Source organism: Paenibacillus cisolokensis (assembly GCF_050481165.1).
GTDB classification, from domain to species: Bacteria; Bacillota; Bacilli; order Paenibacillales; family Paenibacillaceae; genus Paenibacillus_AH; species Paenibacillus_AH cisolokensis.
In genome coordinates this window covers 1-57,115 of record NZ_JBCNFP010000109.1, presented here as the reverse complement: position 1 = coordinate 57,115, position 57,115 = coordinate 1, and the positions used below count along the sequence as shown (strand labels likewise).

At 56.4% G+C, this 57,115-nt stretch carries 55 protein-coding genes (1 of these 55 cut by a window edge); 42 read left to right on the top strand and 13 right to left on the bottom strand.

From position 1 onward, the window contains the following. The 14 genes from thrS to ABEV74_RS17930 form a co-directional block, all read left to right on the top strand. Positions 1-122: the 3' portion of a threonine--tRNA ligase gene (gene thrS, locus ABEV74_RS17995; protein WP_062491599.1), read on the top strand. Its footprint begins 1,816 nt before the window's first position; only the last 122 of its 1,938 coding nucleotides appear in the window; the start codon falls outside the window, past its left edge; the stop codon is at positions 120-122. Positions 123-218: 96 nt separating this feature from the next. Next, complete coding sequence (locus ABEV74_RS17990; protein ID WP_430148117.1) at positions 219-794, top strand: 3D domain-containing protein; 576 nt, start codon at positions 219-221, stop codon at positions 792-794. Positions 795-913: 119 nt separating this feature from the next. Continuing rightward, entirely contained in the window at positions 914-1,441 is a 528-nt protein-coding gene (locus ABEV74_RS17985) for an RNA polymerase sigma factor (RefSeq protein WP_213529151.1), read from the top strand. A gap of 210 nt (positions 1,442-1,651) precedes the next feature. Further along, on the top strand, positions 1,652-2,641 hold the full coding sequence (gene liaF / locus ABEV74_RS17980; RefSeq protein ID WP_062491602.1) for a cell wall-active antibiotics response protein LiaF: 990 nt from the start codon (positions 1,652-1,654) through the stop codon (positions 2,639-2,641). A 6-nt stretch (positions 2,642-2,647) separates the two neighbouring features. After that, entirely contained in the window at positions 2,648-3,679 is a 1,032-nt protein-coding gene (locus tag ABEV74_RS17975) for a sensor histidine kinase (protein ID WP_062491604.1), read from the top strand. A gap of 9 nt (positions 3,680-3,688) precedes the next feature. After that, a complete protein-coding gene (locus ABEV74_RS17970; protein WP_430148112.1) occupies positions 3,689-4,351 on the top strand; it encodes a response regulator in 663 nt (220 codons plus the stop codon). Between the two features lie 61 nt (positions 4,352-4,412). After that, entirely contained in the window at positions 4,413-4,826 is a 414-nt protein-coding gene (locus tag ABEV74_RS17965; RefSeq protein ID WP_213529149.1) for a YugN family protein, read from the top strand. A gap of 262 nt (positions 4,827-5,088) precedes the next feature. Beyond that, the gene (locus ABEV74_RS17960) at positions 5,089-6,678 is read left to right on the top strand and encodes a S1C family serine protease (RefSeq protein WP_062491607.1); all 1,590 of its coding nucleotides are present in this window, start codon (positions 5,089-5,091) and stop codon (positions 6,676-6,678) included. Positions 6,679-6,803: 125 nt separating this feature from the next. Then, positions 6,804-7,496, top strand: coding sequence for a response regulator transcription factor (locus ABEV74_RS17955; protein WP_062491608.1), 693 nt, complete (start codon positions 6,804-6,806; stop codon positions 7,494-7,496). Positions 7,497-7,502: 6 nt separating this feature from the next. Further along, complete coding sequence (locus tag ABEV74_RS17950; RefSeq protein WP_213529148.1) at positions 7,503-9,002, top strand: sensor histidine kinase; 1,500 nt, start codon at positions 7,503-7,505, stop codon at positions 9,000-9,002. A gap of 36 nt (positions 9,003-9,038) precedes the next feature. Next, a complete protein-coding gene (locus ABEV74_RS17945; protein ID WP_430148107.1) occupies positions 9,039-9,989 on the top strand; it encodes a 4-hydroxy-3-methylbut-2-enyl diphosphate reductase in 951 nt (316 codons plus the stop codon). Between the two features lie 167 nt (positions 9,990-10,156). Then, complete coding sequence (gene aroF, locus ABEV74_RS17940; RefSeq protein ID WP_062491611.1) at positions 10,157-11,221, top strand: 3-deoxy-7-phosphoheptulonate synthase; 1,065 nt, start codon at positions 10,157-10,159, stop codon at positions 11,219-11,221. 257 nt (positions 11,222-11,478) lie between these two features. Further along, entirely contained in the window at positions 11,479-12,903 is a 1,425-nt protein-coding gene (glnA, locus tag ABEV74_RS17935) for a type I glutamate--ammonia ligase (protein ID WP_430148104.1), read from the top strand. Between the two features lie 715 nt (positions 12,904-13,618). Continuing rightward, entirely contained in the window at positions 13,619-13,828 is a 210-nt protein-coding gene (locus ABEV74_RS17930; protein WP_430148101.1) for a hypothetical protein, read from the top strand. A 59-nt stretch (positions 13,829-13,887) separates the two neighbouring features. Here ABEV74_RS17930 and thpR read toward each other — a convergent pair whose 3' ends face one another. After that, positions 13,888-14,466: an RNA 2',3'-cyclic phosphodiesterase gene (gene thpR, locus ABEV74_RS17925; RefSeq protein ID WP_062491613.1), complete on the bottom strand. Its 579-nt coding sequence runs from the start codon at positions 14,464-14,466 to the stop codon at positions 13,888-13,890. Positions 14,467-14,585: 119 nt separating this feature from the next. On the opposite strand from thpR, the gene serC reads away from it, so the two are divergent. Further along, a complete protein-coding gene (serC, locus tag ABEV74_RS17920) occupies positions 14,586-15,674 on the top strand; it encodes a 3-phosphoserine/phosphohydroxythreonine transaminase (protein WP_430148097.1) in 1,089 nt (362 codons plus the stop codon). 84 nt (positions 15,675-15,758) lie between these two features. Here the strand turns inward: serC and ABEV74_RS17915 are convergent, their stop codons facing one another. Next, positions 15,759-16,475 carry a response regulator transcription factor gene (locus ABEV74_RS17915; RefSeq protein WP_062491617.1) on the bottom strand — a complete coding sequence of 239 codons (717 nt, stop codon included), beginning with the start codon at positions 16,473-16,475 and terminating at the stop codon, positions 15,759-15,761. Between the two features lie 115 nt (positions 16,476-16,590). Here ABEV74_RS17915 and trmL point away from each other — a divergent pair, with 115 nt between their 5' ends. Both trmL and ABEV74_RS17905 read left to right on the top strand, forming a co-directional pair. Next, the gene (gene trmL, locus ABEV74_RS17910) at positions 16,591-17,055 is read left to right on the top strand and encodes a tRNA (uridine(34)/cytosine(34)/5-carboxymethylaminomethyluridine(34)-2'-O)-methyltransferase TrmL (RefSeq protein WP_430148094.1); all 465 of its coding nucleotides are present in this window, start codon (positions 16,591-16,593) and stop codon (positions 17,053-17,055) included. 125 nt (positions 17,056-17,180) lie between these two features. Beyond that, a complete protein-coding gene (locus ABEV74_RS17905; protein ID WP_062491621.1) occupies positions 17,181-17,429 on the top strand; it encodes an AbrB/MazE/SpoVT family DNA-binding domain-containing protein in 249 nt (82 codons plus the stop codon). A gap of 387 nt (positions 17,430-17,816) precedes the next feature. On the opposite strand, the gene ABEV74_RS17900 is transcribed toward ABEV74_RS17905, so the two are convergent. Together ABEV74_RS17900 and ABEV74_RS17895 are read right to left on the bottom strand one after the other, a co-directional pair. Next, the gene (locus ABEV74_RS17900) at positions 17,817-19,430 is read right to left on the bottom strand and encodes a response regulator (RefSeq protein ID WP_213529060.1); all 1,614 of its coding nucleotides are present in this window, start codon (positions 19,428-19,430) and stop codon (positions 17,817-17,819) included. Further along, positions 19,427-21,259, bottom strand: a complete 1,833-nt coding sequence (locus tag ABEV74_RS17895; RefSeq protein ID WP_430148091.1) for a cache domain-containing sensor histidine kinase — start codon at positions 21,257-21,259, stop codon at positions 19,427-19,429. Before ABEV74_RS17895 ends, ABEV74_RS17900 begins: the two co-directional genes overlap by 4 nt. A 151-nt stretch (positions 21,260-21,410) precedes the next feature. On the opposite strand from ABEV74_RS17895, the gene ABEV74_RS17890 reads away from it, so the two are divergent. The 4 genes from ABEV74_RS17890 to ABEV74_RS17875 all read left to right on the top strand — a co-directional run bounded on the left by ABEV74_RS17890 (position 21,411) and on the right by ABEV74_RS17875 (position 25,949). After that, positions 21,411-22,292 (top strand): carbohydrate ABC transporter permease, encoded by an 882-nt coding sequence (locus ABEV74_RS17890; RefSeq protein WP_062491627.1) that lies wholly within the window; start codon positions 21,411-21,413, stop codon positions 22,290-22,292. Further along, complete coding sequence (locus ABEV74_RS17885) at positions 22,292-23,125, top strand: carbohydrate ABC transporter permease (RefSeq protein ID WP_430148089.1); 834 nt, start codon at positions 22,292-22,294, stop codon at positions 23,123-23,125. Before ABEV74_RS17890 ends, ABEV74_RS17885 begins: the two co-directional genes overlap by 1 nt. 101 nt (positions 23,126-23,226) lie before the next feature. Continuing rightward, entirely contained in the window at positions 23,227-24,519 is a 1,293-nt protein-coding gene (locus ABEV74_RS17880; RefSeq protein ID WP_430148086.1) for an ABC transporter substrate-binding protein, read from the top strand. A gap of 233 nt (positions 24,520-24,752) precedes the next feature. Continuing rightward, positions 24,753-25,949, top strand: coding sequence for an aminotransferase-like domain-containing protein (locus ABEV74_RS17875; protein WP_430148084.1), 1,197 nt, complete (start codon positions 24,753-24,755; stop codon positions 25,947-25,949). A 134-nt stretch (positions 25,950-26,083) separates the two neighbouring features. On the opposite strand, the gene ABEV74_RS17870 is transcribed toward ABEV74_RS17875, so the two are convergent. Together ABEV74_RS17870 and ABEV74_RS17865 are read right to left on the bottom strand one after the other, a co-directional pair. After that, on the bottom strand, positions 26,084-26,422 hold the full coding sequence (locus tag ABEV74_RS17870; RefSeq protein ID WP_430148081.1) for a Rieske (2Fe-2S) protein: 339 nt from the start codon (positions 26,420-26,422) through the stop codon (positions 26,084-26,086). Beyond that, positions 26,391-27,182, bottom strand: coding sequence for a DUF2161 domain-containing phosphodiesterase (locus ABEV74_RS17865; protein WP_430148078.1), 792 nt, complete (start codon positions 27,180-27,182; stop codon positions 26,391-26,393). The genes ABEV74_RS17870 and ABEV74_RS17865 overlap by 32 nt, the downstream gene beginning before the upstream one ends. 241 nt (positions 27,183-27,423) lie before the next feature. On the opposite strand from ABEV74_RS17865, the gene ABEV74_RS17860 reads away from it, so the two are divergent. The 7 genes from ABEV74_RS17860 (at position 27,424) to ABEV74_RS17830 (ending at position 34,059) form a co-directional block, all read left to right on the top strand. After that, complete coding sequence (locus ABEV74_RS17860; RefSeq protein WP_062491637.1) at positions 27,424-29,319, top strand: PrkA family serine protein kinase; 1,896 nt, start codon at positions 27,424-27,426, stop codon at positions 29,317-29,319. Between the two features lie 90 nt (positions 29,320-29,409). After that, on the top strand, positions 29,410-30,252 hold the full coding sequence (locus tag ABEV74_RS17855; RefSeq protein WP_430148075.1) for a hypothetical protein: 843 nt from the start codon (positions 29,410-29,412) through the stop codon (positions 30,250-30,252). After that, positions 30,245-30,766, top strand: a complete 522-nt coding sequence (locus ABEV74_RS17850; RefSeq protein WP_062491641.1) for an accessory gene regulator ArgB-like protein — start codon at positions 30,245-30,247, stop codon at positions 30,764-30,766. The genes ABEV74_RS17855 and ABEV74_RS17850 overlap by 8 nt, the downstream gene beginning before the upstream one ends. A 5-nt stretch (positions 30,767-30,771) precedes the next feature. After that, the gene (locus ABEV74_RS17845; RefSeq protein ID WP_145977161.1) at positions 30,772-30,894 is read left to right on the top strand and encodes a cyclic lactone autoinducer peptide; all 123 of its coding nucleotides are present in this window, start codon (positions 30,772-30,774) and stop codon (positions 30,892-30,894) included. Positions 30,895-30,940: 46 nt separating this feature from the next. Then, entirely contained in the window at positions 30,941-31,339 is a 399-nt protein-coding gene (locus tag ABEV74_RS17840; protein WP_062491643.1) for a LytTR family transcriptional regulator DNA-binding domain-containing protein, read from the top strand. 207 nt (positions 31,340-31,546) lie between these two features. Further along, positions 31,547-32,890, top strand: a complete 1,344-nt coding sequence (locus ABEV74_RS17835; RefSeq protein WP_430148071.1) for an MATE family efflux transporter — start codon at positions 31,547-31,549, stop codon at positions 32,888-32,890. A gap of 149 nt (positions 32,891-33,039) precedes the next feature. After that, entirely contained in the window at positions 33,040-34,059 is a 1,020-nt protein-coding gene (locus tag ABEV74_RS17830; protein WP_430148068.1) for a protoglobin domain-containing protein, read from the top strand. Positions 34,060-34,104: 45 nt separating this feature from the next. Here the strand turns inward: ABEV74_RS17830 and ABEV74_RS17825 are convergent, their stop codons facing one another. The 4 genes from ABEV74_RS17825 to yhbH form a co-directional block, all read right to left on the bottom strand. Continuing rightward, the gene (locus tag ABEV74_RS17825) at positions 34,105-34,437 is read right to left on the bottom strand and encodes a hypothetical protein (protein ID WP_062491648.1); all 333 of its coding nucleotides are present in this window, start codon (positions 34,435-34,437) and stop codon (positions 34,105-34,107) included. Positions 34,438-34,521: 84 nt separating this feature from the next. Further along, a complete protein-coding gene (locus tag ABEV74_RS17820) occupies positions 34,522-35,958 on the bottom strand; it encodes a SpoVR family protein (protein ID WP_062491651.1) in 1,437 nt (478 codons plus the stop codon). Between the two features lie 82 nt (positions 35,959-36,040). Then, positions 36,041-37,921, bottom strand: a complete 1,881-nt coding sequence (locus tag ABEV74_RS17815; RefSeq protein ID WP_430148065.1) for a terpene cyclase/mutase family protein — start codon at positions 37,919-37,921, stop codon at positions 36,041-36,043. Positions 37,922-38,077: 156 nt separating this feature from the next. Further along, positions 38,078-39,244 carry a sporulation protein YhbH gene (yhbH, locus tag ABEV74_RS17810; RefSeq protein WP_430148062.1) on the bottom strand — a complete coding sequence of 389 codons (1,167 nt, stop codon included), beginning with the start codon at positions 39,242-39,244 and terminating at the stop codon, positions 38,078-38,080. A 428-nt stretch (positions 39,245-39,672) separates the two neighbouring features. Between yhbH and ABEV74_RS17805 the strand changes: the two genes are divergently transcribed. The 8 genes from ABEV74_RS17805 to ABEV74_RS17770 all read left to right on the top strand — a co-directional run bounded on the left by ABEV74_RS17805 (position 39,673) and on the right by ABEV74_RS17770 (position 48,319). Then, on the top strand, positions 39,673-40,719 hold the full coding sequence (locus tag ABEV74_RS17805; protein WP_430148060.1) for a BMP family lipoprotein: 1,047 nt from the start codon (positions 39,673-39,675) through the stop codon (positions 40,717-40,719). 132 nt (positions 40,720-40,851) lie between these two features. Next, positions 40,852-42,345 carry an ABC transporter ATP-binding protein gene (locus ABEV74_RS17800; RefSeq protein WP_430148124.1) on the top strand — a complete coding sequence of 498 codons (1,494 nt, stop codon included), beginning with the start codon at positions 40,852-40,854 and terminating at the stop codon, positions 42,343-42,345. Further along, positions 42,342-43,412, top strand: coding sequence for an ABC transporter permease (locus tag ABEV74_RS17795; RefSeq protein ID WP_213529072.1), 1,071 nt, complete (start codon positions 42,342-42,344; stop codon positions 43,410-43,412). Before ABEV74_RS17800 ends, ABEV74_RS17795 begins: the two co-directional genes overlap by 4 nt. After that, positions 43,396-44,319 (top strand): ABC transporter permease, encoded by a 924-nt coding sequence (locus ABEV74_RS17790; RefSeq protein WP_062491663.1) that lies wholly within the window; start codon positions 43,396-43,398, stop codon positions 44,317-44,319. Before ABEV74_RS17795 ends, ABEV74_RS17790 begins: the two co-directional genes overlap by 17 nt. A 30-nt stretch (positions 44,320-44,349) precedes the next feature. After that, on the top strand, positions 44,350-45,012 hold the full coding sequence (locus tag ABEV74_RS17785; protein ID WP_062491666.1) for a sulfite oxidase-like oxidoreductase: 663 nt from the start codon (positions 44,350-44,352) through the stop codon (positions 45,010-45,012). A gap of 60 nt (positions 45,013-45,072) precedes the next feature. After that, positions 45,073-45,816 (top strand): nucleoside phosphorylase, encoded by a 744-nt coding sequence (locus ABEV74_RS17780; RefSeq protein ID WP_430148057.1) that lies wholly within the window; start codon positions 45,073-45,075, stop codon positions 45,814-45,816. 99 nt (positions 45,817-45,915) lie between these two features. After that, positions 45,916-46,308, top strand: a complete 393-nt coding sequence (locus ABEV74_RS17775) for a DUF423 domain-containing protein (RefSeq protein ID WP_062491671.1) — start codon at positions 45,916-45,918, stop codon at positions 46,306-46,308. A 97-nt stretch (positions 46,309-46,405) separates the two neighbouring features. After that, the gene (locus ABEV74_RS17770) at positions 46,406-48,319 is read left to right on the top strand and encodes a putative bifunctional diguanylate cyclase/phosphodiesterase (protein ID WP_430148054.1); all 1,914 of its coding nucleotides are present in this window, start codon (positions 46,406-46,408) and stop codon (positions 48,317-48,319) included. A 14-nt stretch (positions 48,320-48,333) separates the two neighbouring features. On the opposite strand, the gene ABEV74_RS17765 is transcribed toward ABEV74_RS17770, so the two are convergent. Further along, the gene (locus tag ABEV74_RS17765; RefSeq protein ID WP_430148052.1) at positions 48,334-48,849 is read right to left on the bottom strand and encodes a hypothetical protein; all 516 of its coding nucleotides are present in this window, start codon (positions 48,847-48,849) and stop codon (positions 48,334-48,336) included. 306 nt (positions 48,850-49,155) lie between these two features. Between ABEV74_RS17765 and ABEV74_RS17760 the strand changes: the two genes are divergently transcribed. Next, positions 49,156-49,461, top strand: coding sequence for a YunC family protein (locus tag ABEV74_RS17760; RefSeq protein ID WP_062491675.1), 306 nt, complete (start codon positions 49,156-49,158; stop codon positions 49,459-49,461). Between the two features lie 149 nt (positions 49,462-49,610). On the opposite strand, the gene mtnA is transcribed toward ABEV74_RS17760, so the two are convergent. Further along, complete coding sequence (mtnA, locus tag ABEV74_RS17755; protein ID WP_430148049.1) at positions 49,611-50,669, bottom strand: S-methyl-5-thioribose-1-phosphate isomerase; 1,059 nt, start codon at positions 50,667-50,669, stop codon at positions 49,611-49,613. A 312-nt stretch (positions 50,670-50,981) separates the two neighbouring features. Between mtnA and sufC the strand changes: the two genes are divergently transcribed. Genes sufC through sufB form a run of 5 tightly spaced genes read left to right on the top strand, consistent with a single transcriptional unit; the run spans position 50,982 to position 56,145 of the window. Continuing rightward, the gene (sufC, locus tag ABEV74_RS17750) at positions 50,982-51,761 is read left to right on the top strand and encodes a Fe-S cluster assembly ATPase SufC (protein WP_062491679.1); all 780 of its coding nucleotides are present in this window, start codon (positions 50,982-50,984) and stop codon (positions 51,759-51,761) included. A 20-nt stretch (positions 51,762-51,781) separates the two neighbouring features. Continuing rightward, entirely contained in the window at positions 51,782-53,089 is a 1,308-nt protein-coding gene (gene sufD / locus ABEV74_RS17745) for a Fe-S cluster assembly protein SufD (protein WP_430148046.1), read from the top strand. Continuing rightward, positions 53,086-54,312, top strand: a complete 1,227-nt coding sequence (locus ABEV74_RS17740) for a cysteine desulfurase (RefSeq protein ID WP_430148043.1) — start codon at positions 53,086-53,088, stop codon at positions 54,310-54,312. The genes sufD and ABEV74_RS17740 overlap by 4 nt, the downstream gene beginning before the upstream one ends. Next, on the top strand, positions 54,299-54,727 hold the full coding sequence (gene sufU, locus ABEV74_RS17735; RefSeq protein WP_062491684.1) for a Fe-S cluster assembly sulfur transfer protein SufU: 429 nt from the start codon (positions 54,299-54,301) through the stop codon (positions 54,725-54,727). Before ABEV74_RS17740 ends, sufU begins: the two co-directional genes overlap by 14 nt. 20 nt (positions 54,728-54,747) lie before the next feature. Then, entirely contained in the window at positions 54,748-56,145 is a 1,398-nt protein-coding gene (gene sufB / locus ABEV74_RS17730; protein ID WP_062491686.1) for a Fe-S cluster assembly protein SufB, read from the top strand. A 109-nt stretch (positions 56,146-56,254) separates the two neighbouring features. Here sufB and ABEV74_RS17725 read toward each other — a convergent pair whose 3' ends face one another. Continuing rightward, positions 56,255-56,716, bottom strand: coding sequence for a hypothetical protein (locus tag ABEV74_RS17725; RefSeq protein WP_430148039.1), 462 nt, complete (start codon positions 56,714-56,716; stop codon positions 56,255-56,257). Positions 56,717-57,115 lie beyond the last annotated feature (399 nt).

Genomic DNA, 57,115 nt, shown 5'->3' with positions numbered 1-57,115 from the left:
ACAACGAAGCGCAGAACGGCACGGTATCGGTGCGCAAGCGGGGAGAAGGTGATATCGGCGTCCGGCAAGTTTCGGAATTGTCGGCGATGCTGCAGGAGGAGATTGCCGCCAAGACGGTTTAGCCGGCACGATTCTAGCAATCTAGCAAAATCGTCCCGCATGCGTTGAATAAAGCTTGCAACGGATGGGAAACCTTCCTTATAAGGAGGAGTTAACCGATGTTGGCAAGCTTTTTTTTGAGAAAAAACCGTTTGCTGCTGTGCGGCTGTACGCTGCTCGGCATCTGCGTTCTGTCGTTGTCGCTGCCGTCGTTGGCCGCGAACGGGACCGGACCCTCTGCCCGTCCGGCCGGCGCGCTGCCCGAAATCGGGAACGAGCCGATCGCGTCTGTTCAAGTGGTCGCGACCGGATATACGGCCGGCGTAGAGTCGACCGGCAAGCGGCCGGGGCATCCTTCGTACGGCATCACGTATTCCGGCGTGAAAGTGGTGCGCGGCCGCGTATCGACCGTCGCGGCGGATCCCGATATTTTCCCGATCGGCACGCTGCTTTATATTCCCGGGTACGGGTACGGCGTCGTGGCCGACACCGGTTCCGCGATCAAGGGACATCGAATCGATCTTTATTTCAACACGGTGAAACAGGTGTATAAGGAATGGGGCAAGCGAACGGTCAAAGTGCAGGTGCTGAAGATGGGGAGCGGCAAACTGACGCAGGCCTGGCTCAATACGGTGAACGACAACGACGCGGCGGTTCCGGTCACGCTGCCGGCGCCGGATGATGTCCGGCGATAAATCAAATTATTTTGATCGGTATAATAAACAAAAGATTTGCTTCAATTTGGAAAATTTATATGCTAAAATAAAATTGTATACAAGCTGTACTGAAACCGTTGTCAAGGTGGGGCGATAACATGTTGTTCCGGACTGGCAATGAAGACGAACCATTGGCCGATTGCGAACAATACGAAGCTGTCTTGAAGGATCTTTACAATCAGATGATCCGCGTTGCCTACGCCCGGGTGCGGAACAAATCGGATGCGCAGGACGCCGTGCAGGAGGCATGGGTCAAAATGCTGGCCAAGCGGGATACGCTTCGCGAGAGCAACAAGCTGGCTCCTTGGGCCAAAGCGATAACGGCGAACGTTTCCTCCAACTTTAACCGTCTGGCTGTGCGCGAATCGAGCTGCGATTACCGCGGCGAGCCGGCCGATATCGGCGACCCGGCCGCGGCGGAAGCGGAATTGCTGATCGAGATATCCGAGCTGCTCGGCGCGTTGGACCCGAGATCGAGAACGCTGCTATTATATAAATTTTATTATGGATTCAAGGATCAGGAAATTGCCGACGCTCTTAACGTTCCGGTCGGCACGGTCAAGGCCCGCATTCACCGGTCGCGGGAAAAGCTCAAGAAAATGATGGGCATGCCGAATTCGTTATAGAGCGGCTGGCTTTACCGGCATTCCCGGGCGCCTAAAATTGCGCCGGGAATGCTTTTTTGCTGCGCGAATACGAGGGAGCGGCGGCGCAGGCAAGCCGTCTCCGTCTCCAGACCGAGGCAGGTTTCAATCGCCCGACCCTGTTGGCTAACGGATGCGATCGGCTATACTGTAAATACAAACAATATGCTGCTGAACAGGGGTTGAACGAGCATGAACGGATTTTTTAGCCGTCTGATTTGGGGGCTGCTGCTGGTGTCTTGCGGGGCGGCATTCCTGCTCCACCAGCTGGGTTATATCACTTTTGATTTCGGATATATGATCTCGATATTCTGGCCCGTTATACTGATCCTGATCGGATTGGACGGATTGATCAAACGCCGCGGCACCGACGATTGGTGGGGCATTATCCTGATCGTGCTCGGCTTTCTGTTTCTCGGCCGCAACCTCGATCTCATTTATTGGTCGTTCGGCGATATCATCCGGTTTGCGCTGCCGGTCGTGCTGATCGTTATCGGCCTTAAGATGATTCTCAAGCCGAACCGGAGGAATCAGGCGCACACCGATGACGAATGGCAGCCGTTTATGCCGTACAACCGCGACGTGCCGCCGCCGCCGCCGCTTCATCCGGACCCGACGAAGGAAGGGTTCGGCCCGGACAACGATGCCGGCGGCCATACCGGTACGACCGGCAGCGGCTCTTCATCGGCGGGCGGCTGGCATAGTGATCCGCATGCCGGCGGGTATAACGGCCGGCGAGGGCGCGAGCGCCATAGGGGCAGCCGTTGCGACGGCCGGGTCGAGTGGTGGAATTCCGATCCGAATGCGCAGACCCGTTCCGGCTTTATCGGCGACATTCATCTCGGCGAAGATTACTGGGAGCTTCGGCCGATGAATATTTCGCACTTTATCGGCGATACGGTGCTCGATCTGACGAAAGCGCAAATTCCATTGGGCGAGACGAAGCTGACCGTATCATCGTTCATCGGCGATGTGAAGGTGTTCGTTCCGCATGATTTCGATGTCGGCGTGCACGTGATCAGCAGCTCGTTCATCGGCGACGTATCGGTTCTCGGACGCCGGGAAGGCGGCATGTTCCGTCATGTCAATCTGGAGTCTCCCGCCTACTCCGAGCAAGACAAAAAAATCCGGCTTGTCGTCAGCACGTTTATCGGCGACGTCCGTGTAACCAAGGTCGGGTGACGGCTTATGATGGTCAGGCTGCTCAGAAGCAGCAAATGGGAGCTGACGCTGCTGTTCGTTGCGGCGAATGCGGCGTCGGCGCTGATCGGCTATGGAATATGGCACTATTTTCGTCATAGCGTGGGTGCGGCTGAGCTGTGGTGGTGGCTGGCCGCGGCCATGCTTGCCGTCAGTTTCGGATTCGGTTATTACGCGGCGCAGCGGATGCAGCGGCGGATCGACGGGCTTCATCTGGCATTGAAGCAGGCGGCAAGCGGCAATCTGTCCGTTCGCCTGCCGGAGGCGGGCGCCCGTTCTTTGGCGGCCGCTTACCGCGAGTTCAATACGATGGCGGAGACGCTGGAGCAGCGGATGCAGTGGCTGCAGCAGGCGGGCGAACAGCAAATTATGCGGGAAGCCGCCTCGAACGAAGCGGCGGTTCTCGAAGAGCGCAAGCGACTCGCGCGCGATCTGCACGATACGGTCAGCCAGCAGCTGTTCGCGATCCATATGTCCGCATCTTCGCTGCCAAGGCTGCTCGCCGAACGGAAGGAAAAGGCGGATCAAGTGCTGGAACAGCTGATCCAGATGTCCACGCTGGCCCAGCGCCAAATGCGCGCCTTCATCGCGCAGCTGCGGCCGATGGAGCTGGAAGGGCGCACACTCCAGGAGGCGCTGGACAAATGGTATCCCGACTATTGCCGGCAGAACGGCATCCAGGGAGAGCTAGACTGGCGTCTGCAGGAACCGTTGTCCGAGGCGAAGGAATACCAGCTCTTCCTGATCATTCAGGAAGCGATGGCGAACATCGTGAAGCATGCGGCGGCAAAACGGACGAAGCTGATCGTAGCCGAGACGGAACACCAGGTTGTCATGTCGCTGCAGGACGACGGGGTGGGCTTCAGGCCCGATCAGGTTCAGAGCGGCTCGTACGGGCTGTCGACGATGAAGGAGCGTTCGCAGAAGCTTGGCGGCGATACCGAAATTATTAGCAAGCCGGGGAGCGGCACGAAAATCAGGGTGACGATCCCGAAATACAGATCGCTAAAAGGGACGTGAAGATGGCGGATGGACGATAAAACGTGGAAGCTGATGATTATAGACGATCACGATATGGTGCGCGCCGGCCTCAAGACGTACTTGATGCTGGAACCGAAATTTGACGTTGTGATGGAGGCCGGAAGCGGCGAGGAGGCGCTCCGTCTGCTGGAAGCGGCCGACGAAGCGGACAGGCCGGATCTCATTTTGATGGATCTGATGATGCCGGGGATGGACGGGGTGCAGACGACGCAGGAAGTGCTGGCGCGTTATCCGAATATGAAAATCGTCCTTCTGACCAGCTTTCTGGAGGACGAGAAGGTGCTGGCCGCCGTGGAAGCGGGGGCCGTCAGCTATGTGCTGAAGACGGTATCGGCCGACGAATTGATTTATGCGTTGAACGGCGCGATCAAAGGGATGCCGGTCATGTCTTCCGATGTGTCGCAGGCGCTTACCCGCGGTCTCCGGCAGCGGACGGCGCAGAACACGGACGAGGGACTGACCGAACGGGAGAAGGAAGTGCTGCTGTTGATTGCCGAAGGGCGATCCAACAAAGAGATTGCCGAAGAGCTGCATATCAGCATCAAAACGGTAAAGACGCATGTGAGCAATCTGCTAATGAAATGCGAGCTGGAGGACCGGACGCAGCTGGCCGTATACGCGCATCGCAAAGGATGGGCGAAAACGTCATAACGAATCGCCGGTCGGGGCATTCTAATGTCGACCAACGATACCTGAAGGAGATTGACCCGCCATGATACCGATCGATTCGCGGCTTGTGTCCCGCGAGCAGGAATTTGTCCCCATGCGGAACATGCTGGAGCAGCACCGTTTTACCGTCGGAGGCAACTGGGATTACGATCACGGCTCATTCGATTGCAATTTGGATGGCGACAACAAAGTATGGCTGCGTCTGCCGTTTACCGTAACGAACGGCAATCTGGACGCCGATACCGAGGATAATGACGCCAAAATCCGGCTGGGCCAGCCCTATGTGTTGAAGCATCTGTACAATGAAGGACTCGATACGGAAGCGCAGCCGCGCGTAATGGGCAGCGTCATCGACCAGTTCCAGGACCCGGTCGATCCCGATGCGCAGGTAGAACGGCAGTGGGTCGAGAAGGCCGAGGAAGTGCTGCGCCAGGTTGAGGCCCATTTTCCGGCGTAAAGGCTTTGCAGCGAGTCCCTTTTATTTTGGCTGGCCTATTGATCCGGCATGCGAACTTGCAGACAGGATCATGCGCCGGCTTTTTTTATTTGCCCAAAATGCGATCTATTCAAAAAAAGTTGGGGTTTTCATTTTCGTTTAAATTGTTTTTAAGTTTGTTTTAAGGTAGGATGTGCAAGATAATAATAGAAACTTCACTGTTGTTCCCTGCGCATGAATCGAGCGGCGCAAAAGGGGATTCGATACAAGGAGGAGAAGGCGTATGGACGATCGCAACAACAAAAATCCGTTCGACGGTTTTTTTGCGGGCGGCACGGAGGAGAACCGGAACGGACGGACAGACGGCGCGGAGTCTAAAGACGAGGCAAGCAGGACGGGCGAATCTCGCTCTTACTATTATTCTTACGGCCCGTTCAGACACGGGGCGGGAGAGGAAGCCGGGCGCAGCCGCGAAACGGGAGGCGCTTACGGCCAGCCGGAAGAACGGCCGGTCGAAACTGTCGGCGACGTACAGGTTACGCCCCCGTCTCCGGTTCGCCCGTTCGCTCCGGTGCAGCAAGCGCCGAGATCCGGATGGCAGGTCAAGCAGGAAAAACGCCGCAGCTCGTTCAAAGCGATGTTCGCTTCTTTCCTGGTCGGCGTCGTAACGGTCGGCGGACTGATGTTCGCGGCCGATTACAACAACTGGTTTACGGCCGGTTCGATCGCGGCGACGCAAGGTCCGGTTGCGGGCGATTCTACGGCATCCGGCGGCGGCGGGAACGCTTCAACGGTGGCGGACGTCGTCAGACCGAACAATATCGACCAGATTTATAAAACAGCCAGCCCGGCCGTCGTCAAGATCGAAACGTATGTGCAAGCGCAAAGAGGCGGCAGCAGCATGTTCGACGATCCGTTCTTCCGCCAGTTTTTCGGCGACCGTTTCACGCAGCCTGATAGCCAGAACGACGGCCAGGAAGTGCTGAACGGTATCGGCTCCGGCTTCTTCTTCGAAAAAGAAGGAAAAACGGGTTATATTTTGACGAACCAGCACGTCGTCGGCAACGCCGATACGATCAAGGTTTATGTGGAAGGGCGCGCGGAGCCACTGGAGGCGGAGCTGCTCGGCTCCAGCTTCGAGCTGGACCTGGCTGTGCTGAAGGTGGAAGGCGACGATTTCCCGACGCTGCCGCTCGGCAATTCCGACGAGATCAATATCGGGGAATGGGTCGTCGCGATCGGCAACCCGAGCGGTTTCGACCATACGATTACGGTCGGCGTGCTCAGCTCCAAGGAACGGGAAATCAGCATTTCCGATCAGCAGGGCGACCGCAACTACGAGCATCTGCTGCAGACGGACGCGTCGATCAACCCGGGCAACTCGGGCGGCCCGCTGCTCAACCTGAAGGGCGAGGTCATCGGCATCAATACCGCCGTCAGTTCGCAGGCGCAAGGCATCGGCTTCGCGATTCCGACGAGCACGATCAACAAGGTGCTCGACAATCTGAAAAACAATACCGAAATTCCGAAAGAGCCCGTGCCGTTTATCGGCGTGGACTTGTATCAAATGAACGAACAGATTGCCGCAGAGCTCGGCATTGACGAAAAGACGAAAGGCTCGCTCGTCCGCAGCGTCTACTACAAAACGCCGGCTTATGAGGCTGGTTTGCGCCAGTTCGATATTATAACCGGCATGGACGGCACTACGTACGATGTTCGGGAAGATTTGATCGAAGCGATCGGGAAGAAGTCGGTCGGCGACGAAGTCACGCTTCACATTATCCGCGACGGGAAGAAGCTGGACTTGAAAGTGAAGATCGGGGACAAAAACAAGTTCCCGAATTTGGCGCAGCAGCAACAGCAGCGGCAATAAAAAACCGACAGTCGAAAGCGCAAGACGGACGCGAGCCGTCCGTCCTGCGCTTTTCATGTCTTTGCAACAGCCGCGAAAACCGGTACGATATACGATAGAAGCGAGAAACCGGCGGAGGGAATTCGATGAGATCGCATATAGTGGTTGTGGACGACGACGAGAAAATTACGTCGCTGCTGCGGCGCAGTCTGGCGTTCGAAGGCTATGAAGTGACGACGGCGAACAACGGGCTGGAAGGGTTGAAAGTGATGCTGACGACCGATCCGCAGCTGCTTATTCTGGACGTCATGATGCCGCATGTGGACGGTTGGGAAGTGTGCCGCCGGGTGCGGGAAAGCGGCAGCACCGTGCCGATTTTGATGCTGACGGCCAAGGACGATATTCAGGATCGGGTGAAAGGGCTCGACCTTGGCGCGGACGATTACCTCGTCAAGCCGTTCGCGCTGGAAGAGCTGCTTGCCCGCGTGCGGGCGCTGCTGCGGCGCAATACGGACAAAGCGGGCGGCGGAGACGGCAAGCTGGTGTTCGAAGATCTGGTGCTCGATCTGGACTCCCGGGAAGCGATACGCGCGGGCCGAAGAATCGATCTGACGGCCAAGGAATTCGATCTGCTGCATCTGTTTATGCAAAATCCGCGCCGGGTGCTGACGCGGGATTCGATTATGGACAAAATATGGGGATACGATTTCAGCGGCGAGTCCAACGTGCTCGAAGTCTATATCGCGATGCTGCGCCAGAAAACCGAAGAAGGCGGAGCAAAGCGGCTCATTCAGACGGTTCGCGGCACCGGCTACGTGCTCCGCGGGGAAGGCGGTTGAACGCGCATGTCGATCCGGCTGCGGCTTACGCTGTGGTACTCGGGAATATTGGCCGGAATGCTGCTCTCGTTCGGCGTCGCCTTCTACTATTATATGGACTATACGACGTATCAAGGGGTAAGGAGTCAAGTTCGCGAACAGGCTCTCCGGCTGCCGGTAAAGGTCTCGATCGATTTCTGGGATCGTCTCGACCTGAATATTTCGTCCGGCGCGATTCAAGGGGAATTTTTTATCCAGCTGTACAATTACAAGGAAGGCGGAATGCGGCGCAGCGCCAACTTGCATAACGCCGGCCTGTCCTTTCCCGTTCCGGATGCGTCGGATACGAAAAAATCGCTGTACGAAGGCTTTGATAGCGTCAAGGTGAACGGTTATTCCTTTATCGTTTACCAGCGCCCGATCATCTATGACAATACGCTGATCGGGTTGCTGCAGGTGGGCGCCTATACCGGATTGCAGGAAAGATATTTGGCCAATTTGCGCACCATTCTGATCTTTTCGTCGCTGATCGCCATTCTGATCGCCTTCACGGTCGGGCTGCTGCTGGCCCGCCAGGCGCTGCGGCCGATCGAAAACGTGATCCGCGCGGCGCGCCAGATCGAACGCGGTTCGGATCTGAGCGTGCGCATCCCGCTCGAAGGTCCGCCCCACGACGAGATGGGGCGGTTGACCGGGACGCTGAACGGCATGCTTGCGCGGATCGAGAAAGCCTACAACGAGCTGGACGAAGCTTATAAGGCGCAGCGGCGCTTCGTATCCGACGCTTCGCACGAGCTGCGCACGCCGCTTACGACGATCCGCGGCAACATCGATCTGCTCGAGCGGATGTGGCTGCCGGCGCTGGAGGCGCCGGGCGGAAAAGGCGAGCCGATCAGCGAGGAGGAAGCGGAGCGTGCGGCGATATTCCGCGAAGCGATGCGGGATATTTCGGAAGAGGCGAAGCGGATGAGCCGGCTCGTCGGCGACTTGCTGTCGCTCGCCCGCGCGGACGCGGGCTATGTGATGGAGAAGACCGATCTGGCGCTGCTGCCGATCGTGGAGGAGGTGGCCCGCCGCGCCCAGCTGCTGCCCCGCAAAGCGGAGTGGCGCGTGGGCGATCTGTCGGCGATCGTGAACGCGCATGTGCGGGGCAATCCCGATTTTCTGCGGCAGCTGCTCTTCATCTTCATCGAGAACGCGTTCAAATATACGCCGCATGGCTATGTCGAGCTAAGCGCGCGGCGGTCGGCCGATCAGGCGGGGATCGTCGTGCGCGACACCGGCATCGGCATGAACAAGGAACAGGTGCCGCATATCTTCGAACGGTTCTACCGGGCCGACGAATCGCGCGGCAAGACGGCGGGAACGGGCCTCGGCCTGTCGATCGCCAAATGGATTCTCGACGAGCACGGCGGGTCGGTCGAGGTGACGACGAAAGAAGGCGCTGGCAGCACGTTCGTCATCTGGCTGCCGGCGACCTTTCCCGAACCGTCCGATTCGGATATAATGGAGCCAACCGGCCATTGACCGCCATGACGGCCGGGCAGAAAGCAGGTGGAAACGATGGAAGTAGTGAAAATCACGCCCCGCGGTTATTGTTACGGCGTCGTCGATGCGATGGTGCTGGCGCTGCAGACGGCCAAAAATCTCGATTTGCCGCGGCCGATTTATATTTTGGGCATGATTGTCCATAACCGACATGTAACGGAAGCGTTCGAAGCGGAGGGCGTCATTACGCTCGACGGCGAGAACCGCCTCGAAATTTTGGAGAAGATCGATCGCGGCACGGTCATTTTTACCGCTCACGGCGTTTCGCCGGAAGTGCGCAAGCGCGCCAGAGAGAAAGGGCTCACGGTCGTCGACGCGACATGTCCCGACGTGACGAAAACCCACGATCTGATCCGCGAGAAAACGGCCGAAGGCTACAACATCATCTATATCGGCAAAAAAGGCCATCCCGAGCCCGAAGGAGCGATCGGCATCGCGCCGGAGCGCGTCCATCTCATTGAGAAGGAATCGGACATCGAACAGCTGAACGTTCCGGCCGATAAGATCGTCATAACGAACCAGACGACGATGTCGCAGTGGGATATTCGCCATCTGATCACCAAGCTGCTGGAGAAGTACCCGAAGGCCGAAATTCATAACGAAATTTGCCTGGCGACGCAGGTGCGGCAGGAGGCGGTCGCCGAACAGGCGAAAGGCACCGATCTGTGCATCGTCGTCGGCGATCCGCGCAGCAACAACTCGAACCGGCTCGCGCAGGTTGCCGAGGAGATTGCCGGCGTGAAGGCCTACCGGGTCGCCGACGTGACGGAAATTCGCCGCGAGTGGCTGGAAGGCGTGCGCAAAGTGGGCGTTACGTCCGGTGCCTCCACGCCGACGCTTATTACGAAGGAAGTCATTGAATATTTGGAGCAATACGACCCGCAAGACCCGTCCACCTGGGAACCCCGGCGCACGCTCGACAGGAGCAGGCTGCTTCCCAAGGTTCGCGAGAAATCGAAAGCGTAAATTCGGATCGGCTTACCTGAACACGGTCTCAACGTAAAATTGGGCCGGCTTACCTGAACTCGGTCTCTTGACGGGACCGGGTTCGTTATTGTATAGTTACTTTATCGATTAAAAGCATAAAAGCTTAAAAGCGTATAAGCGTTGAAGCGCGAAAAGGAGCGGAGATTATGATCGTCGTGACAAAAAGCAGCATTACCGAGGAGCGCATAGCCGAAATTGTGGCGCATATCGAGCGCGCCGGCGTACAGGCGCATGTCTCTCGGGGAACGGACCGGACCGTTATCGGCATTATCGGCAAGGCCGAGCCGACACTGGCCGAGCATCTGCGGCAGATGAAAGGCGTCGAGCAGGTCATTAAAATATCGAAATCCTACAAGCTGGCCAGCCGCGATTTTCACCCGGACGATACGATCATCGAGGTGAAAGGGGTCAAAATCGGCGGCGATCAGCTCGTCGTGATGGGCGGACCGTGCGCGGTCGAGTCGCCGGAGCAGATCGACGAGATCGCGCGGCTCGTGAAGGCTGCGGGCGCGCAGGTGCTAAGGGGCGGCGCCTTTAAGCCCCGTACCGGACCGTACAGCTTTCAGGGTATCGGCGTCGAAGGCTTGAAAATGATGGCGGAAGCGGGCAGCAAGCACGGGCTGCTGACGATTACCGAAGTGATGACGCCCGAGTATGTCGATGTTTGCGCGGAATACGCCGATATTCTCCAGGTCGGCACCCGCAACATGCAGAACTTCGATCTGCTTCGCAAGCTGGGCACGATCCGCAAGCCGGTATTGCTCAAGCGCGGCTTCAGCGCGACGTACGACGAGTTTTTGAACGCGGCCGAATACATTCTGGCAGGCGGCAATCCGAACGTAATGCTCTGCGAGAGAGGGATCCGGACGTTCGAGACCTATACGCGCAACACGCTCGATCTGGCGGCGATTCCGGTGCTGCAGCAGCTCAGCCATCTGCCGGTCATTTCCGATCCGAGCCATGGCACGGGTCGCCGCGAACTCGTCGAGCCGATGGCCAAGGCGTCCGTCGCCGCAGGCGCGAACGGGTTGATTATCGAAATGCATACCGATCCGGACAATTCCATGACGGGAGACGGCGTGCAATCGCTGTTCCCGGATCAGTTCGCCCGTTTGATGAAAGAGCTGGAGCAGCTCGGGGCGCTCGTCGGCCGCCGGTTCGATACGCCGAAGGAACCGGCCGAACGATTTGCCGAATGGAAAGTCGTATAAAGCAAAATCGCGAACATGCGATTCCGACAGAAGCCTTGGTCACCAAGGCTTCTTTTGTATTTTTTCGATTTTTGTTTGCACTTATATGCATATTTCGTTCAATTTTTGTTAGATAATCTGACACACGCGAAAGAAATACCTGACATAACTATTGACGACTCGAAAACAGTCACCGTATAATATGCTCATAGTTGAGAGGAAAACTTGAACGTTACTCGCCAACATCTATGATAATGTTCGGAAATGGAGGAAAAACCGTGTCTGTCGAGAATGTTTTGGAGTTAATTAAAGAGAAAGACATTCAGTTTGTCGATTTCCGTTTCGTCGATCTGTCCGGGCGCGCGCATCATATTACGCTGCCCGCTTCCGAGGTGGACGGTGACACGTTTGTTAACGGCGTTGCGTTTGACGGTTCTTCGATCGCGGGGTTCCGCGGCATTGAGGAGTCCGATATGGTGATGATGCCGGATACCGAATCAATCTTCGTCGATCCGTTTACGGAGCATCCGACGTTGAACATTATGTGCAACATCTTTACGCCTGACGGCGAACGGTACGACCGCGACCCGCGGAGCATCGCGCAGAAGGCGGAAGAGTACCTGCAGAAGTCCGGCGTCGGTACGGCGGCATTCTTCGCGCCGGAATCGGAATTTTTCATTTTCGACGACGTTCGTTTCGAAAGCTCCATGCATACTTCATTCTATTCCGTCGATTCGGATGAAGCGGTCTGGAATACGGCCCGCAAAGAAGAAGGCGGAAACCTTGGCTTCAAAATTAAAGTCAAAGGCGGATACGTTCCGGTTGCGCCGGTCGATACGCAGCAGGACATCCGGAGCGAAATGGTCCGTCTGTTGCAGGAATCGGGCCTCCGCGTCGAGCGTCATCACCACGAAGTGGCGACCGCCGGCCAAGGCGAAATCAACTTCCGCTTCGACACGCTGACGAAAACGGCCGACAACCTGATGAAATACAAATATATTATTCATAATGTAGCTCGCCAATACGGCAAAGTGGCTACGTTCATGCCGAAGCCGCTGTTCGGCGACAACGGCAGCGGGATGCACGTTCACCAGTCGATTTTCGACGGCGACACGCCGCTGTTCTATGAGAAAGGCGCATACGCCAATCTGAGCCAGATCGCGCTCCATTATATCGGCGGCATCCTGTACCATGCGCCCGCGCTGATCGCGCTGACGAATCCGAGCACCAACTCGTTCAAGCGTCTCGTTCCCGGATACGAAGCGCCGGTCAATCTCGTCTTCTCCAAAGGCAACCGTTCCGCGGCGATCCGGATTCCGGTCGCGGCCGTAACGCCGAAAGGCTGCCGCATCGAATTCCGTACGCCGGACTCGACGGCCAACCCGTATCTGGCGTTCGCAGCGATGCTGCTGGCGGGCCTTGACGGCATCAAGCGCAAAATCGACCCGACGGCGCTCGGCTACGGTCCGTTCGACCGGAACATCTACGAGCTGTCCGATGAAGAGAAGAAAGAAATCCGCAGCGTGCCGGGTTCGCTTGACGAAGCGCTGGACGCGCTCGAAGCCGACAGCGAGTTTTTGACGGAAGGCGGCGTATTCTCGAAAGACTTCATCGACAACTATGTCGCATTCAAGCGTCAAGAAGCGAAAGCTGTTGCCATCCGCGTTCATCCGCACGAATACAGCCTTTATTTCGATTGCTAATTTTTAATACGAGTTCCAAACGGGCTCCCCAAACGTTATCGAAAGATAACCGCGGGGGCCTTTTTTTATTATTTGTAAAGGGCCAGCTTAATGCGTCTGCCGTCCTCGCCGGTATGCCTTGCTATTCGTCTAAGCGCCCGCTGTCCCGTCGGTGTACCCAGTCTTTTCGTCTAAGCGCCCGCCGTCCCGTCGGTGTACCCAGTCTTTTCGTCTAAGCGCCCGCTGTCTCATCTGTGCGCCCTGCTTTTCTTCTGTATTGCCGCTGTCTCGGGCGTGCAGCCTGCCTTTCCTCTACGCCCCCGCCGTCCATCGTCCCGCCGGCACGTCCTGCCTTTGGCGAATCCTGCAAAAATGCAGGATTTTTGGCCCGATTAGACGCCTATGGTGCAAAATCCTGCGAAAATACAGTAATTTTTTTCAATTTTTGCTTATTCGGTTTAATCGGAACAAAATTCCTGTACAATCGCAGGAATTTTTGCATTTTGGTTATTTTATCCCAGGAAAAATTGCACTTTTGCAGCTTTTGGCGTGGAAGACCGAGGCATTGGCATGATAGCCCAACGACATTGGCGCGGAATACCAATTGCCTTCCATTCTTCGAAAGATTATAAAGCGCTTATTCGAACGAAGGAATATAATGCGCTGATAAATAGATGTACGGTTACCGACTCGGTTTTTGCACCGCGCAACGTTAAAATCGAAACGAGGGAATGCGATGACCAGGAAAATGGGCTTGGCCAAAATGGGCTTGGCCATAAGATTTTCAGTTGCGGCATTATTCTTCGTATTGCTGCTTTCTTGCGTGAATCACGATACGCAAGGTACGCTCTGGTATATCGTGACGGACGAACTCGAAGCGGATCGTCCCGGCTTCTCGATTCGGGATCGAAAGAAAGATGACACGTTATATATAGATATCCGCTAACTGCACTAACCGCCGATAAAAGCCGCCAACCGCCGCCTCAAGCGGCGGTTTTTTTACGGTCAAACGCCGCCAAGCGGCGCCACGGCCAGCGGCTCGTACATCGGGCTGCGTCCGAGATGGGAGCGGTACAGCACGATGTCGCGAACCTCCCAGGACAAAGCGCCCGCATCGGACGGTTCGGGCCAGACCGCGTCGTCCGCGGCAAGCGGACCGGTCCCCGCATACTTTCGCGCCAGCGTCAGATGAGGCCGGTACGGACGGGAGTCGGGGCGGAAGAGGCCGGTCCGCTCAAGCTGCTCGCCGAGCGCGCGATGCAGCCTTTCCAGCCGCATCTGCTCGCCGCCGACGCCCAGCCACAGTACCGCGGGAGCCGCGGCATTTCCGAACGTTCCGATACCGGACAGGCTTAGGGTGAACGGCGCCGAAGCGGCGGCCGACTCGCGAATGGCGGCTTCGAGGCGCGGAACGTCGGCGGGAGCGCAGTCGCCAATAAAATGAAGCGTAATATGCCAGTCGTCGGGATGCGTCCGCCTTTTGAACGGCAGCGCGGCCATTCGATCGGAAACGCCATTCCGCACGGCGTCCCGGACACGTTCGGGCAAGGAAATTGCAGTGAAAAGACGAATATTCTCGTTCATAAATCAGTTCTCCGTTCGTATTTTTTGTAGTTGGTGCCGGTTTGGCACTTGATGGGCGCTATGAAAATTTGCTACAATTAGCGGTATCATTCATTTATTAGAGACAGGAGTGGGGTACGGTGACCCAACGCGCTTACAATTTCAATGCGGGTCCGGCTGCGTTGCCGCTCGACGTATTGAAACAGGCACAAGAGCAGTTTGTCGATTTCAACGGCGCCGGCATGTCCATCATGGAAATGTCGCACCGCAGCGCGCAATACGAGCAGGTGCATGAAGAAACGGCGTCGCTCATGCGCGAATTGTTCGGCATTCCGGACAATTATCATGTCCTGTTCCTTCAGGGCGGCGCCAGCACGCAGTTTGCCATGCTGCCGATGAATCTGCTGCGTCCCGGCCGTCCCGGCGCTTATATTATGACCGGCAGCTGGGCCGATAAAGCGCTGAAGGAAGCGAAGCTGATCGGCGAAACCGCGATCGCCGCATCGACCGAAGGCGACCGCTTCACGCGAATGCCCGATCCGTCGGAGATTCGCATTCCGGAGCATGCGGCCTATGTCCATCTTACATCAAACGAGACGATCGAGGGTACACAATACGCCGTCTATCCGGATACGGGCAGCGTCCCGCTCGTGGCCGATATGTCGAGCGATATTTTGAGCCGTCCCGTCGACGTGTCCCAATTCGGCGTCATCTATGCCGGCGCGCAAAAAAATCTCGGCCCTTCGGGCGTCACCGTCGTCATTATTCGCGACGATCTGGCGGCGGAGAGCCCGGAAGGCGTGCCGACGATGCTGCGGTACAACACGCATGCGAAAAACCGCTCGCTCTACAATACGCCGCCGTCGTTCTCGATCTATATGGTCAATCTGGTGCTGAAATGGATCAAGTCGAACGGAGGCGTCGCCGCCATAGAGCGCCAGAACCGCGAAAAGACCGATCTCATTTATAACGTGATCGATGCCAGCGGCGGTTTTTACCGGGGCGTTGCCCACCCGGCCAGCCGTTCGCGGATGAACGTCACATTCCGCCTCGGCGACGAGGAGCTGGAGAAAAAGTTTGTGAAGGAATCGGAGGCGGAAGGCTTCGTCGGATTGAAGGGCCATCGCAGCGTCGGCGGTCTTCGCGCTTCGACCTACAACGCGGTGCCTTACGAAAGCTGCAAGGCGCTTGCCGATTTTATGAACGAATTTATGCGCAGACACGGATAAGCAACGTTTCCCGACCGGTTGAAACAGGCAGACCGCCCGATCCTTCGATCACTGCCGAAGGGACGGGCGGTCTTCTGCCTTGCTTCAGGCCGGAGAAGAATCCATGACGTTCGGTCCGGTCAGCTTGTAGCCGACGTTGCGAACCGTCATAATATATTCCGGCGTGCGGGCGTTCTTCTCGATTTTGTCGCGCAGATGGCTGATGTGGACATCGACGATTCGCGTATCGCCGAGAAAATGGTAGTCCCATACGCCGTGCAGCAGCTGCTGCCTGCTGAGCACCTTGCCGCGATGCCGGCAAAGAAAGAGCAGCAGCTCGAATTCCTTCGGCGTCAGCTCGACCGGCTGGCCGCCGACGCTGACCTCGCGCTGAGCCGGCTTTACCGTCAGCCGGCCGATTTCGAACGGCGCCTCTTCGGCCGCTCCCGGCTGCGCGGTCACGCGGCGGAATATCGCCTCGATTCGGGATATAAGCTCCTGCGGGCTGAATGGCTTGGTCATATAATCGTCAGCGCCGTTATCGAGACCGGCGATTTTGTCGGTGACGTCCTGCAGCGCGGTCAGCATAATAATCGGGACGGCGTTGTTCTGCTTGCGCAGCGTGCGGCATACGTCGATGCCGCCCATCTTCGGAAGCATCAGGTCGAGCACGATCAGGTCGGGGCGGAACGGCTTCAGGGAATCGAATACCGCCTCGCCGTCGTGCACGCAGCGAACTTCGTATCCGGCAAGCTTCAGGTTGAACTCGATAAGCATGGAGATAGAGGGCTCGTCGTCAACAACCAAAATTTTCTTTTTCACGTCTCGTCTTCTCCTTTGCCTCCTGATCTTGCTTGCTATTATCGCAAAGGAGCTTTATCCGGCTATTAAACGGACGTTAAGCGGGTGTAAAATTATTTTTTTACCGAGGTGAAATATGGCGTATCACATTGTGCTGGTCGAGCCTGAAATTCCCGCCAACACCGGCAACATCGCGAGAACTTGCGCGGCGACGGGAACGCATCTGCATCTCGTGCGCCCGCTCGGCTTTCGCACCGACGACCGTACGCTGAAGCGGGCCGGGCTCGATTACTGGCATGCGGTGCATGTGCACTACTACGACAGCTTCGAGGAGGTGCGGCAGGCGTATCCGGACGGCCGCTTCTTCTTCGCTTCGACTCGCGCCGCCAGGCGCTATTGCGACTTCGCCTATCGGGACGGGGATTTGTTCGTATTCGGCAAGGAAACGAAAGGATTGCCGCAGCAGCTGCTGGACGCGAATCCCGAAACCTGCATTCGGCTGCCGATGACATCCGCTGTCCGCTCGCTCAATTTGGCCAATTCGGCCGCGATCGTCGTTTACGAGGCGTTGCGGCAAAATGAATTTCCGGGGATGGTCTGACGCAACTATGCGCCGTTTTTTTCGTATAACCAAGTAGCAGTTCAAAAGGGCTAGAAATCGAGCGAATGCAAGGTTCTCAGGAATGGCTGTAGACTAGACAAGACAATAGAAGAGGTGATCGTTTGATGAAACCGGCAGGTGTGGTCCGCAAGGTGGATCAACTCGGCCGTATTGTGCTTCCCAAGTCGCTGCGCAAACGGTATCAGATGAACGAAGGAGACCCGGTTGAAATTCTGGTTCAGGGCGACCATATTATATTGGAAAGGTATCGTCCCCGTTGCGTGTTCTGCGGCTCGATGGACAACGTGTGCGAATTCAAGGAACGTTATTTGTGCGCCGCCTGCCTGACGGAAATGAAACAGCTTCGCCGCTAGGCCAGCTGACCGAAAAAGCATTCCGCCATGCAAGAAGCTTCCTCGCGCGCCGCGCGGGAAGCTTCTTGATCGAGCATATATTCCGGGAAAACGATGCTTCGCCGCCGCAGGCGGCGAAGCATCGTTTTGCTTTTCACAATCTAACGCCGGCTTAAAGACCTTTCGTTTTGTCGTCGTTGTATGCCGCTGTCAGCATGGCGATGATGAAAAGCAGAAATACGGTCATAATGATAATAAACGTTTGGGTGATTTCCATCGCTGTTCACCTCCGTAACTGTTTAATATTATACCCAACAGCCTGGCAAAAAGAAACGTAAAAAGTTGTGAACAGATTGTTACGCCGGATCAACTTTTCGGAGGTTGGCCGGTCCCTTTCGTTACATAATTTTACGGAAGCTTTTTACGGTAACGGGCCGGCGATTCGCCGGTCTGTTTTTTGAACACTTTGCTGAAATATTTTTCGTCGGCGTATCCGACCATCTCGGCGATATCCGCGATTTTAAGCGTCCGGTTGCCGAGCAGCCGCTTCGCTTTGTCGACACGCAGCCTTTCCACGAATTCGGTGAGCGTCTCGCCCATTTCCTGCCGGAATTTGCGGGAGACGTATTCGCGGCTCAGAAAGAAGCGGCTCGCAAGCCGCTGCAGCGACAAATCTTCGCCGAGATGCTGCTCGATATAGCGAATCATATCGCCGATCACATGCCGCTCCTGCCGCATGGCGGCGGCGGTTGATTTGGCGATTGCCGCAAGCCGCTCCTTCCATATGCGCCCGGTCTCCTCCAGCGACAGCCGGCCTTGCTCGTCGAACGCGAACGGCAATGTTCCTCCGTCCGTTTCTTCGTGCGCATCGGGAGCAGGCGCGGACCGGCTTTCGAACCATTTGGACTTCATCATTCGATACTGCCGCGTCCACAATTCGAGATGCGCCGGCGTCACCGCCGGAAGCGAGCGCACGGCGTCCAGCCAGCGGTCGACGGCCGCTTCCAGCTCCGCGAGATCGAGCGCGAGCAGCGCGGTATGAATCGCCTCTTCCATGTCGGTCAATTGCGGAACCGGACCGGTCTTGCTGTCCGGCGGCTGCGGAGCGTGCGCAAACGGCCTGTCCGACAGCAGGTTGCGCTGCATGAGCGCCTGACGGGCGCGCTGCACCGACTGCGCTATACCGCCCGGAAGCGGCTCCTCGCTGCCGATACCGGCATGGACCGGAGCGCGAAACGTCGAGAATATCGCCTGCATGATCTCTTCCGTCCGGCTTGGCGCAAGGGACGGCGCCGTCCAGAAGAGGATGACGATTTCATCCGTCGAGCCGAACGGGCGAAACGCATAGCCGGCCGACCAGCGGTCGTGAACGAGGTCGTTCGCGATATTGGCGACCGCATAGGCCAGCAGCTCCCGGTCGCCGCGAAACCGCCGCAGCAGCGGCGCCGGAACGGCATCCAGCCCGATGACCGCCGCAATGCCGCTCTTTGCCCGCTGGAAGCCGGGAAAATCCTGATACAGCTGCTGTTTCGCATCGTCGGCTTCCTTCGTATTGTGAAACAGCTGGCTGAACAGATAGTCGCGGTAGACCGGCTTGAACCGGTTTATGGCGATTCCCTGCTCGACCTCGTGCCGCCGTTTCAGCTCGAGCTTCCGTCTGGCGTCGACCGCCCGCATCACCGCTTCCTCCAGCTCTGCCGGATCGATCGGCTTTAATAAATAATCTTTTCCCCCGTATTTCATCGTATGACGCACATAGTCGAAATCATCGTAGCCGCTGATGACGATCACTTCCGTATCGGGCCGGTGCGCCTGAATCCATTCCATCAGCGACAGACCGCTGGATATGGGCATATGAATATCGGTCAGCACGATGTCGATCGGCTGCTCCTGCATCGTTCGTTTCGCTTCTTCTCCGTTATCCGCTTCGAATATGCGCCGAAAGCCGCGTTCCTCCCACGGAAACAGCAGCTTGACCGCATCCCGCGCATGCTGTTCGTCATCTACGATCAACACGTTCATGCCGGCTCGCCTCCTCCGTTATGCTGCGGGACAAGCAGCGTAATCCGCAGTCCGCGCCCTGGTCGGGATTCCAGCTTCATTTCCGCGTCCGGTCCGGCGTGCAGCCTCAGCCTGGACATGACATTGTACAGGCCGATATGTCCGTCTTCGCGGCGGGACGGCAGACTTTGCTCTTCCGGTTTTCCGATTTCGTCTAGCAGCGTGCGCAGCTCCTGCAGCTTCGCTTCGGGTATGCCGGGCCCGTCGTCCTCGACCTGGATGGCGGCATGCCGGCCCTGGCGAAATGTCGAGATCCAGACCCGAATTTGCCCGCCGACCGGATCGAAAGCGTGCTTGAACACATTTTCCACCAAAGGCTGCAGCACCATACGAGGAACGGCGAGCGCCGCCGTATCCGGCGCCATGCTGATCTCGTAGGCCAGCTTGTCGCCAAACCGCCGCTTCTGAAGTTCCAGATAAGCCTGCGTATGCTCGATTTCCTGTGAAAGTTGAACGATACTTTCGGACGTATTCATCGAATAACGCATCATTTTGCCGAGCAGCATGACCAGGTGATAGACATCCCGTGCTCCGCTTTGCAGGGCGGCCGTGCCGATCGACTGCAGCGCGTTGTAAATGAAGTGCGGCTGCACCTGCGCCTGCAGCGCTTTTAGCTGATTCGTCTTGCTGGCCAGCTCCAGCCGGTATTCCCGCAGCACGAGGTTGTTGATCGTCTCCATCATCAGCCGAAAGCGGCGGGCCAGAATGCCGATTTCATCCTCGCGGGTCAGCCGGATGTCGGTATCGAGCTCGCCCGATTGGATCCGGTTCACGTATCCGGTCAGCTTTTTGAGCGGGGACGTGATCCAGAAAGAGACGAAGATAGCGGCGGCCGCGGCGACGATCAGCGAGCATCCGAGCACGAACGTATTGACGGCCGTTACTTGCCGGGTGCCCGCTTGCAGCAGCTTGTCCGGTATCCGCTTGATGAGCGTCCAGTTCATGCCGTTGTCCGTCAGCCGCTCGTACACATAGATGCCGGAATGTCCTTCTTCCTTGTAGGATTGATGGCCCCGCGTCTGCCCGCCGGCCAGCGCCTCCCGCACCCATGCCTCGTTCAGCCGTTTGCCGCGCTTGCGTTCATCGGGTCCGTATACGATCGTGCCGTCCTCCGTCAGCAAATACAGTTCCTCCAGACCGGGATCGTACAAATTTCGACAAATGTCGTCGATGACTTCGGTCGTCAAATCGATCGCGAGCGTGCCGATCGGTTTGAATGAAGGCACCTGCACAATTTTTCGATGAATGGTAATGACAGGCTTGGGCGAATAATAAGGCAGTGTCTGCATGCCGTAAAGATGGCTCTGATGCGCCGGATCGATTTTCGTCATCTCCGTTTCCGGTATGGCCGAGCCATAAGGCTCCAACTGATGTGCTTTCTTCAAGTTGCCTTTGACGACAAGGTACCCTTTTTCCGCAGCAGCCGCATGAAGATACACTTGATAAATCTCTTTCATCGAGTTGCCGATCGACAGCAGGCTCCGGTTGACGACCTGTTCGGACAAATAATCGTCGCGTCCCTGCTCCAAAATTTTGTACAAGGTATCGCCGAATTGCGTGTCGTTGTAGGGGAGCAGCGTCGTCCCGTAGGCCATGTCGAAATAGTTGTTCAAGTTCGTTTTGCCCTGGTAGATCAAATTCGAAGCCTGACGAACCGCCTCGTCGGATACGATTCGTTCGGTGCGCGCATTCGTCGCCAGGATGGAAGCGAGCATCGGCAGCCCGATGGCAAGGAGCAAAAAGACGATCAGCTTGGTGCGGATGCTGCGTTTCAGCCAGTTCAGCTTCATGGCGGGTACCCTCCTTTTGACTACAAGTAGTATAGGCAATCATGGGTGGCAGATCAATATGTTCCACCTATCATGTCACCATTGTCGGTGGGCCGGGCCGCGGAACCGCATTATACTCAAAGCAAAAACCGGGAAAGGGGAGATCCTAGAGATGAACAAAAACTTTCTATCGAGGGAATGGGTTCAGCAGATCGTCTTCACCGGCCCGGCGGTGCTGGCTTTCGCCCTTATCGTAGCGCTTCCCTTTTTCATGGGGATGTATTATTCGTTTACGAACTGGAACGGCGTTTCGGACACGGCTTCGTTCGTCGGCTTCGACAACTTCGTGACGGTGTGGCAGGATCAGGGCTTCCGCGATTCGTTCGCGTTTACGGTCCGGTTTACCGTCGTCGCGGTCGTATTGACGAATCTTGTCGGATTTGTGCTGGCGCTCCTGCTGTCCGCGCCGTTGAAATCGCGGAATGTGCTGAGGACGCTGTTCTTTATGCCGAACGTGATCGGCGGCCTGCTGCTCGGCTTTATCTGGCAGTTCATCTTCGTCCGCGGCTTCGCCTCGATCGGGAAGGCGACGGGCCTGTCCTTCTTTCAACTGCCCTGGCTCGGGGACGAGCCTACCGCATTTTGGGCCGTCGTCATCGTCAGCGTATGGCATGGCGCAGGCTATCTTATGGTCATCTATATCGCTTCGCTGATCAACGTGCCGAAAGATCTGAACGAAGCGGCCGCCATTGACGGCGCGACCGCCTGGCAGCGGCTTCGGCATATTACGGTGCCGCTCATTATGCCGGCCGTTACGATTTCGCTGTTTTTGGCGCTGTCGTGGTCGTTCAAAACGTTCGACGTCATCTTGTCGCTGACGAAAGGCGGGCCGTACAACTCGACGCAGTCGGTTGCGCTGAATATTTATCTGGAGGCGTTCCAGAATAACCGCTACGGGCTCGGAACGGCCAAAGCATTCATTTTCTTCATCGTTGTAGCGTTGATTTCGACCTTACAGGTATGGCTGACGAAACGCCGGGAGGTGCAGGCTTAATGACGAATCGTTACAACTGGCGGACGCTGCTGCTGGAACTGATCGCCATTCTGGCCATGCTGCTGTTTATGGTGCCGTTCTATTTCCTGGGTAGCAATTCGCTCAAGACGTTCGGCGAAATTTTGCTGGACGCCGCCGCGCTGCCGAAATCGCTCAATTTCAGCAACTACGAGCGGGCCTGGGACATTATGAAATTCCCGCAGGCGTTCTGGAATTCGCTGCTCATTACGGTCACGAGCGTCGCCGGACTGGTCGTCATCAGCGCGATGGCGGCGTACAAAATGGTGCGGCGTCCGAACAAGCTGAACAATACGCTGTTTCTCCTGTTCGTCGCGGCGATGGTCATTCCGTTCCAGTCGATCATGATTCCGCTTATGAAGGTGGCCGGCTGGTTCGGCCTGACGAACAGCATGTGGGGATTGTGGCTTTGCTATATGGGCTTCGGTTCATCGCTGACGATTTTTCTGTTTCACGGCTTCGTGAAATCGATTCCGGTCGAGATCGAAGAATCGGCGGTCGTGGACGGCTGCTCGCCGTACGGCGTATTTTGGCGCATCGTCTTCCCGCTGCTCAAACCGATGACGGCCACCGTGCTGCTGCTGAACAGCCTGTGGATCTGGAACGACTTCCTGCTGCCGAACCTGATCATCGGCGGCGAGCGGACGCTCAGGACGATTCCGCTTTCGACCTACTCGTTCTTCGGCCAGTATACGAAGCAGTGGGATCTCGCGCTGGCGGCGCTCGTGATGGGTATCATTCCGATCATTATTTTCTTCCTGTCGCTGCAGAAGTATATTATAGAAGGCATTACGGCAGGATCGGTCAAAGGCTAACATCCTCCACCTTTTTGTTCAACATTCTCGGTGTTGGCGGTTTCAGGCGCGGACTATACTGAATATGGAATTGCGAAAGCGAAAAAAGGAGGGTTCTTCAGATGAAAAAGAGAGCGATGCTGGTGTTCCTCATCGTTGCCCTGACGGCCGTTTTGGCGGCTTGCGGCTCGAAGAACGACGAGGGAAGCGGAGCGGCGAACGACAATCAGGAAGGCAAGCCGGTTACGATTAAGATTTTCCAGTTTAAAGTCGAAATTGCCGAAGCGCTCGAGCGCTTGAAGGAAGAATACGAGAAGGAAAATCCGAACGTCAAGCTGGAAATCGAAACGGTCGGAGGCGGCGCGGATTACGGGGCTGCACTCAAGGCCAAATTCGCTGCCGGAGAGAAGCCCGATATTTTCAACAACGGCGGGTATCAGGAGCTGAATACGTGGATCGAGCATCTGGAAGATCTGTCGGATCAGCCGTGGGTAGCGGACACGCTTGACGTGGCGAAGGAGCCGATGACCAAGGACGGCAAAATCTACGGCATGCCGCTCGGCCTCGAAGGATACGGCCTGATCTACAATAAGGACTTGTTCGCTCAGGCCGGCATTACGGAGCTGCCGAAGACGATCAGCGAGCTCGAAGAAGCGGCGAAGAAGCTGAAGGCGGCAGGCATTACGCCGTTCGCCAACGGCTTCGGCGAATGGTGGGTGCTCGGCAACCATAACTTCAATATCGCCATCGCCAACCAGGACGACCCGCGTGGTTATGTCGAGTCGCTGAACGCGGGCACAGGCAAAATCGCCGGCAATCCGGTATTCGAGCAATGGGCGGATCTGCTGGATTTGATGCTGAAGTATAGCAACGAAAACCCGCTGACGACCGACTATAACACGCAAGTTACGCTGTTTGCCAGCGGGCAGGCGGCGATGATGCAGCAGGGCAACTGGACGCAGGTGCAGGTTGACAGCATCAATCCGGATTTGAATATCGGCGTGCTGCCGATGCCGATTAGCGACAACGCGGAGCAATCGGACAAGCTGCCTGTCGGCGTGCCGAACAACTGGGTTGTAAACAAAAATTCGCCGGTGAAGGAAGAGGCAAAGGCGTTCCTGAACTGGATGGTGACATCCGATATCGGCAAGAAGTACATGCTTGAGGAATTCAAGTTCATCCCGGCGTTCAAATCGATCGAAGTGACGGATCCGACCATACTCGGCGATATGGCGAACGAAATTATCGCGTACAGCAAAGACAACAAGACACTCGGCTGGTACTGGTTCCTGTACCCGGAAGGCTTGCCGCAGGAGCTCGGTTCGACGATGCAGGCCTACATCGCGGGCAAGCTGGACCGCAGCGGCATGTTCAAAGCTTTCGAGACCAGCTGGAACAATTTGCGGCAAAAGTAAGACGGCGGGTTCGCTCCCGCGATAGGCAGGGTGAAGCGGCGCATCCGGTCCCGTAACCGGACGCGCCGCTTTTTTATATGCTCCGCTTCGGGCTGTTCTGTGCCGGCCCGGAAAGAGCGGGGGGCGACCGGCCGCGTTCGGGCGGCTCCCTTTGCGAACGTGCCTTGCAGTTGCCTGCCGGAAGCGATAAGCGTAATATGTAATTATGCATAGAGTCGCTAAGGAGGATCACCATGAACTATCAGTTTGCGGGCCGCATGCAGCAATTGAAATCGTCGGCTGTAAGAGATATTTTGAAGCTGACGCAAGGCCGGGAAATTATTTCATTCGCAGGGGGGCTGCCGGCGGAAGAGCTGTTTCCGCTGGAAGCGGTTCGCGAGGCTGCGGACAGAGTATTCGCTTCGGGCCGCCAATCGCTGCAGTACGGGTTGACGGAAGGCTTCACGCCGCTGAGGGAGCAGCTGTGCGACCGGATGGCGGCCAAGGGAATGCAGGTGCACCCGGATCAGATGATTTTGACGACGGGCTCGCAGCAGGCGATCGATCTGGTCGTCAAAGTGCTGACCGATCCCGGCGATACGGTTCTCGTCGAGACGCCGACCTATCTCGCCGCTTTGCAGGTGTTTCAACTGTACGGATTGCAAGTCGAGGCGGTGGAATGCGACGAGCAAGGCATGATTCTCGAAGATGCCGAACGGCTGATACGGGAACGTCGCCCGCGGCTTATCTATGCCGTTCCGACGTTCGGCAATCCAACGGGACGGGTATGGAGTGAAGAGCGGCGCCGCGGCATACTGGAGCTGTGCATCCGGTACGGCGTTCCGTTTCTCGAGGACGATCCTTACGGCGACATCAAATTCGACGAATCGGCACATTATCCGACGCTGTTCTCCATGCAGCAACATTCGGAGGGCGGGCCGGTCATCTATACCGGCACGTTCTCGAAGACGGTGGCGCCGGCGCTGCGCACCGGCTGGGCGATCGCCGACAGCCGCATCATCCGCATGATGGCCAAGGCGAAGCAAGCGGCCGATCTCCATTCCAGCACGCTCGATCAGCAGACGCTCGATCAATTGCTGCGGCACTTCCCGCTCGACCGGCATATACGCGCCATCGCCCGCATATACGGCGAACGCATGCGCGAAATGAGCGCGCTGATCAAGCGTCAAGGCTGGAAGGATGTGCGCTTTAGCGAGCCGAAAGGCGGCATGTTCCTGTGGCTGGAGCTGCCGGAAGGTCTGGACAGCGAGGCGCTGCTGCGCTGCTCGGTCGGCAAGGGCGTCGCCTTCGTGCCCGGCGCTTCGTTCTACGCCTCCGAGCCGAAGCGGAACACGGCCCGCCTTAATTATACGCATAGCACGGGCGAACGCCTTGCCGCCGGCATCGAACGGTTCGCCGAGGCGCTTGCCGAATTTACCGCCCGCTGCTAGCGGCGGCGATCATCGCGCCTATACGGAAGGGGCTGTTCCCTGCGTCATGAGCGTCCGTACGTCATGAGCGTGACCGGAAACAAGCCCCTTTTTCGGCATTGCTGCGTTCGGCGCTCCGCCCGATCGTCCCGGATTTAACGGATTTCCCGTCCGGAAAAATCGGCGTACAGCCGCCCGTCCCGCACGAACACCGGAGCGCAGGCCAGCTTCTCGCCGTCCACATTGGTGCACTCGCCCGTTTGCATATCGAACGTCCAGAAATGCATCGGGCAGACGAACTCGGTGCCGTAAACGCGCACCTCGCCGCCGGCGTGCGGGCAAATGGCGGAGATGAGGCGGTACGGCTCTGCGGAGCTTTCGGCGTTTTTCACGATAAAATAAGGCTCGTTGTCCACTTCCACCGGCGCGGGAAAAGCTTCAAAGTCGGCTTCGGCGCCGAGATCACGGGCGGCTTCGGCGGGTTTGTCGTTCATCGGACGATTCCTCCTTCGTTTTTGTGGCCAGCCATTCGGACAATACGTCGGCATACTCCTTCAGAGCGGCTTCGCCGGCGGGGCGCAGCCTGTAGAGACCGCGTCCGATCCGCTCGAACCAGCCGTAATAATTGTTGCGAAGCATGGGTCCCGTCTTCGGATAATCGATATGCGCCGCAACCTGGCTTGGCGACAGCGGTCCGTACGCCGCCAGCGCCCAGGCGCAACGGAGCGCCCGTTCCCGGTAGACGGTGACGAGCTTGCGTTTCGCGCTGCCGCCGACATTGTAATCGCCGCTTCGCTCGCGAAATTCATTCAGCAGCCGGGCTTTGCGGGCAGGGCGCGCGCCACGCAAGGGGGGTTCGCCAGGCTCGCAAAGCATCTCGACGCGAGGCGGCTTCGTCTTGAACATGGTCACCGTCATCAGGCCGAGACCGAGCATTCGGCATAACTCGGCCAAATCGCCGAACCGCTGATTGTGAGCCCCGCTTTTCTTGCGGTTCCGTTCGACGGCCAGCACGACGCGGTCGCTGATTCGCAACCGCTCGATGCCTTGCAGCAGCAACGCGAGATTGAACGTTTTTTTCATTTCCACGATAACGGTTTCGTCAACGGTTTCGTCTTCGGACGGCCGGACCGCTACAAGATCGCAATGGAGCACCTCGCTTCGAACGACGTAGCCGCGTTGTTCGTAATACGCTTTGATCGGTTCGTAGAGCTCCGCTTCCTGCTTGACGGCCACTTGCATTCCCCTTTCCACGATGTCCGGATCCCGTTTGTCTCCTGTCCCATTATACCAAAGGAGCGCTCAGCCGTGCTCCCATATTTCGGCAGCGCGTCGTTTTTTGAAGGATATGCGCATAAATTTTAGAGCAACTTCCCGTCCCGCCACGCATACTTATGTAATACTTCCAAAAAATCGTCAACTCGTCAGCGGGCTTGCTACAATCCCAAGGCGGTGAAAAATAAAGCAACTTCGGGTACGATGGGAGGAGCATGGTATGGATATTTTCAAACGGATATCGGCTTACAAGGCCGAATATGAAAAATTGGCGTGGAGCGGGACGTTTAAAGAGTATATTGAAAAGCTGCGCAGTGACCCTTCGCCGGCCATGACGGCTCACGCGCGAGTATATGAGATGATCGCCTCTTACGGAATCGAAGAAGTGAACGGACAGAAGCGGTACAAATTTTTCGAGCAGGAAATTTTCGGATTGGACCGGGCGATCGAAAAGCTGGTGGAAGAATATTTTCATTCGGCCGCCCGCCGTCTCGATGTGCGGAAGCGGATCCTGCTGCTGATGGGACCGGTTAGCGGGGGGAAATCGACGATTGTGACGATGCTCAAAAAAGGGCTCGAGCGCTTCTCTCGCACTGACCGCGGAGCCGTATACGCCATTAAAGGCTGCCCGATGCACGAGGAGCCGCTGCATCTGATCCCTCATGAGCTGCGTCCCGAAGTGGAGCGCGAGCTCGGCGTACGCATCGAGGGCAATTTGTGCCCGTCGTGCCAGATGCGGCTCAGGACCGAATACGACGGCAATATCGAACAGGTGATGGTGGAGCGGGTGCTCATCTCCGAAGACAACCGCGTCGGCATCGGGACGTTCAGCCCTTCCGACCCGAAATCGCAGGATATCGCCGATCTGACCGGCAGCATCGACTTTTCGACCATTACCGAATACGGGTCGGAGTCCGATCCCCGCGCCTACCGGTTTGACGGCGAGCTGAACAAGGCCAACCGCGGCTTGATGGAATTCCAGGAAATGCTCAAGTGCGACGAAAAGTTTCTGTGGAACCTGCTGTCGCTGACGCAGGAGGGCAATTTCAAGGCCGGCAGGTTCGCCCTGATCTCGGCGGATGAGCTCATTGTGGCGCATACGAACGAGTCGGAGTACAAATCGTTCATAGCCAATAAGAAGAACGAAGCGCTGCAGTCGCGGATGATCGTCATGCCGATTCCGTATAACCTGAAAGTGACGGAAGAAGAGAAAATTTACGCCAAGCTGATCGGCCAGAGCGACATGAAGCATATTCATATCTCTCCCCATGCGCTGCGAGCCGCCGCGATTTTCTCCATTCTGACCCGGCTCAAGGAAACGAAGAAGCAGGGGATGGATCTGGTCAAAAAAATGCGGATGTACGACGGCGAGGAAGTCGAGGGCTACAAGGAAGCCGATCTCAAGGAGATGCAAAACGAATATACCGAGGAAGGGATGTCCGGCGTCGATCCGCGCTACGTCATCAACCGGATTTCGAGTGCTCTGATCAGGCAGGACCTGCAGTGCATCAATGCGCTTGACGTGCTGCGGGCGCTGAAGGACGGCCTGGACCAGCATCCGTCGATTACGAAGGAGGAGCGGGAGAAATATTTGAATTTCATCTCGATCGCCCGCAAGGAATACGACACCCTGGCCAAGAAGGAAGTGCAGAAGGCGTTCGTCTATTCGTTCGAGGAGTCCGCACGCACGCTGTTCGACAACTACCTGGACAATGTCGAAGCCTATTGCAACTGGATGAAAATCAAGGACCCGCTGACCGGGGAGGAGCTTGATCCGGACGAAAGACTGATGCGTTCCATCGAGGAGCAAATCGGCATTTCCGAAAATGCGAAAAAAGCGTTCCGCGAAGAAATATTGATCCGCATCTCCTCTTATGCGCGCAAAGGGAGGAAATTCGACTATTCCAGTCATGACCGGCTGCGCGAGGCGATCGAGAAGAAGCTGTTCACGGATTTGAAGGATATTGTCAAAATTACGACGTCGACGAAGACGCCGGACGAAATGCAGCTCAAGCGAATCAACGAAGTGACGTCGCGGCTGATCGACGAGCACGGTTATTGCCCGGTATGCGCGAATGAACTGCTGCGTTACGTGGGAAGCTTGCTGAACCGGTAAATCTGCGCCGACCTTTCGAGATAGATCTTTTGTAAATATCGCCATACGTTGATGAACGCCGTCCAGGCGTTTTTTCTTTTATGGAGGGGGTTGTCGGGACGGCCCGCCGCGCTTTGCCGTCTTGCGGCCGGCGGACATTTGCAGGACAATAATCTTAGGTCTGAGGTCAGAGAAAAAAACGCAAATCTTAATCTGATTCTAGTATTTCTGCAACGTTTGCATTATAATGGTATTAACAAGATATGGTGTTTATCCGAAGGAACTGAATCCATTATGAATGTCGTACTATTCGTTATTTTCTCCTCACTCGAATACTTATCAGTCTTCTTCTTTCTTTTTGCTTTATTCCGCTTTGAAATCAAAGAACAAATACTTAACTCGATCATTTGTTCAGTTATTATGTCATTTGTTTCTCACATGTTTATGTTGGAGCATTTAAGCAGCATCTCTTCCATCGTTCAATTCTTTATTTTAATTTTCTTTTTGCGTCTTCTTTTAAGGACAAGCTGGTTTTATTCCAGCATGATGTTGTTGATCGGTTATATCGTATTCGCATTGAATCAAACTGCGATGCTCGCACTTCTAAAACATTACAATGTTTTTAAAGACGATGTTGTTCCTTATACTAACCAAGCGTTTTTGCTTCAAGGGCTGTCTTGTCTATTGTTATTTCTATATACAGGCTTTATTCGATTTAACAAAGGCGGGTTCAGTTTCATTGAACATGACGGAAGAATAAAAAGAAATTTTATTAACAGAAGTAATGTTACTTTTTTTGTGGTCATGATTATTTCCATTATTATTACATTTATTTCGAACTACTGGATTGGCAGCGAAGCTAATCCGCCGCTTGTCTTGATTTCGTTTATGCTTTTGTTACCATTGTTGTTTCTGATTTATCTTTCTGTTAAGAAGGAGACAGCCGATGATTGAAGCAATGGCAGAACGAATCGCGGTCATGATCAAACGAAGTGCGCCGGATCATACCGCAAGTATTGCTGTAATGCGGTTCTCTTTGATTGCGATTCTAAATACGTTTTTTGCCCTTGTACTCGCATTTTCAATCGGATTGGCAACGGGGAGTTTTTGGGAGACCGTAATGGCTTCAATTGCCTTTATTATTCTGCGTTTTTTTTCCGGAGGAATTCATCTTCGTACGTCTACAGCATGTACAATCGCTTCGGTAGCGATGCTTTCGATTATTCCTCATTTACCGTATACCGATGAAAGTATATTTTGGTTGAACGTTATCAGTGTCGGATTGTTAATTGTTTTTGCGCCTTCCAACATAAAAGGATATGCACGTATTCCGGAAAGGTACTTCCCGCTCCTTAAGCTGATATCCGTCTTAATTGCTTCTAGTAATTTCTTTTTTAATCATCCCATACTCGGTTATAGTTTTTTCTTCCAATCCCTTCTCACAATTAGTATTATAAAAAGGAGGTGAAAAAAGTGAAAAAGAAACTGGCTATTGGAGCTTCAAAGTTGCTGGCTTTGGTTGCTGTTCTTTTTGTAAGCACGGCTTCCCTTTGGATTATGCACAGACCAGAAATCCCTGAAGAATTGCAAAAATAATCGGATGACCTTAGTGTTTTGGTTTTCCGGTTGGAGGTGACGCAGCATGAAAGTCCCATTGCTCAGTGACACAGGCCAACCGAGTATTATCGACATAAACGAAGTTCTTATTATCAAGACGACATCCAATGGTCCTGAGTTCCATACGAAAGAAGGAGTTTATTATTTCCCCTCGACTGCAAAAGAATTGATGGAGCTGTTTGCCGATTACGGCTTCGATAAACTGGACCGCTGCAATCTGGTCAACATGAATTTGGCCCAAGCCTATGACGAAAAGCAGCGGAAGGTTTATTTTGAAAACCCATGGGACAAGCATAGCCAATATGCCAGCGTCTCGGAAGCGAACCAGAAGAAGGTTCAGCACCTTATTCGCGAATCCGAAGACACGAAGGTTGCCTACAAAGGTCTTTCCTCCAGGTTCCGTATCGGAAAGAGCTCTACATAAGCCGCCTGATGGCGGCTTTTTTTCTGCAGGGACTTACTCGCCCGCGCTACCCCGGTCTCACAGCCCATTAATGTTCCTCCTGCCGGTCCGAATGCGAATACATTTTTTGGCCGATTTCACTCAAAAAGAGCTTTGTTTCCTTCTTGACAGTATTCGCCAACCTGATGCAGAATAGGATTCAGTTCTTACGGAAACGGAGTCTATCGAATGCTTGCGAATTGGAGAAAAATATTACTGCTTGCGATCCCGTCTTTCGTGTCGTTCGCTACGGCTACCGTAACGGGGACGATCAATCTCATTATGATCGGCGATCTCGGCTATCTCGTCATCGCCGTCGTCGGTGTCGTCAACATTATTATGTATAACGCTTTCGCGCTATTTTCGGGCATCGGCCATACGGTCAATTATTTGGTCGCCCAAAATTACGGTGCGGGCGATATGCGCAAAGGGATCGAACGAACTTATCTCGCGTTTTACCTTTGTTTCGCTTTTGCGTTTCTTTTGATCGTGTTCGGATTGACGCTTTCCGACGAGGTGCTGCGTCTGACAGGGGGTTCCGAGGAACTGGTCAGCACGGGTACTCTGTATTTGCAGCTGCGTTTCTACGCCATGTCGTTCGGCATTATCAATTTCGTATTTCACGGTTTCCTGCGGGGAATCGGTTCGACTACGCTTTCGATGATCATTTCGCTCATCGGCAACGGGCTCATGATCTTTTTTACTTATGCGCTTACATTCGGCGCGTTCGGCTTTCCCGAGCTCGGCCTGATGGGCACCGGTCTGGCCGTTATGATCGGCGAAGCGGTGCAGACGCTGATCAGCGCATACGTCTTTTTCTTCGTCCTGAACAAACGTTTCCCGACAAGGATGCGCGCGAAGCCGGATTGGGCCGAGATGAAGCTGATAACCAAGGAAAGCGGAAAGCTCGGTCTGCAGGAATTTCAAATGAGTCTGACGATGTTCATCTTCACCGTCTTCGTCGCGAGACTCGGCAACCAGGCGCTCGCCGCGAACGAAATCGCGCTCAATGTCATGTCTTTCGGCTTTATGCCCGCTTTTGCCTTCGGGGCGACGGCAACGATACTGGTCGGCCAATACGTCGGCGAAGGACAGCCGCTTAAAGGGCGCCGTGCCGGTACGGACACGGCCATTTTGGGGACGGTCTTTCTGCTCGTACTCGGGACGGTGGAGATGATTTGGGCCGAGCCGATCGCCAGGCTGTACGCCAAGGAGCGCGAAGTATACGAGCTGGCGGCGTATTTGATTCAACTGTCGGCCTATCTGCAAATTTTCGACGGATTTCTGAATTTCTATGCCGGGGGACTGCGCGGCATCGGCGATTCAACCTATTTGATGCGGTTCTCCTTTGTCGTCAGCTGGTTTTTATTCGTGCCGCTGGCCTACTTGCTCATTTTCGTGCTGGATATGGGCAGCGTCGGCGCGTGGCTTTCGCTATATACGTATCTGACCGTATTCGGCATCGGTCTGGCGATCCGCTTCTACCGGACCGATTGGCTGAACGTCCGGCTGAAGGAAGCATCCCATTCCTGATGCCCCGCAGCAACCGTCCCGTACCGCCGTACGGGGAAGCACCGGTCCGTTTCGGGACTTCGGATTCATGTTTTAGGAATAATTTACTTTCAATTTCTCCGAATGAAGCCGATATACAAAATAGACAGATATGTGAAAGGACCGATGACATGATCAATGTTTCCGCACAACGCAAAGTCCAGATCGAGTATACCGGCATAACGGAAGAGGATTTGCGTCTTCTTGCCGCAAGCCGTCCGATATTCGAACAGCTTGCAGACGTCGTAGTGGACCGTCTGTACGCGCATATTCAGAAGCAGCCGTATTTGATGTCTATCATTGAACGCTTCAGTACGATCGAGCGATTGAAAGAGACGCAAAAAGAATACTGGTTGTCGATCACCTCGGGCGTCATTGATGACGCATTCATCGAAAACCGGATCCGCGTCGGCCTGATTCACTCCCGAATCGGGTTGACGACGGACTGGTACTTGGGTACATACATGATTTATCTGGATATTGCCACGCCGGCACTGGAGACCGCTTCCCCCGACCGGTGGCGCGCGATCGTGCATGCGCTCAGCAAAATGTTCAATTTCGATTCGCAGCTGGTGCTGGAAGCTTATCTGCAGCAGGAGCAGCAGCAGCTGAAGGAGCTGGCCGATACGCGCAAACAGCTGCTCGGAACCATTACCCAAACGGTGCAGGAGTTGGCGGGGATGGTGGTCGAGCTTGACGAGGGCGCCCAGACGATCGCGGAGACGGCTGTGTCGACATCGCAGGCGCAGGACAAGACGAATCAACTCTTGAGCGATCTGCGGGAAAATATCGAAGGCATTACCGAGATGGGCGAGCTGATCCGGGACATCTCCGACCAAACGCATCTGCTCGGCTTGAATGCCGCCATCGAAGCGGCGCGGGCCGGAGAGCAGGGGCGGGGCTTCGAGGTCGTGGCCAACGAAGTGCGCAAGCTGGCGGGATCGTCGCGGGAAGCGCTGGAGCGCATCGAATCGCGGCTGGCCGAGATCGAGGCGAAAATCGCGGAAGTTCGCAAGGAATCAGAGGCTACGACGGAAATGGCCGACAGGCAAGCGGCAAGGTCGCAGGAGCTGGCCGCCTATGTGCAAATGATCGAGAAAATAACGAAAGAATTGCAGAAGTGGATTGACTTGACGTCCGATCAGGAATAATCGGAAAGGCCCGGCAACGCGCATGCGCTGCCGGGCCTGAATTCTTTACAATATCGGTTTGTTTTTCAGCCTGTATTCGCTGTCGAATTTTTGAAGCAGCTCGTTCGCTCGGTCTTTGTCCTTCGGGTGCACTTGCAGATGGATGATGCCGCCGGCGGACATGCGGTTGCCGCTTGCGATTCCGGCTTGCGGTACTGCCGTATCGCTCGTTTTGAGACGGTTCCGGACGCCTTTGTCAACGAGATAGGCGCTGCGCGTTTGCAGTTCATCCGCATTGTCCGTTCTCGCGGTCCGGATCGTTCGCCACTTGCCGCCGGACAAGACGGCAGCCAGCACGATCAGAGCGGCGATACCGAGCGCGATAAACAGAGTTTCCATCCTCCTCACCTCGATTCCGGGGATGCCCCCTGTGGTACTTTTTACATACCCGGAATACGCAGGATTGAAACAGGAGCCCGGCCTTTACAAAAATTTTCGGCTCGTCTTCTTGCCGTCCATGCTGAATACGATGCGTTTGTCTTCGACGACCGTCTCCAGATGGACCGTTTTGCCCCATAGCTGCACGATATAAGGGAGCGTCCGCTCCACATATTTCAAATCCAGCTCGACGCCTTCGTACAGATGCTTCAAGTACAGCTCGCCGTTCCGATTGAAATCGCCGTCCTGGACGACGATGCTCGGGAAGCCGCCGTTGACGCGTGAGAATACGAGCTGGTCGCGGATATTTTCCCATGTCTTGTCGGTAATTTTCCATTCCGGACCTTTCTTCTCAAACACATACAGGTCGAGGTCTTTCACCAGATCCTTCGTCAAATAGTTGCGGATGAACGAAATGTCCGATTCGTATTCGCGCACTTCGAAAATTTTTTCCCGTCCCCGTCCCGGCTCGCGGCCCAGCCGTTCCCGTTCCTCTTTCGTCGGATTATCCCATCGCCGCTCGATGTCCTCGAAAATTTTCAGCCCGAGATAATACGGATTCAGCGTATGGCGGGAAGGCTGAACAACGGCGGAATTCAGCTTGGCGAACTCGATCGTTTCCTCGCTTGTCAGGTCCAGCTCGCGGATGATGCGCTGGTGCCAGTAGGAAGCCCAGCCTTCGTTCATGATCTTCGTCTCGATTTGCGGCCAGAAATAAAGCATCTCGTCGCGCAGCATCGACATGACATCGCGCTGCCAGTCCTCCAGTACGGTCGAATATTCCTCGATAAACCAGAGCATATCTTTTTCCGGCTTGGGCGGGAAAAGGTCGGTTTCCTTCTTCTCTTCCTCCCGGTCGCGTTCATCGTCGTCGAGCGACCACAGATCTTCGTATTCGCTCCGGAAGGCTGTCTGGACCGACCGCTTCTTCTCCTTCTTCAGCAGACTGATATACCGTTGTTTGTCCAACTGGTACGGCTTGATGATGGTCGGATCGACATGCTCCTGAATCGCCAGCACGGCGTCGATGAATCGCTCCACCTTCTCCGCGCCGTGTTCGGTCTCGTATTGCTGAATGCGTTCGGCCGTTGCCGACATGCTTTCGACCATGAACCGGTTGGTCGCGGCGAAGCGGGCGTTGTTTTTGAAAAAATCGCAATGCGCGAGCACATGGGCGACGATCAGTTTGTTCTGAATGAGCGAATTGCCTTCCAGCAGGAAGGCGTAGCACGGGTTGGAATTGATGACGAGCTCGTAAATTTTGCTCAGGCCGAAATCGTACTGCATTTTCATTTTATGGAACGTCTTGCCGAAGCTCCAGTGGCTGAAGCGCGTCGGCATGCCGTAAGCGCCGAATGTATAAATAATGTCCGCGGGACATATTTCATAGCGCATCGGGTAAAAATCGAGTCCGAATCCTTGTGCGATTTCCGTAATTTCGTCGATTGCGCGCTCCAGTTCGCGGATCTCCTCCTGATTCATCCGTCATCCCTCCGTACGGAAATTGCGTTTACCCCATTAGTATGAAAGACAGCGGCAGCCGATGCGGCGGCAGAGGCCCGTATTACACATCCCCGTACTTGTTGCGGTACTTGGCGAGCGCCAGCAGCGGCCAGCTATACCTGTCGCTATGGTAACGGAGATACAGACTGCCGGGAAGGCCGCCGCCTGTCGGATACGATGCCCGCCAGTCGTTCTCGTGCAGCAGCCGGATCAGGCACTCGATGCCCGCATCGATCTCCGGAATCGGCCGATCGTACGCCTCGATGAGCGCCTCCAGCGCCCATGCCGTTTGCGTCGGTGTCGATGCCCGCAGCGCGACGTGCCGGCCCGCTTCGTCGCTGGCGCACGATTCGCCCCAGCCGCCGTCGCCGCTGCGGACGTCCAGCAGCCAGCGAAGCGCCAGCTGCACCGCCTGATGATCGGCCGGCACGCCGGCCGCCAGCAGCGCTTGAATGACGGCGGCTGTGCCGTGGACGAAGCAGATGCCCCAGCGGCCTTTCCAGCTGCCGTCCGGCTTCTGCATGCCGAGCAGCCAATCGACGGCGCGCTGTACGGCTTCCCGGTTGCCGGTCAGGCCGGGCGTCCGGCACAGGAAGACGACGACGCGCGCCGTAAGATCGGGCTCGGAAGGATCGAGCACGATCGATTTGGAGCCTTCGAACGGAATCGCCGATGCGATCAGCGGATGATCGACGCCCCGCTCGAAGGCCGGCCAGCCGCCGTCGTCGTTCTGCATCGTGATCAGCCAGCGGAGTCCGTCTTGCCAACGGGCGCGCTGGGCCAGGTCCCGATTCGCCGAGGCTCGCACCGCTCGCAATGCGGCGGCCGTGTCGTCGGTGTCCGGGTAGAGCGTATTGACGTCGGAGAAGCCGAAGCCCCCCGGCTTCACGCCGGGATTGCGCAGCTTCCAGTCGCCGTAGGACGACTGCTGCCGTTCCAGGATATAGCCGGCTGCGCGTTCCAGCGCGGGGCGCGCTTCCGGCAGGCGGGCTTCCTGCAGCGCCACGGCGAGCTGCGCCGTATCCCACAGCGTCGACGTGGCCAGCTGCAGATGGGCTTCGCCAGCCGGCTCGTCGTGCCAGACGACCGACTTGACGCCGGCCAGCGCCCGTTTCATCACTTCCGATTCCCGGTCGTAGCCCTTGGCTTCCAGGGCGAACATCATCAAGATGGTGGCCGTCGGGAAGGTAAGCAGCGTGCCGTCCGGTTCGATCCGCTCCAGAAGGAACGTCTCGGCTTTGCGCATGGACGCGCCCTGCAGCGGGGAAGCGGGGAGCGGAAGATGACTGAGCAGCTTCATGAGCCGGGCGAGCCAGCCGCCGTCGTGCTCGAATTTGCGGCTGCCGCCGAGAAACAGAGAGGAAAGGTCGGGGAGATCGGACGAGCCGGCCGCATACTGCCGGGAAGCCATCATCATGATCGGTACGAGATGGACTCTGGCGTGTCCGGACAGATCGAACAGATTGGCCGGGAACCAGACAGGGGCGAGCAGAAACTCGATGGGAAGGCGAAGCGATCCGGGCCATTCCGCCTGACCGGTTGCGGCCAGCAGCACCTGGGTCAGCATCGACCGTACCTGTCCGAGGCCGCCTTTGCCGATAATAAACGCTCTGGCGCGGGCGAGCCGCTCTTCCCGTTCATGGTGCAGCCCGGACAAGAGCAGCGCGTAGTAGCCTTCGACCGTCGCCTCCAAATTGCCGACCGGCTCGTCGGGATATCGTTTCCAGGAGCCGTCGGCTTCCTGGCGGGCGGCAATCCGGGCGGCCAGCGCCCGCATGAGCTGCGGTTCCTCCCACTTCTGGGCGCGCAGCAGCGCGATGAGGAAAGCGTCGCCCGATATGCCGCTATCCAGGCAGAATCGCCAAGAGCCGTCATCGGCCTGGAGAGCGATCAGCTCGCCGGCAAGCCGGCCGATCTCCTGCCGCATGTTCCGCAGCGTCATGCATCTCCCGCCTTTCGCACACGTCGTTTTTAGGTTATATATATGCGGGCGGAACGCCGGTTAGATGATCTTTTCCACGCTTCCTGCGCGATCGCCAAAAGGGAACGGCCCCGGCTGCTGCGGCTGCCGGCTGTCGCTCGCGTTCGGGCGTTCGGTTCAAACCGCGCCTTCCGGCTGCTTCTTGAAAAATGTTTTCAACGCGGCGTACACTTCGTTTTTTTCGCGAATGACATAATACAGGAACCGGGGCAGATTGATGTTTTTATACGCCGTCATCAGCGTGCTGTTGCGGTTGTACTGGTTTACTTCGCCATAGCCGAAAATGTTGGCCCGCGTCAGCATCTCCTTGATCAGCCGGACGCACCGTTCGTTGTCGCTGGTCAAATTGTCGCCGTCGGAAAAATGGAACGGATAGATGTTGTAAAGCGACGGCGGATAGCGGCTGTCGATAATTTCGAGCGCTTTGACATAAGCGGAGGAGCAGATCGTGCCGCCGCTTTCGCCGCGCGTAAAAAATTCTTCTTCGGACACTTCTTTGGCCTCGGTATGGTGTGCGATAAACACGATGTCGACTTTCTCATACTGCCGCCTTAAAAATCGGGTCATCCAGAAGAAGAAGCTGCGCGCGCAATATTTTTCGAAAGACCCCATCGATCCCGAAGTGTCCATCATCGCCAGAATGACGGCGTTCGATTGCGGCTTTACAATTTCCTCCCACGTTTTGTAGCGCAGATCGTCGGGCGATATGCCGTGGATGCCGGGCTGTCCGGCCGTTGCGTTGCGGCGCAAATTTTCAAGGATGGTCCGCTTTTTGTCAATGTTGGACATGATCCCTTTCTTGCGGATGTCGTTGAAGCGGATATCGGTAATTTCGATCTGATCTTTGTCTTTTTGCTGCAGATAGGGCAGCTCCAGCTCCTCGAACAGCATGGATTCGAGATCGGCCAGACTGATGTCCGCCTCCACGACGTCTTCGCCCGGCTGATCGCCCGCTCCTTCGCCGGCTCCGCCTTTGCGCGCCGACGGATCGACCCCCAGCACGTCTCCGACCTGGCTGTCCCCGTCGCCCTGTCCGACATGCTTGCTTTTATTGTAGTTATAAATGAAGCGATACTCGTCCAGGCTGCGGATCGGTACTTTGATGATTTGCTTGCCGTCGGACAAAACAATGCTTTCTTCCGATATCAAATCCGGAAGGTTTTGCTTGATCGCTTCGCGCACTTTTTGCTGATGGCGCGCCTGATCCTGATACCCTTTGCGGTGCAGCGACCAATCCTCGCGAGAAACGATGAACGAATGCCGTCTTGCGGACTCAAACTCCATCTGTGATCCACCTCCTCGCCGTATACCTTGCCCTGAATTCGGAGAATGGCAGGCTTGTTAATCAATATATTCAAGTCACTTGCGGTTATGTGAGACAAAATCGCCCCGACGCGGCTGTCTCACAAAAAAAGTTTTGAGACTTTGGAAGGATAATAGAAAAAGGATGTCGAATGAAAGAATAATACCGAGATATCCGATTATTATGCTTTGTTTTTAATGGTTTGCTTTTACGGCAAAGACGCTTGGCAGGCAGCAGGGACGACGTTTCGGAGGCGATTTGATGAAAAAGGTACGTAAGATCGATTATTGAGCGAAATGTTCGGGAATTCGACAAAATGATAACTATTTCGACAAAGTCGTGTTGACTAATGTTCGGGTATTCGGTAGGATGAAGTATAGGATAATAGACAAGGAGAGATTGGATTACAATGAAAAAAATATGGCTCGTATTCATTGCCCTTGCGGTCTTTCTGACGGCATGCGGCGGTGGCAAGGCACAAGAGGAACAGGGGGCTTCCGGCGGGAACGGCTCGGATGCAAATAAAGAGACGAAAATTGCGCTCATTCTGCCGGAAAAAATCGGGGTCAACCCGTTCTTCCAACTGATGGACGAAGGGCTTCGGAAAGCGGGCGAGGAGTTCGGCGTAACGGTCAAAACGATCGAATCGACCGATGCGAACGCGCTGGAGCAAAACCTCCGCTCGGCGGTAGCCGACAAATACGATCTGATCATCACGTCGACGTTCCAGGCGGAAGACGCGCTGAAGAAGCTTGCGGCGGAAAATCCGGATCAGAAATTCGCGATCATCGACACGGTGGTCGATATGCCGAACGTACGCAGCGTCGTATTCCGGGAATATGAAGCGTCGTATCTGATGGGTGCGCTGGCCGGCCTCATTACGAAATCGGGCACAGTCGGCATGGTGGCGGCGGACGACATTCCGCTGCTCAAGAAGTATACCGTACCGTTCGAGGAAGGACTGAAGTCGACGAATCCGGACGCGAAGTTCATCATCAATTACGTCGGCGGCGCCAACGCCTTCAACGATCCGGCGAAAGCGAAGGAGCTGGCGCTGCTGCAGCATTCGCAAGGGGCCGACTTCATCGCCGGCGCGTCGGCGGCCGGAGACTACGGCGTGTTCGAGGCGGCGAAGGAGAAAAACTTCTACACCTCCGGACAGGATATGGACCACACCGGCACCGATCCCGACCATATCATTTTGTCCCAGCTGAAAGGAACGGACGCCGCCGCTTACGAGACGGTCAAAGCTTTCGTCGAAGGCAATTTCGAGACCGGCGTTGCCGTCGATTACGGCTTGAAGGAGAACGGCGTCGGCGTCACGTACGTTACGCATGAATCGGCTACGCCGCTGAATCCGTTTATCGGCCAGGAGAACATCGACAAAGTGAAGGAATTGAAGGATAAAATTGTCTCCGGCGAGTTGACGGTGAATAATCCGCTGAAACAGCAATAATTTGACATGTAACGATTGGTTTGCGCTTGCCCGCTCGCTGCGGACGGACAAGCGGAATGGACAGCGCCGGCCGGCTGCGATGCATCGCAGTCGGTCGGCGCATTCTCCGCTGAAAGGGGAAAAAGCATAGTGATGTTGCTTCAAATGGAACGGATTACGAAAGTATACGGCGATTTGGTCGCCAACCGCGATATCGACTTGAACGTTCGCGCCGGCGAAGTGCACGCGGTCGTAGGCGAGAACGGAGCCGGCAAAACGACGCTGATGCGCATTTTGTACGGGATGGAGAGGCCGACCTCGGGCGTGATCAAGCTGCGGGGGAAAGAGGTGTCGTTCGCCAATCCGTCCGACGCGATTGCGAATGGGATCGGGATGGTGCACCAGCATTTTATGCTGTTTCCGTCCTTTACGGTGGCTGAAAACGTTGTCGCCGGCTCCGAACCGTCCAAGGGCATCCGCTTCGACCGCGCGGCTGCGGCCGAACGGGTGCGGGAGCTCGGCCAAAAGTACGGCATGCCGCTCGATCCGCTGCGCAAGGCGTCGGCCTACTCCGTCGGCATGCAGCAGCGCATCGAAATTTTGAAGGTGCTGTATCAGGGAGCGGATATCATTATATTGGACGAGCCGACAGCGGTGCTGACGCCGCTCGAAGTGAAGGAGCTGCTCCAGGCGATCCGCATGTTGGCGTCGCAAGGCAAAAGCATTGTGCTCATCACGCACAAGCTGCACGAGGTGATGGAGGTGGCCGACCGCATTACGGTGCTCCGCGGCGGGCGTGTGACCGGCACGCTGGAGAAGAAGGATGCGACGATTGCCGGCATCTCCAAGCTGATGGTCGGACGCGAGCTGGCCGATCCGGTGAAGTCGGCTTCCCGGCCGGGCAATTCGGTGCTGACGGTCAGCGGGCTGACGGTAAAGGGCGCCGGCAAGCCGCTTGTGGACGGCGTCAGCTTTGAAGTGAAAGCGGGTGAAATCGTCGGCATCGCGGGCGTATCGGGCAACGGCCAGACCGAGCTGATTCAGGCGATCAGCGGGCTTGGACCGGTTCACGAAGGCGAAATCCGGCTGCTCGGCCGCGATATCGCCGGTCTGCCGCCGGGGGCGGTTCGCGACGCCGGGCTCGCCCATATCCCGGAAGACCGCTATATGTGGGGAGCGGCCAAGGACGCTTCGGTGCGCGAAAATGCGATGATGGGCCATCACCGGCGGCTGCACCGTTCGGGCTGGCTGCGCAAGCGGACGATCGCTTCGCTTGTCGCGGAGTGGATCGGGAAGTACGGCGTCAAGACGTCTTCGCTGGAGGAGAAAGCGCAGCATCTGTCCGGCGGCAATTTGCAGAAGCTGATCGTCGCGCGGGAGATGGCGCAGCAGACGCCGTTTCTCCTTGCCGCCGAGCCGACCCGGGGCGTCGATATCGGCGCCATGGAATTTATTCATGACAAGCTGCTGGAAAAGCGGAACGGCGGCGGAGCCGTTCTGCTCATTTCTTCGGAGCTGTCGGAAATTATGAAGCTGTCGGACCGGATTCTCGTCATGTTCGAAGGACGCATTGTCGGCGAAGTGGACGGACTTACGGCGACGGAAGAACAGATCGGCCGGCTGATGGCCGGGGGAGGGGCATCATGAACGTGTGGAAACAGCGGGCGTCCGCGCTCGTTCAGCCGCTCGCGGCGATCGCGATCGGGCTTGCCGCCTTGGCGGTTGCCGTCGCGCTGGTCGGCGGTTCGGTCGCGGAGGCTTATATCGAGCTGTGGCGGGGCGCATTCGGCAATTTCTACTATTTTACGAACACCCTGACCCGGGCGATTCCGATTTTGCTGATCGCCGTCGGCCTGTCGCTCGCCTTCCGCGCCGGCTTCTTCAACCTCGGCGCGGAAGGACAGATGGTGCTGGGCGGCATCTCCGCCGCGCTTACGGCGCTCTATTTGCCGGCGCCGGGCCCTGTGCGGCTGGTCGCGGCGATTGCCGCCGGCATGGCGGCCGGCGGTTTGTGGGCGGCGTTCGCGGGCTGGTTGAACGCGCGTTTTCGTATCAATCTGCTCATCTCGACGCTGCTGATGAATTATATCGCGACGTATTTCGCCGCTTATCTCGTCACCGTCCCGTTCAAAGACAATACCGGTTCCGCGGCGCTGCCGCAAACGGAGATGATCGATCCGTCCGCCTGGCTGCCGAAGCTGTTCGCGGGATCGAGCCTGCACGCGGGTTTCTGGCTGGCTGTCGCGGCGACCGTTATCGTTTATGTCATCATGAAACATACGGTGTACGGCTACCAATTCAACATGATCGGCAGCAATCCGCTGTTTGCCGCGTACGGCGGCATCCGGCGGGGGCCGATGCTGGTGGCCGGCCTGTTCATCAGCGGCTGCCTGGCCGGACTGGCCGGCGTTTCGGAGGTGCTCGGCATGCAGTACCGTTATTTGGACGGAGCCTTGACGACGCCGGGCTATGCCTGGTCCGGACTGATGGCCGCGCTGATCGCCGGATCGCATCCGATCGGCGCGGCGCTTGCGGCAATTTTGCTGGCTGCCCTGCAGACGGGGGCTATGGGACTGGAACGCAATACCGAGGTACCGCTCGAAGTCGCCAGCGTCATTCAGGCGACCGTCGTGCTGTTCGTCTCGGCCAAGCTCGGAATCGGCTGGCTGAAGCGCCGCAGAAAGGGGAGGACGACCGATGGAGCAGCTGTTTGACCTGTCATTGCTGAATTCGACGATCCGGATGATCGCGCCGATTTTGCTGGCGGCGCTCGGCGGTATGCTGTGCGCGAGGGTCGGCCTGTTCAATGTCGGCCTGGAAGGTTTCGTGCTGCTCGGCGCTTTCTCCGCGGTCGCCGGCAACTACATGTTCGGCAACGTGCTGCTGGCCGTGTTGTTCGCCATCCTCTGCGTCATGCTGTATTCGCTGCTGTTCGGCTATTTGAGCATCCATCTGCAGGCGAACGAAATTGTCGTCGGCATCGCGATGAATATGCTGGCTTTGGGATTGACGACGTTTTTGCTGCGCGCTTTGTTCGGCGTAAAAGGCACCTTTTATGACAAAAATATGGTCGGGCTTCCGAAATGGGACATTCCGCTTCTGCGCGACATTCCGGTTGTCGGCCCTATCCTGTCGGGACATTCGCCGATCGTCTTTTTAAGCTTCGCGCTTGTCGTGGTTCTGTTTTGGTACATGTACAAAACCGTTTCGGGATTCCGTCTGCTGGCGATCGGGGAAAATCCGGCCGCGGCAAGAAGCATGGGCATGCGCGTTGCCCGCTACCGGTATGCCGCCGTGCTGGCCTCCGGCGCGCTGTGCGGTCTTGCCGGCGCGCAGCTGTCGCTCGGCCAGCTGACGCTGTTCACCGAAGGGATGACGGCCGGGCGAGGCTTTATCGCGCTCGTCGCCATGATGCTCGGCCAGTCGACGCCGTTCGGGGTGATGGCCGCCAGCGTCTTCTTCGGTCTGATGGATGCGCTCAGCATCCGGCTGCAAGGCTTTTCGCTGCCGACGCAATTTACGATGATGGTGCCGTATGTCGTCACCTTTATCGCGCTTTTCTTCTTCAAGGACAAAAATACGTTCGAGGAAGCCTCCGGCAAAGCCGGAAGCTCGCGTTAACAGACCGAAACGGACAGGAGGTAGTGCACGATGAACAAAGCCGACCGCATTCGCAATATGAAAGTCGGGCCCGTCGCGCCGGAATTGTCGGACCGGGTCCCCCCGGGGCAAATCGTGACGGAGAAATTCCCGATTTTGCACGAAGGGGAAGTGCCGGAATACAATCTGGACGAATGGGATTTGCGCGTATTCGGCGAAGTCGAGGAGGAGCGCACGTTTTCCTTCGCGGAGCTTGAGCGGCTGCCATCTGCGAAGGTGACCGTGGACATTCATTGCGTCACCCGCTGGAGCAAGCTCGATACGGTATGGGAAGGCATCCGTTTCCGCGATTTTGTTGCCACGTTGAAAGTGAAGCCGGAAGCGCGTTACGTTATGCTGCACGCGGATTACGATTATGAGACGAACGTGCCGCTCGCCGATCTGATGCGGGACAACGTGCTGCTCGCCTACCGGTACGACGGCAAGCCGCTTACCCCGAAGCACGGCTGGCCGCTTCGCCTTGTCGTGCCGCATCTCTATTTCTGGAAAAGTCCGAAATGGCTGCGCGGCATCGAATTTATGCGGGAGGACCGTCCCGGATACTGGGAAGTCCGCGGCTTCCACAATTATGCCGACCCGTTCCGCGAACAGCGGTTTTCCGGCGAGGCGCTGCCGATTCCCGAGGACGAGTGGGAGAAGAAAGAGTACGATTGACAATCGGCCGCCGGCGGGCGGCGATCGAAATTCATCGTTCATTTGAAGGAGTGGAAGGTTGTGTATTTGCCGATATTGCAAATTCATTCCGAAGATATGCCGCCCTATGCGATCGTTTGCGGCGATCCCAGGCGGGCCGAGGCGATCGCGAGGAAGCTTGAACCTGTGCGGGAGCTGTCCTTCGCCCGGGAATACCGGACGTTCGTCGGCACTTACGACGGCGTGCAGCTGGCGGTCGTCAGCCACGGCGTCGGCTCGCCGGGAGCGGCGGTCTGCTTCGAGGAGCTGATCCGGGCCGGCGTCAAGACGCTCATTCGCGTCGGAACATGCGGTTCCTACCAGGCCGATCTGCCGGCGGGCAGCCTCGTGATCAGCACCGCGGCGGCGCGCGAGGAAGGATTGACGAAGCAGCTGGTGCCGCAAGGCTTTCCCGCCGTCGCCGACGCGGAAGTGGTCGCCGCTCTTGCCGAAGCCGCGCGGGAAGTGCCCGGCGACGGAGCGGTGCGCAAAGGGATGACCGTATGCTACGATGCCTTCTTTACCGGCGTTCTCGAACTGCCTCATAAAACGTACAAGCAGGCCGGCATCCTTGCGGTGGAAATGGAAATCGCCGCCCTCTACGTCGTTTCCTCGCTTCGCGGAGCGCGGGCCGGCGCGATACTGGCCGTTGACGGATTCGCCGACAACGATCTGGCCGCGGAATACGATCCGCATACGGACGCGGTTTCCCGTGCGGTTGAGCGGGAAATCGAGATCGCGTTAAAGGCGGCGTCCTCGCTCGCCAAGCGCGATGCGCTGAAGTAAGCGGCTCGTACACGAATTTGTAACCGTCTGTTCATTGGGGCCTCCGCCGCGTTGTGCTATAATGTGACCGACTACAACGTACAGGAGGATGTGAAGACGATGATGTTTCCCCGGTATGCGGCATACGGGGCCATTCACGCATTGCTCGCGGTGGCGCTCGGCGCGTTCGCCGCGCACGGTCTGGAAGACAAGCTGAGTGCGGATTATCTGGCCGTGTTCGAAACAGGCGTGCGCTATCAGATGTATCATGCGATCGGGCTTTTTCTGCTGTCATTGCTGGCCGGCAAACTGAACGAACCGCGGCGTTTGCTGCTCGCCGGCCGCCTGATGCACGCCGGCATTATTCTCTTTTCCGGCAGCCTCTACATCCTGTCGCTGACCGGCTTCAGCAAACTGGGCATCATTACGCCGTTTGGCGGCGTCGCCTTTATTGCGGCCTGGGCTTTGACGGCAGCGGCCGCCTGGGGTTCGCAGAAGCGGAACTCCGCGTAACGATTAAAAAATGTCTGTCCCGATCAGGTCTCTTCCTCTATAATGAAACTTGTCCGCATATGCTTTTAGGCTTTTGAGCGAGTGGGGAGGCCTGAGGATGAAGAAACAGCCCGATCGGTTGAAAAATGACAAACATCAACGTCTCGTTCCGGATACCTTTGCCTTTACCGCATCGGCGGCGTTGCTTTCGGTCGGCGCCGCCGCATTCGCGCTGCCGGCCAAAGCCGCCGTAGCTCTTTCCTCAAGCGTGACGGCTATTTCGCTTGCCGCTTGCATCCTCATGCTGCGGCGTCGCCGGTTCGCTTCCGTCCCGCTTCATCCGCGTTCCGATTTCCCGCCCCTATCCGACCACGTCATGCGCACGATTTTACGCAGCCATAAAACCCCCTTCATTCTGCTCGATTCCGAAGGCAAAATCGTTGACGTCAGCGAGGGAGCCGTCCATTTGCTCGGCTACCGCAAGGACGATTTGCTCGACAATCCGTTGAAAAATTTTGCTGATTGCACCGTTCAGGAGGTCGGCAATACGGAGAAAGCCGAGGAAGGCGTGAAATATTTTCAAATCCGGATGATGCATCGGGAAGGATACCCGCTCGAATGGGATATCGAATGTATTCCGATACAGGACGGGGAACGAACGATCGGGACCGTCATGGTCGGGATGGATGCCAGCGAACGGAAACGCCAGATCGAACGCATCCGCTATATGGCTTATTACGACGACATGACCGGATTGCCTAACCGCAGAATGTTTATGGACAAATTGGACGAAGCGATGAACGAATCGGCCGCGTTCGGCGGTCTGGTCGGCGTCTATTATGTCAACATCGACCGGTTCAAGCTGGTCAATACGTCGTTCGGCCGGGAATTTGGAGATATGCTGCTTCTCCAGATTGCCGAGCGACTGCTGTGCGGCCGCCGCGGGCATCATACGGTCGCCCGGATGGAAGGCGACGAGTTCGCGCTGCTCGTTACGGATGCGGGATCGGAAGAAGAATTGCTCCGGCGGGCCAAAGAGCTGCTCAAGCGGCTGGAAGAGCCGTTCGAAGTGCAGGGGTTTCCGCTTCATGTAACCGCCAGTATCGGCATCGCGACGAACCGCGATTCGAATCAGAATGCGGGTGCGATCATCCGGCACGCGGAGACGGCGCTCGTCAAGGCGAAGGACAGCGGCCGCAATTGCGGGCTTGTCTACTCCGACAAATGGGACAATTCGGCGCGCGAGCGTCTCAAGCTGCAGCATGAGCTGTTCCGCGCGATTCGGAACCGGGAGTTCGTGCTGCACTATCAGCCGCAGTACCGGATCAACAGCGGCCGGATGGTCGGGGTGGAAGCGCTTGTTCGCTGGGAGCACCCGGAGCGGGGTCTCGTGCAGCCGAAAGAATTCATACCGCTTGCCGAAGACAGCGGCATGATCGTTCAGCTTGGCGATTGGGTGCTGGAGGAAGCATGCCGGCAAAATAAAGCGTGGCAGGATTCCGGTCTTCCCGCTATTCCGGTGTCGGTCAATTTGTCGCTGCGCCAGTTCATGCACCAGAATTTGCCGGGCAAAGTGGCGGCGGTGCTCAAAGGCACAGGCCTTCCCGCCCGCTATCTCGATCTGGAAATTACCGAATCGGTTGCCATGGATACCGCCGACGTTTCGCGCCATTTGTCGGAATTGGCCCGACTTGGGGTTGGCATCAGCGTCGACGATTTCGGAACGGGCTACAGCTCTTTTCTATATTTGAGGAAATTTCCGATCGATCGTCTGAAAATCGACCGGTCGTTCGTTCACGACATTATGCATGATCCCGGAAATGCGGAAATCGTCGCGGCGATTATCGCCATGGCCCACAATCTGAACCTTCAGGTGATCGCCGAAGGCGTCGAAACGGAAGATCAGGTCCGTTTTTTGAAAAGGCATCGATGCGACGAAATGCAAGGGTTTTTCCGCAGCCCGCCCGTACCTGGCGATAAAATTGCCGAGATGCTCGGGAAAGAGGCATCCGGTCCTTATACAAGCGGGTGACGGCGGCTAGTCGTTCATTCCGAAAATTCGTCGATTTCGTACAGGTTGAACGCGTATACCTGCTTCTCGTCGACATGGTAGGCGGTCAGAAGCTGGGCGGTTTCATCGAAGTTTAGAATCCGGCACGGAATGCTCAGGCGGATGCCGTAACCTTTGTTCACACTCAAGCGTATAAGACGTTTTGCCTCGATGCAGCGGCGAATCCGCTCGTTGATCGACGGATCGCCGTTCGGGTCGCGGCTTTGATCGGCGTCCGTTTTCGTTTTCGCCGCTTGCGTCCCGCCGGACGGCGGTGCGGCATTGCCTGCTGCCGCCTTTACCGGAATGGGGCGGAATTCCGCTGCCGATTCGCGCATATTCGCGATGAGAGACCCCCTCTCCAGCCCGGACACGATTCGGTAGTCAGGGAAGTTTCCCCCGTTCAGCACGTTCAGCAGCTTCTCGAGCGCGACCGCATTCGTCTCGCCTTCGACGAGAATGTCGACATTGAACAAATAGGCCGTTTTGTTTTTGGAATGTTGTCGCTTCATTTCGGTATGGTTCAGGTTCCCGCCGCGTTTCGCGCTTAACGGAGAGCCTGCAGCCGTTCACTTCCTTTCGGTCGTTGCATTTTTCACAGATACTAATATACCACCAAAAGAACTGATCATATAGTCCTATTTCGGGTATAAAATTTAAGACTTTCGAACGTGTCTCTATCGCGCTGCAGGGATGCGAAGTCGTCGTCCGAGGGCACTTGTACCTGACCGAAAATGCCGAAGCGCATATAGTGAATAAGCGGCTGCGCATACCGCATACGGCGCTTCGGCATGCGGCCGCACAAGGAGGAGGAGCCTATGATGAGAATGGTTCCCCGCATATTGGACAACGGTCGGACAGTACTGGGAGTGGAAGTCAAGCTGCCGAAAACGACACTTCTGGTCTGGACGACAGAAAACGGATACATTATGTGCGGGGCTCTGGATGTGGGGCTGTTGAACGAGCGGCTGAAAGACCGCGGCATTGTGGCGGGCAGAGCGGTCGGGGTGAAAACGCTTGACGAATTGTTTGAAGCGCCCCTCGAATCGGTGACGCTTGCGGCGGAAGCGCGGGGCATCGCGCCGGGAATGAAAGGTTACGAAGCGCTGCATTTAATGGCGTGACAGCGGTTTTTCGTCCTTGCGGAATGCGAAGCCGTTCTCTCGCCCGTTCGGCGATCCGCCCGCCGGGGGGGCGGAAAAGGCCGGCTTCCCGCAGGGAACCGGCCTTTTCCGCTAAATATAGGTTCCGTTCGCGTTGAACGGTTTTTCCGTCAGGTGGAGAACAGCTTTTTCAAGTTTTCGGAGAACGGCGCACGCACGATGCCTTTCTCGGTAATGATTGCCGTTACATAATCCGCGGGCGTGACGTCGAAGGCGGGATTGAAAACTTTGACGCCCCGCGGTGCCGTTCGTTTGCCGAACCCTTCGGTCACTTCCTCGGCGCTGCGCTCCTCAATGGGAATTTCGGCGCCTGTCGGCGTTCCGAGATCGATGGTCGACAGCGGGCAGGCGACATAGAACGGAATGCCGTGCGCCTTGGCCAGCACCGCGACGCTGTAGGTGCCGATTTTGTTCGCGACGTCGCCGTTGGCGGCCACCCGGTCGGTCCCGACGATAACCGCGTCAACCCAGCCTTTGGACATGACCATGCCGGCCATATTGTCGCAAATCAGGGTGACGTCCACCCCGGCTTGCTGAAGCTCGAACGCGGTCAAACGGGCGCCCTGCAGCACCGGCCGGGTTTCGTCGGCGAATACCCGGATATCGATCCCCCGCTCTTTGGCGAGATAGATGGGAGCAAGAGCAGTGCCGTATTTGGCGGTCGCCAGTCCGCCGGCGTTGCAGTGCGTCAGTACGCCCATTCCGTCTTTCAAGAGCGTCAGCGCATGCTCGCCGATCAGCCGGCAAGTCTCCTCGTCTTCGCGCTGAATGGCGACGGCTTCTTCGAGCAGCTCGCGCTTGCACGTCTCCAGATCGCTGCCGCTTTCCGCCAATGTCTTCGCCTTGGCGCTCATCCGCTCCAGCGCCCAGAACAGGTTGACCGCCGTCGGACGCGAGGTGGCCAAATATTCGGCCGCTTTCAATACGCGCGCCAGCCAGTCGGATACGCCGCCCCGTTCGTCCCGGCTTGCCAGCACGACGCCGTAAGCGGCGGTTATTCCGATAGCGGGGGCGCCCCTGACTTTCAAATGGCGGATCGCTTCCCACACTTCCTCGACGGTGGTCAGCGGCAAATAAACAATTTCCTCCGGCAGCAGCCGTTGGTCGAGCAGATCGAGTCTATCGTCCGCCCAGATGACGGACTGCAGCCCGGCGTAACCGGTCGTCATGTCGCAGCATCCTCTCATGCGATGTTTGCGGCTTGATGGAGCCTTTACTAAGTATATAGAATAATATTGCGGCATGGAATACCTGCAATTGGCGCATCCTAATATGGAATAAATTTTCAGGCTGGCAAAATGCGCATACGATGCGGGCTATCGTCTCCGCGGAAAGCCCGATCATGGTTTTCTCATTGCTTTATAACAAACATTATAATAAAATAATTATTGAGAATCACTGAAAATCACTCTTGGGCTTGCGCTTGCGTCATGTGACGCGAAGCCTGGAAGTATCGAATTTTTGGAAGGAGCATTCGGAGTATGGCGACACATTTCAAAATCGAAGGTCTGAGAGCGGCCATCGAAGATAAAGAAATATTGAAAGGCATCGACCTCGAAATCAAAGGCGGGGAAATTCACGCCATTATGGGGCCGAACGGTACCGGCAAAAGTACGCTGGCTTCCGCGCTTATGGGGCACCCGAAATATGAGGTAACTGCCGGCACGGCGCTGCTCGACGGCGAAAATTTGCTGGAGATGGAAGTGGACGAGCGGGCGCGTGCCGGTCTGTTTCTGGCCATGCAGTACCCGAGCGAAATTCCGGGCGTTACGAATTCCGACTTTCTCCGCAGCGCCATCAATGCGCGCCGCGAAGAAGGAAACGAAATTTCGCTGATCAAGTTTATCCGCCAAATGGAAAGCAAGATGAAGGAACTGGAAATGAACACCGAGTTCGCTCATCGTTATTTGAATGAAGGATTTTCCGGCGGCGAGAAGAAGCGGAACGAAATTTTGCAAATGATGATGCTGGAGCCGAAAATCGCCATTCTGGACGAAATCGACTCGGGTCTCGATATCGACGCGCTCAAAATCGTCGCGGCCGGCGTCAACTCGATGCGCTCGGAAGACCGCGGTTTTCTCATTATTACGCACTATCAGCGTTTGCTCAATTATATTACCCCGGATTACGTGCACGTCATGATGCAGGGCAGAATCGTCAAGTCGGGCGGTCCGGAGCTTGCCCAACGGCTGGAGGATGAAGGCTACGACTGGGTTAAGGAAGAGCTCGGCATCGTGGACGAAACGGTAGGCCAAGCGTAACGAAAGGAGCGATGAACCTGATGAGTATTCAATTGACGACTCCGATCAACCGCGGCCTGGCCGAAACGTTGTCCCGGGAGAAGAACGAGCCGGATTGGGTCGCGCAGCTTCGCGCCGAGGCCGCAGAACGGGCAGGGGAACTGGAGTGGCCGAAGCCGGAAAAGACGCGCCTCGATCGCTGGAATCTGGATGCATTCGGCGTTTACAAGCAGACGGCTCGGATTGCGCGGCTCGGCGAATTGCCCGCTGAGGTGCGCGAGCTCGTTCCCGCCGAAGGCGGCGCCCTGCTCGTGCAACGCAACTCGGGAGCGGCTTATGTGCGCGAGGCCGAGGAGTTGAAGTCGAAAGGCGTTATTTTCACCGACCTGGAAACGGCTTGCCGGGAGCATGCCGATCTGGTGAAGCCGTATCTGTTTCAGGCGGTCGATCCGTTTGAAAACCGGCTGAACGCGCTCCATGCCGCGCTATGGAACGGCGGGGCGTTCGTTTATGTACCGAAAAATGTCGAAGTCGAATTGCCGCTTCAGGCCATCTACTTCCGTGACGACGCGGAAGCGTCGTTCGCGCCCCATATCGTGATCGTGGCGGAAAAGGGCAGCAGCGTCACTTACGTCGACTATGCTATTACGCCGGGCGAAGGCGGCGCGGCGCCGTTCATCCACCATTCCGTTATCGAGGCGTTCGTCAAACCGGGCGCGCGCGTGCGTGTCGCTTCCGTTCATCATATGAGCGATCAAGGCGTCGATATGACGAATCGCCGCGCGATTGTGGAGCAGGACGGACGGATCGAATGGATTATCGGCGATCTGCACGACGGCAATACGCTGACCGAGACGCAGTCGCTGCTGCAAGGACAGGGCTCTTCCTCGGATGCCAAAGTGATCAGCATCGGTCTCGGCCAGCAGCGGATGAGCCTCACCACCCGCGCGGTGCATATCGGCCGCAGCTCGACAAGCTCCATGGTGACCCGGGCCGTCATGAAAGACGAAGCGACGGCGATTATCAACGGCGTGACGAAGATCGAGAAAGGCGCCACGAAAGCCAACGGCGAGCAGACCGAGAAAGTGCTCATGCTCAGCCCGAAAGCGCGCGGCGACGCGAATCCGATTCTGCTGATCGACGAAGACGACGTCAAGGCCGGCCATGCGGCCAGCGTAGGGCAAGTCAACGCCGATCAGGTATATTATATGATGTCCCGCGGCATCTCCAAGGAGGAGGCGGAACGTCTTATCATTTACGGCTTTTTGGCGCCGGTCGTATCCGAAGTGCCGATGGAAGCCGTAAGGAGCCAGCTGCAGCGGCTGCTTGAAAGGAAGCTGATCGTATGAACGCCGAGGAGATCCGGACGCAGTTCCCGATATTGAAGCAGGAAATCAACGGTCATCCGCTCGTCTATCTGGACAGCGCGGCTTCTTCCCAGAAGCCCCGTTCCGTCATCGAGGCGATCGTCCGTTACTACGAAAACGATCATGCCAACGTTCACCGCGGCGTTCATACGCTCGGAGCGCGGGCGACGGACGCGTACGAGGGAGCCAGGGAGAAAACGGCCCGGTTCGTCGGCGCCGCAAGCAGCGAAGAAATTGTTTTCACCCGCGGCACGACGACCGCGCTGAACCTCGTTGCCGCCAGCTACGCCCGGTCCGTTCTTCGGGAAGGCGACGAGATCGTCATTACGCCGATGGAACACCATAGCAATCTCATTCCTTGGCAGCAGGCGGCCAAAGCCGCCGGAGCCAAGCTTAAATATATTCCGCTTCAGCTGGACGGCACCATCGCGATTGCGGATGTGGAAGCGACGGTTACGGAGCGGACGAAGATCGTCTCGGTGGCCCATGTCTCGAACGTGCTGGGCGTCGTGAATCCGGTCAGGGAAATTGCCGCTGTCGCCCATCGCAACGGCGCCGTTCTCGTCGTGGACGGCGCGCAGAGCACGCCGCATATGCGGATCAACGTGCAGGAGCTGGACTGCGATTTCTTCGCTTTCTCCGGGCACAAGATGTGCGGTCCGACAGGCATCGGCGCGCTGTACGGCAGAAAGGCGTTGCTGGAATCGATGGAGCCGATCGAGTTCGGCGGCGAGATGATCGATCATGTCGATTTGTACGAATCGACATGGAAAGATGTGCCGGCGCGGTTCGAGGGCGGCACTCCGATTATCGCCGGCGCCGTCGGACTGGCGGCGGCTATCGACTTTCTGGAACAAATCGGGCTGGACGAAATTAACGCTCATAACGAGAAGCTGGCGCATTATGCGTACGAACGGCTGTCGGCGATCGAAGGCGTGACGATTTACGGTCCGCAGCACAATCGCACCGGTCTTGTCACCTTCAACCTCGGCGAAATTCATCCGCACGATGTGGCGACGGTGCTCGATGCCGAGGGCATCGCCATCCGCGCCGGCCATCATTGCTGCCAGCCGCTGATGCGCTGGTTGAATGTTACGGCGACTGCTCGGGCAAGTTTTTATTTGTACAACACGGAGCGGGATATCGACCGGTTGGCCGAAGGCCTGCTCCGGGCAAAGGAGTTCTTCGGCGATGCAATTGGATGATTTGTACCGACGGGTCATTATGGATCACTATAAAAACCCGCGTAATCGGGGTACAATGGAAGACGAGGCCGTAACGGTCAATCTGAACAACCCGACTTGCGGCGACCGGATTTCGCTTCAGCTGCAGGTGCAGGACGGGAAGGTAAAGCTGGCGAAATTTACCGGAGAAGGCTGCTCGATCAGCATGTCTTCGGCATCAATGATGACGGAGGCCGTCAAAGGACGAACGTTGGACGAGGCGCTGGCATTGGCCGAACGATTCTCTTCCCTGATGAAAGGAGAAGAGGTTGAGTTCGAGGAATACGAAGACATCGAGGCACTGTCCGGAGTCAACAAATTTCCGGCGCGCATCAAATGCGCGACGCTGGCCTGGAACGCGTTGCGCAAAGGCGTTGAGCAAGGACGCATGAATTGAAGAAAGGGAGGCGTTAGACCATGGCTAAGAAGATGCCCGAATTGGAAGAGTACAAATATGGCTTCCGCGATGAGCATAAAGCGGTCTTTCAGACCGGCAAAGGGTTGACGCCGGAAGTTGTCCGCACGATTTCCGAAATGAAGAATGAACCCGAGTGGATGCTGAATTTCCGGCTGAAATCGCTGGAGCAGTTCAATAAAATGCCGCTGCCGCGCTGGGGCGGCAATCTCGACGACCTGGACTTCAACGATATTCAATATTATGTCAAGCCGTCGGAGAAGCAAGGTAAGACGTGGGAGGAAGTGCCCGCCGAAATTAAGGAAACGTTCGACAAGCTGGGCATTCCGGAGGCGGAACAGAAATTTCTCGCCGGCGTCTCGGCGCAGTACGAGTCCGAAGTCGTTTATCACAGCATGCAGGAAGATCTCGCCAAGCAGGGCGTCATCTTCATGGATACGGACACGGCGCTGCGGGAGCATCCGGACATCTTCAAAGAATATTTCGGCACGGTCGTACCGCCTGCCGACAACAAGTTTGCAGCGCTGAACAGCGCGGTATGGTCCGGCGGCAGCTTCATCTATGTGCCGAAAGGCGTCAAATGCGAAATTCCGCTGCAGGCTTACTTCCGGATCAATTCGGAAAACATGGGCCAATTCGAACGGACGCTGATCATCGCCGACGAGGACAGCTTCGTGCATTACGTTGAAGGCTGCACCGCGCCGATATACAGCACCAACTCGCTGCACAGCGCGGTCGTTGAAATTATCGCCAAGAAAAACGCCCGCGTCCGTTATACGACGATTCAGAACTGGGCGCCGAACATTTACAATCTCGTTACGAAGCGTGCGGTGGCGGAAGAGAACGCGACGATGGAATGGGTCGACGGCAATATCGGTTCCAAGCTGACGATGAAATACCCTGCTGTCGTGTTGAAAGGCCGCGGAGCCAAAGGGATGGTGCTGTCGATCGCGGTTGCCGGCAAAGGCCAGCACCAGGACGCGGGGGCGAAAATGCTCCATCTCGCGCCCGATACGACATCGACGATCGTCTCCAAGTCGATCAGCAAGCACGGCGGCAAAGTGACCTATCGCGGTCTCGCCTCGTTCGGGCGGAACGCCGAAGGATCGAAAGCAAACGTGAAATGCGATACGCTCATTCTCGACAACCAATCGACATCGGATACGATCCCGTACAACGAAATTATGAACGACAACATTACGCTCGAGCATGAAGCGACGGTGTCCAAAGTGTCCGAGGATCAGCTGTTCTACCTGATGAGCCGCGGCCTTTCGGAAGCGGAAGCGACCCAGATGATCGTCATGGGCTTCATCGAGCCGTTTACGAAGGAACTGCCGATGGAATACGCGGTCGAGATGAACCGTCTCATCAAGTTCGAAATGGAAGGCAGCATCGGATAAGATAGACTCAGGCGTATCAAGGGCTGAACGGAATTAAATCGAGTACCGTTTAGTTCAAGTGCGTATAAACGAATCCCCGCTTGGCCATTGTGGCCGGGCGGGGATTGATTTATGGCGTAACGGGTTGTTGTGCTGCAAGCTGGCCGGTAGGGCCTTTTTCCACAATGCTTGATTTTTTTAAGAAGAATCCCAGTATCAATGCAATAACCATGATGATAAACCAAATTACGATCAACATGGTAACACCTAGACCGGCACCGATTATCGCTCCGGCTTGCTCCGCGCCATTAGTAGCGTCATCGATAACTTCTCCTGCGCTCATCATGCCCGCAACGATGATGACGGCCATCGTTAAAGTCCAAAAAAGCGCAAAGTTTTTAAGAACGTTCCAGGCGGTGCCGCCTTCCCTAATTTCTTTATCTTTTAAATTCCGTTTTGCAAAATAAATCGGTAACGCGATCGGACCGATCAAAAAAACGCCTATTGTCCAACCAATCGCATTGTTTTTCCGTTTCCTTGCGTCGAAGAATGTCCAGACTGCTAAAATTGCCCAAAGTATCCAGTACCACATACCAGTTCCTCCGAATTAATTCCCCATCGGCCGAGGTATTTACTAGGACTTCCAGACGGCATTATTTTACAACAAAAGACCTAATTTGACTATATGGGAATGAAAGTAGTTTATATTGTTTTCGAAGCGTTAAGATCCATAGGTATAATCTCCTATCTCTCAACTATACTTGGTTTATTATTTTTAATTTAACGAACGGTGAGAAGTACTTTATAATGGGACGAACAGAAACTGGTTAGGCGCCCCCTTCTCCCGGCAGATTGATTTAGCAAAAAGCTGCAAAAATACAGGAATTTGGTTCCGAATAGACGAATATGGCGCAAAATCCTGCGAAAATACAGGAATTTTATACAATTTTTACTTGTTTGGCTTAAACGGAGATGATGTACAATAGTTTGT

Excerpts from the sequence above, each read along its gene's own strand:
- ABEV74_RS17990 (WP_430148117.1), top strand. The coding sequence starts at position 219 with ATGTTGGCAAGCTTTTTTTTGAGAAAAAACCGTTTGCTGCTGTGCGGC.
- ABEV74_RS17985 (WP_213529151.1), top strand. The coding sequence starts at position 914 with ATGTTGTTCCGGACTGGCAATGAAGACGAACCATTGGCCGATTGCGAA.
- liaF (WP_062491602.1), top strand. The coding sequence starts at position 1,652 with ATGAACGGATTTTTTAGCCGTCTGATTTGGGGGCTGCTGCTGGTGTCT.
- ABEV74_RS17975 (WP_062491604.1), top strand. The coding sequence starts at position 2,648 with ATGATGGTCAGGCTGCTCAGAAGCAGCAAATGGGAGCTGACGCTGCTG.
- ABEV74_RS17970 (WP_430148112.1), top strand. The coding sequence starts at position 3,689 with ATGGACGATAAAACGTGGAAGCTGATGATTATAGACGATCACGATATG.
- ABEV74_RS17965 (WP_213529149.1), top strand. The coding sequence starts at position 4,413 with ATGATACCGATCGATTCGCGGCTTGTGTCCCGCGAGCAGGAATTTGTC.
- ABEV74_RS17960 (WP_062491607.1), top strand. The coding sequence starts at position 5,089 with ATGGACGATCGCAACAACAAAAATCCGTTCGACGGTTTTTTTGCGGGC.
- ABEV74_RS17955 (WP_062491608.1), top strand. The coding sequence starts at position 6,804 with ATGAGATCGCATATAGTGGTTGTGGACGACGACGAGAAAATTACGTCG.
- ABEV74_RS17950 (WP_213529148.1), top strand. The coding sequence starts at position 7,503 with ATGTCGATCCGGCTGCGGCTTACGCTGTGGTACTCGGGAATATTGGCC.
- ABEV74_RS17945 (WP_430148107.1), top strand. The coding sequence starts at position 9,039 with ATGGAAGTAGTGAAAATCACGCCCCGCGGTTATTGTTACGGCGTCGTC.
- aroF (WP_062491611.1), top strand. The coding sequence starts at position 10,157 with ATGATCGTCGTGACAAAAAGCAGCATTACCGAGGAGCGCATAGCCGAA.
- ABEV74_RS17930 (WP_430148101.1), top strand. The coding sequence starts at position 13,619 with ATGACCAGGAAAATGGGCTTGGCCAAAATGGGCTTGGCCATAAGATTT.
- thpR (WP_062491613.1), bottom strand. The coding sequence starts at position 14,466 with ATGAACGAGAATATTCGTCTTTTCACTGCAATTTCCTTGCCCGAACGT.
- trmL (WP_430148094.1), top strand. The coding sequence starts at position 16,591 with ATGGCGTATCACATTGTGCTGGTCGAGCCTGAAATTCCCGCCAACACC.
- ABEV74_RS17905 (WP_062491621.1), top strand. The coding sequence starts at position 17,181 with ATGAAACCGGCAGGTGTGGTCCGCAAGGTGGATCAACTCGGCCGTATT.
- ABEV74_RS17900 (WP_213529060.1), bottom strand. The coding sequence starts at position 19,430 with ATGAACGTGTTGATCGTAGATGACGAACAGCATGCGCGGGATGCGGTC.
- ABEV74_RS17895 (WP_430148091.1), bottom strand. The coding sequence starts at position 21,259 with ATGAAGCTGAACTGGCTGAAACGCAGCATCCGCACCAAGCTGATCGTC.
- ABEV74_RS17890 (WP_062491627.1), top strand. The coding sequence starts at position 21,411 with ATGAACAAAAACTTTCTATCGAGGGAATGGGTTCAGCAGATCGTCTTC.
- ABEV74_RS17885 (WP_430148089.1), top strand. The coding sequence starts at position 22,292 with ATGACGAATCGTTACAACTGGCGGACGCTGCTGCTGGAACTGATCGCC.
- ABEV74_RS17880 (WP_430148086.1), top strand. The coding sequence starts at position 23,227 with ATGAAAAAGAGAGCGATGCTGGTGTTCCTCATCGTTGCCCTGACGGCC.
- ABEV74_RS17875 (WP_430148084.1), top strand. The coding sequence starts at position 24,753 with ATGAACTATCAGTTTGCGGGCCGCATGCAGCAATTGAAATCGTCGGCT.
- ABEV74_RS17870 (WP_430148081.1), bottom strand. The coding sequence starts at position 26,422 with ATGAACGACAAACCCGCCGAAGCCGCCCGTGATCTCGGCGCCGAAGCC.
- ABEV74_RS17860 (WP_062491637.1), top strand. The coding sequence starts at position 27,424 with ATGGATATTTTCAAACGGATATCGGCTTACAAGGCCGAATATGAAAAA.
- ABEV74_RS17850 (WP_062491641.1), top strand. The coding sequence starts at position 30,245 with ATGATTGAAGCAATGGCAGAACGAATCGCGGTCATGATCAAACGAAGT.
- ABEV74_RS17840 (WP_062491643.1), top strand. The coding sequence starts at position 30,941 with ATGAAAGTCCCATTGCTCAGTGACACAGGCCAACCGAGTATTATCGAC.
- ABEV74_RS17835 (WP_430148071.1), top strand. The coding sequence starts at position 31,547 with ATGCTTGCGAATTGGAGAAAAATATTACTGCTTGCGATCCCGTCTTTC.
- ABEV74_RS17830 (WP_430148068.1), top strand. The coding sequence starts at position 33,040 with ATGATCAATGTTTCCGCACAACGCAAAGTCCAGATCGAGTATACCGGC.
- ABEV74_RS17825 (WP_062491648.1), bottom strand. The coding sequence starts at position 34,437 with ATGGAAACTCTGTTTATCGCGCTCGGTATCGCCGCTCTGATCGTGCTG.
- ABEV74_RS17820 (WP_062491651.1), bottom strand. The coding sequence starts at position 35,958 with ATGAATCAGGAGGAGATCCGCGAACTGGAGCGCGCAATCGACGAAATT.
- ABEV74_RS17815 (WP_430148065.1), bottom strand. The coding sequence starts at position 37,921 with ATGACGCTGCGGAACATGCGGCAGGAGATCGGCCGGCTTGCCGGCGAG.
- yhbH (WP_430148062.1), bottom strand. The coding sequence starts at position 39,244 with ATGGAGTTTGAGTCCGCAAGACGGCATTCGTTCATCGTTTCTCGCGAG.
- ABEV74_RS17805 (WP_430148060.1), top strand. The coding sequence starts at position 39,673 with ATGAAAAAAATATGGCTCGTATTCATTGCCCTTGCGGTCTTTCTGACG.
- ABEV74_RS17800 (WP_430148124.1), top strand. The coding sequence starts at position 40,852 with ATGTTGCTTCAAATGGAACGGATTACGAAAGTATACGGCGATTTGGTC.
- ABEV74_RS17795 (WP_213529072.1), top strand. The coding sequence starts at position 42,342 with ATGAACGTGTGGAAACAGCGGGCGTCCGCGCTCGTTCAGCCGCTCGCG.
- ABEV74_RS17790 (WP_062491663.1), top strand. The coding sequence starts at position 43,396 with ATGGAGCAGCTGTTTGACCTGTCATTGCTGAATTCGACGATCCGGATG.
- ABEV74_RS17785 (WP_062491666.1), top strand. The coding sequence starts at position 44,350 with ATGAACAAAGCCGACCGCATTCGCAATATGAAAGTCGGGCCCGTCGCG.
- ABEV74_RS17775 (WP_062491671.1), top strand. The coding sequence starts at position 45,916 with ATGATGTTTCCCCGGTATGCGGCATACGGGGCCATTCACGCATTGCTC.
- ABEV74_RS17770 (WP_430148054.1), top strand. The coding sequence starts at position 46,406 with ATGAAGAAACAGCCCGATCGGTTGAAAAATGACAAACATCAACGTCTC.
- ABEV74_RS17765 (WP_430148052.1), bottom strand. The coding sequence starts at position 48,849 with ATGAAGCGACAACATTCCAAAAACAAAACGGCCTATTTGTTCAATGTC.
- ABEV74_RS17760 (WP_062491675.1), top strand. The coding sequence starts at position 49,156 with ATGATGAGAATGGTTCCCCGCATATTGGACAACGGTCGGACAGTACTG.
- mtnA (WP_430148049.1), bottom strand. The coding sequence starts at position 50,669 with ATGACGACCGGTTACGCCGGGCTGCAGTCCGTCATCTGGGCGGACGAT.
- sufC (WP_062491679.1), top strand. The coding sequence starts at position 50,982 with ATGGCGACACATTTCAAAATCGAAGGTCTGAGAGCGGCCATCGAAGAT.
- sufD (WP_430148046.1), top strand. The coding sequence starts at position 51,782 with ATGAGTATTCAATTGACGACTCCGATCAACCGCGGCCTGGCCGAAACG.
- ABEV74_RS17740 (WP_430148043.1), top strand. The coding sequence starts at position 53,086 with ATGAACGCCGAGGAGATCCGGACGCAGTTCCCGATATTGAAGCAGGAA.
- sufU (WP_062491684.1), top strand. The coding sequence starts at position 54,299 with ATGCAATTGGATGATTTGTACCGACGGGTCATTATGGATCACTATAAA.
- sufB (WP_062491686.1), top strand. The coding sequence starts at position 54,748 with ATGGCTAAGAAGATGCCCGAATTGGAAGAGTACAAATATGGCTTCCGC.
- ABEV74_RS17725 (WP_430148039.1), bottom strand. The coding sequence starts at position 56,716 with ATGTGGTACTGGATACTTTGGGCAATTTTAGCAGTCTGGACATTCTTC.